Source organism: Virgibacillus carmonensis (assembly GCF_057836705.1).
Genome location: NZ_JBYQFJ010000002.1, coordinates 57,672 through 115,342, shown reverse-complemented (window position 1 = coordinate 115,342; position 57,671 = coordinate 57,672). Strand labels below are relative to the sequence as shown.

The window sequence follows — 57,671 nt, the reverse complement described above, 5'->3', positions numbered from 1 at the left end:
CTGAAGCAATCACATTACTAGCAGATCAAAAAATGGATGCTCCTGTATTCCTAAGTGGTAACTTAGAAGGTGCTGATCAACATAACAACATGTTAATGGAGAAATATAAAGATCGAATAAAATTTTAAGTGTGGTGTTTTTATGAAAAAAATAATGTATTGGCTCCTACCATTAGGTTGGATGGGAGTTATTTTTAACTCGTCTGCAACGCCTTATCAGGAACAAGACATTAAACCACTTTTATCAGAAAGCCTTGACCTTTCTTTTTTAGTTCCAGTTGTTCAACATATCTCTTTTTACTATCATCATTCAGAAGTAAGTGTAGCCGCGCTTGGTATTGAAGGGTTCATTGAATTTTTTATCAGGAAAGGCGCACATATTTCTGTATATTTTATTTTAATGCTTCTGTTTTATTTTGCTTTTAAAAAAACAATGCAAACTTCCATTAAGTCACAGTTACTGTTTGCATTTATTTTTACAAGCTTGTATGCTGCTTTAGATGAATTTCATCAAGGATTCACTCAAAACCGTACACCATATGCGGGTGATGTTGGGCTGGACGTGCTTGGTGCATTGCTTGCTTTCATACTTATAGTTATGGTAAGAAAAAGACACGCTTAAGAAAAACGCTTTTCTGGTTCAAGTGTGTGCTTTTAAGTTTAGTTGTATAGACAACTATATATTATGATGATATAATCTTGAATGGTAACGTTTTCAAATAGAGGGAGGAGTTTATATATGTTAGGGTATTTGCAACGACTCGGAAAATCGTTAATGCTTCCGATTGCGATGCTACCAGCTGCAGCATTACTGTTACGTCTTGGAGCACCTGATGTGTTCGATATACCGTTTGTATCTGCTGCGGGTAGTGGAATTTTGGATAATTTGGGACTTATTTTTGCTATTGGTATTGCGATTGGGTTTTCACGAGATGGAAATGGAGCTGCTGCACTATCAGGTGCTGTAGGTTATTTGGTGCTTAATGGTGGGTATAAAGCAATTAATGACGAGCTTGATCTCGGGGTATTTGCTGGGATAATAGCTGGTATAGCTGCTGGACATTTGTATAATAAATTTCATGATATCCAGCTACCAGAGTTCCTGGCGTTCTTCGGGGGTAAACGTTTTGTACCAATTGTAACTTCGGTTGCGATGGTTATTATATCAGGATTAATTGGCGTATTATGGGGACCTGTACAAGATGGAATTAATGCATTAGGTAGTTGGTTTATTAACTCTGGTGCTATTGGTGTCGGAGCATATGGATTCTTTAATCGATTATTAATTCCAATTGGGTTACACCACGTTGTTAACACACTAATTTGGTTTGACTTTGGAACATTTGTTGATGCAGCTGGAGATGTATGGCATGGAGAAATTAACCGTTTCTTACATGGTGATCCAGATGCAGGATTCTTTATGGCTGGGTTTTTCCCAATCATGATGTTTGGTTTGCCTGCAGCATGTTTGGCGATTTATGCTACAGCGAAAAAACATCGTAAAGCAGCTGTTGGTGGTTTCCTTGGAAGTATGGCTTTAACATCGTTTTTAACAGGAATTACTGAACCAATCGAATATTCATTTATGTTTCTAAGTCCTTTATTGTATGTTGTACATGCAGTTTTAACCGGATTATCCATGATGGTATCCTATTGGTTGGATATCAAGCATGGGTTTGGTTTTTCAGCAGGGCTTATCGATTATGTTCTCAATTTTGGAATTGCATCGAAACCATTGCTGCTTCTTGTCCAAGGTTTAGTCTTTGGGCTTATATATTTTGTAGTTTTCTATGTACTAATCAAGAAGTTAAATTTGAAAACGCCTGGTCGTGAGGACGAGGATGAAGAATTTGTGGAAGAAAATGAACAAACTGGAATACCTTCAAGTGGGAAAGGTCGCAAGGATTATGATGATAAGGCATACCACTATTTGAAAGCATTAGGTGGACCTGAAAACATTCAGACACTGGACTATTGTGCAACAAGGCTTCGATTACAAATGCATGAAATGGAAAAAGTGGACGACAAAGCATTAAAGCGCCAAGGTGCTAATGGTGTTATGAAAGTGAATAAAAAGAATTTACAGGTTATCGTAGGAACAACGGTTGAATTTTTGGCGGATGCTATGCGAAAGAGAATGGATCAAGGAAATATGCAGGCTCCTGAAGGTTCAATCAAAAAGACTACTGATGAAGCAGTCTCCACACAAAAATTTAACACAGAAGATTTTGTGATGCCTGTAAAGGGTAAAATTCTTCCTATCATGGAGGTACCAGACCAAGTATTTTCAGAAAAAATGATGGGTGATGGTTTTGCAATTGAACCTGAAGATGGCACATTTCTCTCTCCTGTAGATGGTGAGGTCATAAATGTATTCCCGACAAAACATGCAGTAGGAATTCGGTCAGAATCTGGTCTGGAAATATTAGTACACATTGGATTAGATACTGTAGAGTTAAAGGGTCAGGGGTTTGAGGTTCATGTTAAGGAGGGCGGCCAAATCAAAAAAGGTGACGCTATCGTTACGGTTGATCTAGACTTTATTAAAGCAAATGCGACATCACACTTATCACCTATCGTGTTCACTAACCTAGGTGAAAATGAGCGTGTTAGTCTGCTGCAATCAGGAACGATTGAAGCCGGTAATAAAGGGATTATTGAAATCGAATAGCTTCACTAAAAACGGACCACCTACAAAGAAATGTAGATGGTCCGTTTATTAATGAGCTTTACAGGGGTTACGCTATTCTCATCTTCGCATTTGTAGCTTAAACTTATATTTGTCGGCACGGTAGGCCGATTTTACATATTCAAGTGGTGTTGCACTTTCATCCGATAGATAACTGGTACGTTGCATTAATAGTATGGGTTCGCCATCGTTTACGTTCAGGTTTTCAATTTCAAATGCATTTGCCAGTACAGATTCTATCATCTGGTCGCCATATGCAATGTTTAGATTAAGATTTGTTTCTATATAATGATAAAACGATTCTTCTACATTTTCTTGAGTCAAGTTCCCAACTAAGCGCTCAGGTGTATAGATCGTTTCAACAGCAACAGGCGATTCATTCGCATATCGTATACGTATTATTTCAAAGACTTTTTCATTTTTGTCTAATCGTAGAATTTCTGCAATTCGTTCATTTGCATCAAGTAATTGAAAGCTGATTAGTTTGTTAGAAGGAGTTAAGCCGCGCTCTCGCATGTCTTCGCTAAAACTGGTTAACCCTTGTAAATCCTGTTCGAACTTTTTATCGGAAATAAATGTTCCCCGTCCTTTTTGGCGGTACAACAATCCTTCAGAAGCCAAGTTGTTAATTGCCTGGCGGACAGTCATGCGACTAATATTATATCGCTCGGCATATTCCCGTTCGGAAGGTAATAATTCACCAGGTTTTAGTTTCTTTGTTTGGATCAGTAGTCGAATCTCTTCTTCAAGTTGATAATAAATAGGTAAGGGTGAATTCTTATTAATCATTGTATTCTCCTTCCAATCGATCACATAGTTAATTAAATAGTACCAAAATCATAAGAAGTTGTATACACTCATCTTAATGTATAGACAACTATATATTTGTATGCTAACGTAAAAGGCATAGAAGTGCGTGTTCAAAAAGTCGGCAAATGAGAAACTTTGCCGACTTTTTGAACAACCTTTAGAAGGGATTGAGAACTGACCCATGATAAATAAGGTTAATGTATTGGTTTTTACGAACACAAAAATTCATACGGAAAATACCGTAATTGAACATGGTTGTGTTGTTATCGTTAATGAAAAAATTCAAGCCATTTATCATAAAAATGATGTACCTGATGGATTTCCTGAAAATGCTATCATAATTGATGGAACAGGAAAAAGCTTAATTCCTGGTTTTATTGATGGGCATATCCACGGTGCGAATGGTGCCGACGTTATGGATGCTACAGAATCTGCGGTTGATAAAATTGCGGAGGTACTTCCGAAAGAAGGTACAACGTCATTTCTTGCAACAACTATTACCCAGCCCAAAAAATTAATCGAAGCTACACTTGAAAATGTAGCTAATTATAAAAGTAAACCTGGATATGCAGAAGTTATTGGTATTCATTTAGAAGGTCCATTTATTGAAAAAAGTAAAGCAGGTGCACAGCCAGTTAATCATATTTTGCAACCTGATATTGATCTTTTTCGAGAATGGCAAACATTATCTAATAATAAAATTAAGACGATTACCATGGCGCCTGAACATGATTCCAGTGGGGAATTCATACAGTTTCTCCATCAATCAGGCGTCAATGTTTCAGCAGGGCATACGAGTAGTGGATTTTCTGCTATAAAAGAAGCTGTCAAACATGGCTTAGGGCAGGTTACACATATATGCAATGCAATGAGTGGGATTCATCACCGCGATATTGGCGTTGTTGGGGCTGCTATGCAGATTCCAGAGTTGCGTGCTGAACTAATTGCAGATGGGATTCATGTATCACATGAAATGATGCAGTTAATTTATGACAATATGGGAAGTGAGCGGCTGATTTTGATAACAGACGCTATGCGTGCAAAATGTCTTCATGCTGGCACTTATGAGCTTGGAGGGCAACCTGTTGACGTTTCAGATGATCGTGCATTGCTGGAAGATGGTACGTTAGCTGGCAGTATATTGAAAATGAATGATGGTGTCAAAAATATGTTAAAGCTATCAAGTGTTACGATGAGAGACATCATTGAAATGGCTTCTGTCAATCCAGCTAAGCAAATCGGAATGTTTCAAAGAAAAGGCAGTATTGAGGCTGGTAAAGATGCAGATCTTTTACTAGTTGATGATGAGTTAACGATACATTACACGGTTTGCCTTGGAAATATTGCGTTTAAGGAGGAAGAATCACAATGAAAGTGTTAAGCGTAAAAAGCTATGATGAAATGAGTGAAAAAGCGTGTTCTATTTTATTGGATAAAATAAATAACATGAAGCATCCTGTATTAGGACTTGCTACTGGCTCAACACCTGAGGGATTATATAAAAAAATAATTGAAAAATATAATCATGGGCAAGTTTCATTTAAAGATACTACAACATTTAACTTAGATGAATATATAGGTCTTTCAAAGAACCACCCGAATAGTTATCATTACTATATGAAGAATCATTTATTTCAACATATTGATATAGATATGGATCAGGTACTCGTTCCAAAAGGGGATGTCATGGATATCCAAAACGAATGTGTGGAATATGAAAAGGCAATCCTTGATCATGACAAAATTGATGTACAGATTTTGGGATTAGGAACAAATGGTCACATTGGCTTTAATGAACCGGGGACATCATTTACAAGCAGAACACATAGTGTAGATTTAGCTGAATCAACCCGTCAGGCAAACGCCAGGTTTTTTGAATCATTAAACGATGTGCCAACTAAAGCTATTACCATGGGAATTGAAGCAATCATGGAAAGTAAAGAAATTATTGTACTTGTATCAGGAAACAGAAAAGCTGATGCGTTAGCGCGATTCATGAACGGGGATATCAGTGAAGATTTTCCTGCTTCTATTTTACAAAACCATAAACATGTAACCATTATTGCAGACGAAGCGGCTTTATCTGAAATATAAAATCCATCAAAAGAGTATCCTACTCTCTTGATGGATTTCTTTCTTTGGCGCTTGCGCTTTTGTTCTTATTTATCAATTTCTATATAGGCGTGATCCTTATCTTCAATAGCTGCTTGACCACTCGTTAAATCCACGACCCAATCCTTAAATTCCTGCACACTTTCGACTTTTACATACATATGAAAAACTACCTGATCCAAATAATCAATCTTTGATAGTACATGTTCAGACGTGCGGAATACATTTTCCAATTTACCTATGAGTCCATAGTCAACTGTTACCAATATTCCTTGCATTAACTGACGTTCTACAACACCCGCAGATTTTATTACTTCAGATGTGGATCCGCCATAAGCTCTTATTAACCCGCCGGCACCTAGCTTAATTCCACCAAAATAGCGTGTCACCACAATGACGGTATCTTTCAGTTTTTGTTTTTTCAAAACCTCTAGGATAGGAACACCAGCTGTACCGCTTGGTTCACCGTCATCATTTGCCTTTTGTATGTGATCATGTTCTCCAATTATGTAGGCAGAACAGTTATGGTTAGCATCATGATATTTTTTCTTAATCTCCGTAATGAAGGCCTGTGCTTTCTCTTCTGTTTCTACGCGCTTCACATGACCGATAAATCGGGACTTTTGAATAACAACTTGACTTGATCCTTCTTGTTTAATGGTATAATAATAAGATAGCATGTTGCATTTAACCTCCTATGTTAACATTATTATAGATGGGGTATAAGTGCAAATAAGAAATAACCCTGTACCTTTATAACTAGAGAAAAGAAAAATATACCATTAAGTGTGCTAAAAGACCCTACTAAAAAAGTAATGCATTACGAAATATATATACATAGGTTGGTGAATTTTATGGTGATGAAAACATGTGAAAAGGCTTTAGATGGTGTTATTGGTGAGATGGTTGAGGTTGTCGAACATAGCAAAGATGAAATCTTTAACATTAGTGAAGAATCTCGAAAAGAATACGAGCTTTTGACGCGGGAATTGCTAGAAACCAAGACTCAAGTCATTGATCACATCAGTAATGGTGATAAACTCGAACAAAAGGTTCGGTTCTCAAGAAAAAAGCTATCAGAGGTTAGCAAATTTTTCGAACGCTATTCTGAAACTGAAATACGCCAAGTATATGAAAATACACATGCTATGCAAACTGACCTTGCTATGATTCAGCAACAGGAAAGGGCGTTACGCGTGAAACGTGATGATTTGGAGCGCCGTTTACTTGTATTAGACCAAACGATTGAACGTGCTGAAGGATTAGCGGGCAAAATCACAGTAATTCTAACCTATCTTAATGACGATTTTAAACAAGTAAATGAATTAATTGAGAATGCAAAGGAAAAACATGAGTTTGGCCTAAAAATAATTGAAGCACAAGAAGAAGAAAGAAGAAAGATATCGAGAGAAATCCATGATGGACCTGCACAAATGCTTGCGAACATCCTGTTGCGTTCTGAAATAGTGGATCGTACGTTTCGTGAAGGTGATATGGAGCACGTTCGGAAAGAGATTAGTAGTATGCGTAAAATGATCCGATCATCGTTATACGAGGTACGACGAATAATTTATGATTTACGACCAATGGCATTAGATGATTTAGGATTAGTTCCTACATTAAAAAAATATATTGCTAACGTTGCAGAATATACAGGGCTCAACATTGAATTTGTATCAATTGGAAATGAGCAACGATTTAATCAGAAGTATGAGGTTGCCTTTTTTCGTCTTGTTCAAGAAGCGGTCCAGAATTCAATTAAACATGCTGAAGCATCTCACATAGTGGTTAAATTAGAGATAAAGAGAAACTACCTAATGATGATTATTAAAGATAATGGTCGCGGCTTTGATCCTAACATAAAAACAACTAATTCGTTTGGACTGATTGGGATGCGTGAACGAGTCGATATGCTTGAGGGTACATTCAAAATAAATTCCATAATAGGTGAAGGAACTGCCATATTTATTAGTGTTCCACATAAAGAATAGAGTATTAGGCAAATATGTGGTATAGTCAGAATTGTAAGACTTAGGAAAGTTAGGAAATAATTCCTAGTCCAAGTATAAGGAACTTTATGTATACTGAATTTATACCGATAAAAATAATATAGTTGAATCATCTATGTAATAGGTAAAGAGAAAGAGAAAGATAAAATAGAAAAACTTGTAGGAGGAACAAAATTGATGGTAAAAAAGGATCTTACAAAAATTGTGTTAATAGATGATCATAAACTCTTTCGAGAAGGGGTCAAACGTATACTAGAGTTTGAATCTTCATTTGAAATAATAGCAGAGGGTGACGACGGAAATGTAGCGGCGCAATTAGTTGCTAAACATAAACCTGACGTTGTCTTAATGGATATCAATATGCCTGATATGAATGGTGTACAAGCTACTGCGAACCTGATTAGGCATCATCCAGACACTAGTGTTATTATTTTATCCATTCACGATGATGAAAGCTATGTCACACATGCATTAAAAACTGGTGCACAAGGCTATTTATTAAAAGAAATGGATTCGGATTCGCTAATTGAGGCAATTAAAGTTGTAAGTGAGGGTGGATCTTATTTGCATCCACGCGTAACCCATAATTTAGTTCAGGAATTTCGCCGACTGGCAAAAGAGGCTCCCTCAAACAGGTCAGAAATTGGTGCTGACTATCGTAAACCATTACATTTGTTGACTCGCCGTGAGTGTGAAGTTTTGCAGTTATTAGCTGAAGGAAAAAGTAATCGCGGGGTTGCAGATTCTTTATATATCAGTGAAAAGACAGTTAAAAACCATGTAAGTAATATCCTTCAAAAAATGAATGTTAACGACCGAACCCAAGCAGTTGTAGCGGCAATCCGCAAAGGTTGGGTAGAGATACTATAAGAGGTTGTTCAAAAAGTCAACAAATGATAAACGGTGAATTTCTTCGTTTCTTGAAAAGGAAGAACACTTTTTCTGCCCTTTTTGAACACAAACTATAACTATTAACTTAACTGTTTACAAACAATTTGAATTTGTTCCTCATCTTTATCGTCTGTACGATTTATGCCTTGACGCTTTATGTGTCAAGGCATATTTTTATACCAGTTTGACAGGCAGTAATACCCCTACTGAATAAAGTTTGACTTTATGCTTACTCAACTTTCGCAGACTGAAATAAGTAGATTGTCCCTGAGATAGTTGAATAAGTCCGCAACCCATTGTTGTAGTTGACACAAAACCTATAGACTGCGACGTAACTAAAAATCATGTTCAGTGACCTGCGCCGCTGTGGAAAAATCACTACGCGCACCTTAGGGCTTGCGCTGAGCCTCCTCGATCGCAAAGATCGCTCTCTGCGGGGTCTCATCGTCTTCGCTTTCCCGCAGGAGTCTCCGTGTTTTTCCTTCGCTAGGGTTGAGCTATAATTCCATAACATTCATCTCTTCACTCTTCAGTGATTGGAGCGAAGGGTAGTCGACTCCTGCGGGAGGAAAGGCATAGGTGAGACCCCGGAGTTCGTAGCACGAGGAGGCTCACCAGCCACCCGCGGAAAGCGACTATCCACAGCGGAAATCACGGCGCTGTTACGTCGCAGTTTATATCAGTTACGACAAAGTAAATAGCAACAAGTTTTATGAAAAGACATATTTGTAATTCGTGTCAAGTACCATATTTCAAGTGCTATAAGTATTACAGTTTATTGAATTCATCATGATTATCTATGTGCGAAAGTTGAGATACTTAGTAATGCTTTTTTTCTGTGTTTACTGTAAACTGGAAATAATAGATTACAGATTACTAATGCAGATCAGGTTGAGGTGAAATTAAATGAAAGTTGCTGTAATGACAGATAGTACAGCATATATTCCAAAACAGCTTAGGGAAAGCGAATCAATCCATATGGTGCCGTTAAGTGTTGTTTTTGGAGAGGTGTCCTATCAAGAAGAGATGGATCTTACAACAGAGGAATTTTATAGAATGGTAAAAGATGCAGAAAATCTACCAAAAACATCTCAGCCCTCCATTGGATATATCATAGAAAAGCTAGAAGAACTTGCAGTTAATTATGATGCGGTTGTATCTATACACTTGTCAAGTGGGATTAGTGGAACCCACCAGGCAGTTATAAGTGCTGGCGAAATGGTGGAAGGAATCACTGTTTATCCATTTGATTCCGAAATTAGTTGCCTGCCACAGGGTTTTTATGCATTCGAAGCTGCTAAGATGGCTAGGGATCATGAATCTCCTGAAACAATTATCCGTCGCTTAGAACAAATGAAGCGGGGGATGCGTGCCTATTTTATGGTCGATGATTTAAATCATTTACATCGTGGTGGAAGGTTAAATGGTGCGCAGATGCTTGTTGGGAGCTTGCTTCAAGTGAAGCCAATCCTGCATTTTATCGATAAAAAGATTGTTCCATTTGAAAAGATACGTACACGGAAAAAAGCGTTAAACCGGATTATCGGTTTACTGGAGGAAGACATTAGTAAAGGAAATCCCCTTAAAGTAGCCATCATTCATGGGAATTGTGAACCAGCTGCCTTGGCTCTGAAACAAGAGTTAGAAGAAAAACATCCTTTCCTAGATTGTAATAGTAGCTATTTTGGGCCTGTAATCGGTACCCATTTAGGTCAAGGAGCTATTGGTATAGGGTGGTATACGAAATAATTGGGTAATAATAGAGCTGCCAGATTTGGTGGCTCTAATCATAATATAGACAGGAGTGCATTTACTTGAATCACACTTCCTCGGAAGATTCCCGCCCAGATTTTATTCTCTCCAATCGCTTTTCAGGCAAACTATTATTGCGAAACGAAATCCCCATTGATAATCCGACATTTCAACGACTATTAAGCCAACAACAATTTTCCGCGCAGCCCTCTGTTTTAAGAAAACTTGGCACAACTCAATGTTTACGGTGTAACAACCAAAAAGGGTCATTATTTGGAATGTTTCCGTGTCAAAATTGCAGTAAACCTCATTTTTATTGCCGTAAATGTATTGAAATGGGTAGGGTGCTAGAATGTGAGCCACTTTACAGTTGGAGTGGCCCTGAACCAGATTGGCCCAACCATGAACAGCCGTGTAGTTGGGGTGGTGAACTGACAGAACGTCAAAAGTATGCTAGTGGACGCATTTCTTCTGCGATAACGAATCAAGAATCTGAGCTCTTGGTCTGGGCCGTTTGTGGGGCAGGAAAAACTGAAATGCTTTATGAAGGTATAACGAATGCACTTAAAATAGGAAGACGTGTTTGTTTGGCAACTCCCCGTGCAGATGTTGTACGTGAACTCTTACCACGCTTTCGTCAGGCTTTCTCTACTGTATCTATTCAAGGTCTTTATGGCGGAAGTAAGGATAATGATGGAACAGCTCAACTGATTCTCGCTACTACTCATCAACTACTTCGTTTCCAAAAAGCCTTTGATGTAATGATTATTGATGAAGTCGATGCATTTCCTTTCCATGCTGATCCTTCCTTACCTTACGCCACAAATCGCGCAAAAAGCGATAAAAGCTCAACCATATATCTAACTGCTACTCCCCGAAAAAACCATCGTAAACAAATTTCAAGAAAAAAATTAGCCCATATTTTTGTACCTGTCAGGTTTCATGGTAACCCATTACCTGTACCAACGATGAGAATGTGCTTTGCATTACGCAAAAGCCTGCAAAACTATTCCCCTCCCGCATCTTTTTTTACCTGGTTACAAAACCGAAATAAACCGAGTCGCCAACTATTAATTTTTGTTCCTACCATTAATCTAGCCACTAAGATGAAGGATAAACTTGAAGGGAAACTAGTAGCCTCAGGTAATATTAAATCCAAACAGGAATTAATCACCGTGCACGCAGCTGACACGAATAGAGAAGAGAAAGTTATTCAGTTTCGCAACAAAGAAATTTCCGTTTTAATTACAACGACTATTTTGGAACGGGGTGTAACTTTTCCATCAGTTGATGTAGCTGTGATTGATGCTGGACATGACGTTTTTGACGAAGCTGCATTAGTTCAAATATCGGGGCGAGCTGGTAGAAGTTATGATGATCCTAATGGAGAAGTAGTATTTTTCCATGACGGCAAAACAAATGCAATGGTAGAAGCGATCCAGTCGATTAAAACGATGAATAAACGGGGAGGTTTCTAGTACGATGAACTGTTTATGGTGTGACGAGGAAATAATTCCATTAATGACGTGGAGTAATTTTTTATTATTGCCTCCTAAACGTGTGCTTTGTGCAGATTGCTCGACTGGTCTTGAAATCATAAGTGGATTGCGTTGTTCTATTTGTAGCCGATCTTCCGAAGAGACAATTTGTCCCGATTGTCAAAAGTGGAAAAAGGTAGATGGAGAAGACGTTCTTACTAAGAATCACTCCATTTTCATATACAATACGACGATTCAAGAGATGATTACTAAATGGAAATATCGTGGTGACTATTGTTTGGGAGAGATATTTAAAGAAACCATTGTTCATTCCTTTGAAACTGTATTTGGTTCTGTTGCAAATGACTTGATTGTGGTACCTATTCCTTTAAGTCAGGAGCGGCTTAATGAACGTGGGTTTAATCAGGCGAAAATGTTAGCTGATTTTTTACCAATAGAAACAAAGGAAATTTTAACGCGCATTCATGGTGAAAAACAATCGAAAAAAACACGGAAGGAACGGATTGCAGCCAGAAACCCATTTTTCCTTGATGAAACAGTTAAAAAAAACGTTATTCTCGTCGATGATATATATACAACAGGCACAACCTTACGCCACGCTGCTGGACTTTTGCGGGAAGCGGGATGTCCTCATGTGTATGGTTTTACACTGATTAGAGGATAGGTTGCTGTATGTTATACTATAGGAAAATGAGGGAAACTACGATGGGTGAATTAGCGAATTGTACTCAATGTGATGATCTGTATATAAAAACAGTGCGAGATATTTGTAAAAGTTGTTATGAAGACGAAGAAAACGCTTATAAAGCGGTTAGCCAATTTTTACGATTGAGAAAGAATAGAGAAGCTACTCTACCTGAAGTCGTGGAAGAAACTGGTGTAGCCGGGGACCTGATTACAAAATTCATTAAAGAAAAAAGACTACTGACATCCCAGTTTCCAAAGCTTGCTTATCCGTGCGAAACGTGCAACAAAAATATTACTTCTGGTAAAATCTGTTCACCATGTTCAGAGGAATTATTGCGAGATTTAGATAATGAAACACGTGAGGAAAAACGGGCAATGCGCTTAAAAGAATTTGATAATAAACAATCAGCCATTTATTATTCCTTTAAGAAGGATCAGTGAATTTTGGCTTTACATTTTAATAAATGAACCGATATAAGATATAAGAAGAAAGTTTACGGGAATAGAATGTAGTAAGTAAATAAAAAGAGGTGAGCAAAAACGTGAAAATAAACGGACCGAACCATACAAATTTTAATCCATATAAAAATCAAATTCAGAAGCAGACGGATATGAACAAGGAAGTAAATCAAAAGGATCAGCTGCAGATTTCCAGCCAAGCCAAGGAACTTCAAGGAAACGAAAAACCAAGTAGTGAACGGAAGGCTTATGTACAGGAAATAAAAAATGCTGTAGACTCTGGTGAATATAAAGTGAATCCTGAAAAAACCGCAAGTAAGATGATTGCATTCTGGAATAAACGCTAGTAAGGAGGACGAAATGTTGTCCCTGCAAACTATTATAAAATCGTTGGAAAAACTCGTTATGTTACATGAAAGTCTTCTATCTGTTTCGGAACAAAAGACAGTTGCCATTAAAGAAGGTAGTATGGAAAAGTTACAACTACTACTTGTTAAAGAACGTAAGCATGTGCAAGCGTTGGAACAAATGGAAGCAAGCCGGCAAATAGAGGTGAAGAATTGGTTTGACGCAAACAATTTAAAAACCAATGACCAAACGATAACGACTATGCTTGAACTGCTAGATGATCAAGAACAGCAAAAAGTTCTGGAGGATGTAACAGTCCAACTGACCCGATCCATTACAAACCTGAAACAGCAAGAGCAGTTAAACCAGGCGCTTATCCAACAATCCTTACAATTTGTTGAACTGTCACTGGATATGATGAATCCATCTATCACTAATTTAAATTACGGAAACACAAAGGAAAAGGAATCAATAAAACGTTCGGTATTTGATTCTAAAGCATAATGCTTCCTTCGAGAGGAGTTAGGTAATGAGTACATTTCATGGATTAGAAATGGCAAAACAAGCTCTATTTGCCCAGCAATCAGCGCTATACACGACGGGTCATAATATCTCGAATGCGAACACAGAAGGATACACGAGACAGCGTGTTAACTTTGAAACGCAATCACCGTTTCCAACCGCATCAAGGAACAGACCAGAAATTCCTGGGCAAATGGGAACAGGTGTTGAAGCTGGATCTGTCCAACGTGTTCGTGACAAATTTTTGGATTACCAGTTTCGTACAGAGAATAGTAAGGCAGGTTTTTGGACATCGAAAGCAGATTCTATTGCACGTATGGAAAGTTTAATGAACGAACCATCTGAAAATGGTCTTTCCAAAACGATGGACCAGTTTTGGCAATCGCTTCAGGATCTTTCTGTTAATCCCAAAAACTCAGGTGCTAGATCTGTTGTTGCGCAAAGAGGGCTTGCTGTTGCAGAAACATTTAACTATTTATCTAGTTCTTTAAGCAGTATGCGAACGGACTTGAAAAATCAGATTGATGTTACCGTGAAGGATGCAAATTCCATATTATCTCAAGTGAATGGGATCAACAAACAAATTCAGGCCATTGAACCACACGGATATTTGGCTAATGATTTGTATGATGAACGTGATCGTTTAATTGACGAGTTATCTGGTATCGTCAATATTAAAGTTTCCTATACAAAGAGCGGTGAAAGCTCTCCAGCAATAGCGGATGGATTGGCAACAATTGAATTAGTGGATGATAAAGGGAAAGGAATTGGAGTAACATTGGTTGACGGGGAATCAGGAGAAATCAATGAGTTTGCTGTTGAGTATTCGGATAATAACAAACTTGCTGTTACTTCCATTCGTGTCGGTGATGAAGAGATTCAACCGGAAAACTTCAATTCCAATGGTTCACTTAATGGGTTTATTGAATCGTATGGATATGAGGATGCTGATGGTTCTGTAAAAGGTACATACACGGATATGCTTGCGAGCTTGGACAAAATGGCAGTTGAATTTGCTGGAGAATTTAATGAGGTTCATGAGAGTGGACAAGACCTAAAAGGTAACCAAGGTAATGTATTCTTTGTTGGGGTTGATCAGGAATCGGGTGCAGCCGCCTCTTTAACTGTATCTGATGCAATCATGGAGGACCCTGATTTAATTGCTGCTAGTGAAGACGGAGATCTTGGGAATGGTAGTAACGCCAGTGCATTAGCAGATGTATTTGATGATCCATTGAATGGATTGGGTGAGAATACATCAGTGAAAACCTTTTACGAATCACTAATTGGAGAACTAGGCGTTCATGCACAAGAAGCGAACAGGATGGCAGGGAACACCATGATTCTTAAGTCACAAGTTGAAAACCAGCGAATGTCAGTAAGCTCTGTTTCCTTAGATGAAGAAATGTCTAATATGATTAAATTTCAGCACGCATATAATGCTGCAGCACGCAGTTTGACAGCTGTTGATGAATTATTAGATCGTATTATAAATAATATGGGGATAGTAGGAAGGTAGGGGTAAGTTATATGCGAATTACACAAGGAATGTTATCTAATAATATGCTAAGAAACTTATCCAATAGCTACTCCACCTTAGATACATATATGAATCAATTATCAACTGGAAAAAAGATCAATAAACCATCAGATGATCCTGTTATTGCTATGAAAGGCATGAATTATCGTTCACAGGTCATTGAGGTAGAACAATATACGCGCAACACGAACGAGGTTCATAATTGGATGGATAATTCAGATGCGGCTTTAGATAAGGCGACACAGGCTTTACAAAAGATGCGTGAGTTAGCTGTTCAGGCCAGCAATGATACGTATGGTGACGAAGAGCGTGAAAACATCATGGAAGAAGTAAAGCAGCTAAAAGAACACATTATTGATATTGCTAACACGAATGTAAATGGCAAATTTATTTTTAACGGTACAAAAACAGATACAAAACCTATTACTGTTGATAATGATGGCACGATGACAATTGATCAAAATGGAAGCCCTGTTATGATTGAGGTATCTAGTAACACGAGGCTTCAAGCAAATGTTGCTGGATCAGAAGTTTTCGCATCAGATTTATTTGATCAAATTGATGATTTTGTTAATGCGCTTGATACGAATAATCAAACGGAAATTGAAGATAGCATTGCTGATTTGGATGGCAGTATAAATAATGTAATTAATGCTAGAGCCGATTTAGGAGCGCGGATGAATCGCTTGGATTTAATTGAGAATCGATTGAGTTCACAGGAAATAAATGCAACACGGATGATGTCTAATAATGAAGATATTGACTATGAGAAAGTAATAACAAAGTTGATAGCACAGGAAAGTGTTCATCGTGCAGCATTATCTGCAGGATCACGAATCATTCAACCGACCTTATTAGATTTTTTACGATAGGAACAACCATAGCCCTGACCACTTAAGCCATTGGTGGGTCGGGGCTTTCACTATATTTTAATAAATGAAGGAGAGATACTTCATGAAAATACCTCAAATACGAATGCAATCGCAAATGGCTCATATTAGCATTCAACAAACTAGCGGAAAACAAACCATACAACAACCTGAAGCATCTTTGTCGATTCAACAACCAAAGGCGGAGATGAACATCCGGACAACTCCTTCTAAACTCCAAATTGATCAGACGAAAGCATGGGAAGATATGAATCTCATGCATGTATTTAAACGGATTGAAAAGTTCGCAAACGAGGGATTTCAAGATGTGAATGAAGGAACTGCCAGACGCGTACAGCAAGGTGATGCCTTGATGCGGATTGAAAATAAAGGGAATCCCATTTCGAGTCAAGCTGTTCAAAATGGTTTTGATCAAATGAAGCAATTAGGAATTACGTTTATTCCATCAGCTTCTGCAGTAAAGATTAATTATCAGCCTTCTGACGTAACGATTGATGTTCAAACAAATAAGCCGATTATACAAGCAAAGACAAATAAACCCGTTCATACATATTTACCCGGTTCAGTTGACATTGGAATGAAAAATTTTCAAAGCTTGGAAATTGACTTTGAAAATCTCTTTTCATATAAAAATGGTTAAAAGGATGGTAATGCTAAGATGAAAATACAAACAAAATATTTAGGAGAAGTTGAATTAAACGAAGAGTTGGCAATTCATTTTATTGGTGGGTTACCAGGGTTTAATGATGAGACCAAATTTATGTTGCTCGATTTACCAGGAAATCCTGTGTTTCAAATCCTGCAATCCATCATTACACCAGGTATCGCTTTTGTGCTAACGAACCCCTACCTTTTTTATCAGGATTATGCGTTTGAACTTGATGCCAATGTAAAGGAAAGCTTAGAAATTAGTAATGAAAAAGATGTAACTGTTTTTTCCATCGTTACATTAAAGGATCCATTTGAAAATAGTACTTTAAACCTAAAGGCACCTGTTATTATTAATCCTACTAGCAAACGAGGGAAGCAATATATTCTAAATGCAGATAATTATTCAACGAAATCATCGATTACACAAGCTAAATCCTCTGCAGTGAAGGGAGTATAGTCATGTTAGTTCTTACGAGGAAGCTAAATGAATCTATTCAAATTGGAGACGATATTGAAATCAAGGTATTAGGCATCGAGGGTGACCAAATAAAGCTCGGAATAGCGGCACCTAAGACAGTTGAAATCCATCGAAAAGAAATATACATAGATATACAAGAGCAAAATAATGCAGCTGCTAATCTATCTGCTGATTTGCTGGGATTATTAGGAAATAAAGACGGCTAGAAATAGTTAAACAATGATATAGATAGTGCCGATATAAAAGAAAACAAAGTACAAGGAGTTGCATGGGTAATGAGGCTTGAAAAAGTAGTGTCTGGTTCACAACCCTTGCAAAGCGAAACATACAACAAGCAACTTACATCTGCAACAGATGGGGCCACCATTGAAAAGGCAGTGAAAAATCAAAAGACAGAACTTCATGATGAAAAGATACTGAATAAAGAAGACATCGAAACAGTTATCTCAAAACTAAACGAACTCATAGAACCTTTACGAACCAATTTAAAATTTGAGTATCATGAAAAACTAAATGACTACTATGTAACCGTAGTGGATCCAATTACAGATCAAGTAATCAAAGAAATTCCTCCAAGAAAGATGCTTGATATGTATGCATCTATGGCTGAATTTATGGGATTGCTGGTGGATGAAAAGATATAGAGGAGTTGAGATCGTATGCGTATTGGTGGGCTGGCAACAGGAATGGACATTGATCAGCTTGTTGGTAAGTTAATGAAAGCTGAGAGAATGCCATTAGATCGCATGGAGCAAGATAAAACAACCTTGACTTGGAAGCGGGATGCATTCCGTGATGTTAACAAAAAGTTACTAGAGTTGGATAACATGATGCTAAATATGAAACTTGATTCTACTTATAATGCAAAGTCAGTTACTTCTACACAAGTAGATGCTGTAACAGCTACTGGAACTTCAAGTTCTTCGAATGGTGTTTATACTATTGAAGTTACACAGTTAGCTGAATCAGCTATCAATGTGGGTGGAACTATGAATGCTGCAGGTACAACAATTGATCCAAATATGAAATTATCTGATCAAAGTTTTTCGGGCGGATTCGTCGAAGAAACTTTTGAATTTTACACCTACGATAAAGATGGTAATAAGAGTACACACACATACACGGTTAGTGCAGACGATACATTAAATGATACTTTAAATAGAATTACAGAAGATGACAACAACGTTCGTGCATTTTTTGACACTCAATCTCAGAAAGTTGTACTAGAAACAACGCGGACAGGAAATTACAACACAGGCACAACCAATTATAATGGAGCAGAAATTGGTTTTGATTCTACTAATAAATTTTTCACAAATACACTTCAATTAACTACAGCTGGAGAAGACGATGGTGCAGACGCTAAATTCCAATATAATGGAAAACTCGATTTAACATCTAAAGACAATAACTATACATTAAACGGTATAAAATTTGAATTTAAAAGTATAACGAGTGGCACCGCAAATTTGACTGTCGATAATAATGTGGAAGCATCGTTTGAATCTATCATGAAGTTTGTTGACAAATATAACCAAGTAGTCGAGACGTTAAATGAAACACAGCGAGAGGAAACATTTCGCGACTATAAACCACTAACAGATAAACAGCGAGAAGAATTATCAGAAGATGAAGCAAAGCTCTGGGATGAAAAAGCAAAGAGCGGAATTATTAGCAATGCATCTGTCGTTTCAGATGGATTATTCTCCATGCGGCGCAGCTGGTATGCTAGCGTTGAAACAGGCGGAGATATTACTTCTCTAACGCAAGTTGGCATTACAACTTCTAGTGATTATATGGATGGCGGAAAGCTGATTGTGGACGAAGATGAACTAAAAAAAGCATTAACAGATAATCCTGATGGTGTTCAAAAGCTATTTTCCAATAGTGGTGAGGGAGCAAGCCGAGGCATCGTTAATCGCCTGGAAGATTCACTTGAATCCACCATGGGTCGGATTGAAGAACGTGCAGGTAAAGGGTCAGATACACTTGAAAATTATACGCTTGGTAAGCGGATGAAAGATCTAAATGAGCAAATTTCAGCATTTGAAGACAGGCTGGTACGGGTGGAAAATCGTTACTGGGGCGAATTTACTGCGATGGAAAAAGCGATTCAACGGATGAATCAACAGTCTGCACAGCTTATGTCTCAATTTGGCGGTGCTTAAGTAATAGAATAAGATAGAGAAGATCCTTAAAGGGAGTGTAATTATGTCTTTAAATAAGCAATATCAAACCTATCAAAACAATGCAGTGAACACAGCCTCTGGAGCAGAATTGACCATGATGCTTTATAATGGCTGCATCAAGTTTATCAAGCAAGCAAAGAAGAACATGAACGAAAAAGAATATGAGGCTAAAAACATTAATATTCAGAAGGCGCAAAATATTATTCAGGAATTAATGTTAACATTGGACCCAAAAATAGAGATTTCCAATGAAATGTTACCATTATATGAATATATACTTTTCCAATTAAAAGAAGGTAACATTAAAAATGACGCCACATTATTAGATGAAGCTTTATCCTTCGCAGTTGAATTTAGAGATACTTGGAAAGAAGTCATATTAAAAACTCGTCAAAGTCAATATGCGCAAGGGGCAAAAGTCTAATGGTTAGGCTTGAAGCATTATTTAAGGTTACAAAAGAACTAGAAGTAGTACTGAATCAATCAATTACTTCCAAAAACCGTGAAGCAATTATTCAACAAATTAATCTTTTAATTGAGAAAAGAGGGAATTTGATGGGTGATGTAAGACCCCCTTTTACAGCAGAAGAAAAAATGATTGGTAAAAAACTCGTTATTATGAATGAATCTATTCAATCAAAAATGGCAGAAGTGTTAAAAGAGTTAAAGGTAGAAATGAAACAGATTAAAAAACAAAAAAAGTCGAATCAAAATTATATGAATCCATATAAAGATGCGCGATCCATAGATGGTATGTTTATGGATAGTAAAAATTAAACTAAAACTCCTATAAAAAACGATTGGGCTTCCAATCGTTTTTTATGCTATTCTTTTTACTTTTTTATTTTGCCTAAATGCCCGTCATCAAGACATTTAAGTACTTCGACAAGATTCTACACTGATTTGCATAATTTATTTAGGTTTAAGCAGGAATTGGACGGGGTATTGTAGAATATGTAACTACATAAGGATGAAAGGAGGACACTTTTATGAAATACAACATTCGTGGTGAGAATATCGAGGTGACAGGTTCAATACGTGATTACGTACAAAAGAAAATAGGTAAGCTTGAACGGTATTTTGATACACCTCCAACTTCTGATGTACATGTAAATCTAAGTGTCTATAATGATGAGCAGAAAATTGAGGTAACAATTCCAATGACGAACTTATTGCTTCGCGCTGAGGAACAGCATATTGATTTATACGCTGCCATCGACCTTGTAGTGGATAAGTTAGAAAGACAAATCCGCAAATATAAAACAAAAGTTAATCGTAGGTACAGACAAAACGGAGCTGCAAAACACGTTTTTGCAGAACTAGAAAAAGAACAAGTAGAAGATGACGTAGAGTCAGATGAAATTGAAATTGTTAAAACGAAACGATTTGATTTAAAGCCAATGGATTCAGAAGAAGCTGTATTGCAAATGGATATGCTAGGACACACATTTTATGTTTTTACAAATTCCATTTCTGGAGATACAAATGTTGTTTATCGTCGTAACGATGGACGGTATGGAATTATCGAACCAAACAGCTAACTATAAAGATAGCACAGCGATTCTGTTAACGCAGGATCGCTTTTTTAGTCTGCAAAAAGTCAATATGTCGAATTTTGTAGAACGTTTTACCAAAATTGGATTTTGGACTACGAAAGTCCGGTTATTTTGTTTAAAAATGGATGTTTATCTACAAAAAGTTGCATTTTATAGTGAAAAATTTGTCGAATTCATACCCAATTTCCGAAAATGGCAATTCGCTTTTTATTTTAAAAACATGGTATAAGTAATTATAGAAAAAAGGAGGGATGTTAGTGAATGAACAAAACTGTATCTCATATGATTCACTGGTTATAAAAGTGCGTCAACAGGAAGAAACGATTACACAATTACTTGTCATCATAGCAGCAACAAATCGTAAACTATCTGATCTGATCGAAACACAGAATCAACCGAAGCATTCGCTTACTCATTCATAACGTCCCCCCACGTAAGGAATCTTCAATTTCCTCCGAAATCCTCATACTTACCTCATTATGAAGTGTTGCTCATCCCCGGGCAACTCTTTTTTTCTTATGATTTCTTTGTACATTGCTAAACAGTCGCCTTCGCTTTTCCTTCTAGTTGTCATATTTGTTTATAAAATGTTATTATTGATGGTGGACAAAAGTATTAGTGAAGATGATTTGAACAATATTGAGGAGCGTTAATTATGCCTGGATTATTAACAAAAATTTTTGGTGATGGTAACCAAAAACAGCTTAATCGTTTACAAAAGATTGTAGATAAAATTGAAGCATTGGAACCAGAGTTTGAAAAATTAGCAGATACAGATTTTCATAAAAAAACAGAAGAATTTAAAGAACGATATAGAAATGGTGAAACGCTTGACGATATGTTGGTTGAGGCATTTTCAGTCGTACGTGAAGCTTCAAAGCGTGTCTTGGAAATGCGTCCATTTCCAGTACAGTTGATGGGTGCAATTGCACTGCATCAAGGTAATATTGCTGAGATGAAAACAGGTGAAGGTAAAACATTAGCCTCTACCATGCCAGCCTATTTAAATGCAATTTCTGAAAAAGGTGTACACATTATTACTGTCAACGATTATCTTGCAGAACGTGATGCGAAAGAAATGGGTGAACTATACCAATTTCTTGGCCTAACAGTTGGGTTAAATGGTAATGGGTTAACAAAAGATGAAAAACGTGACTCCTATTACTGTGATATCACATATGGAACAAATAACGAATTTGGATTTGATTATTTACGCGATAACATGGTGCTTTATAAAGAGCAGATGGTGCAACGACCACTCAATTTTGCAATTATTGATGAGGTTGATTCTATTTTAATTGATGAAGCTAGGACACCGTTAATCATTTCAGGTAGTGCAGAGAAGTCAGCATCGATGTATCAACGAGCAAATGGTTTTGTTACCACATTGCAAAATGAAACAGACTATACGTATGATGTGAAAACAAAAGGTGTTCAGCTAACAGAGGAAGGTATTAATAAAGCTGAGCGTTATTTTACAATCGAAAATTTATTTGATCTAAACAATGTTTCATTAACGCATCACATTAATCAAGCATTAAAAGCAAAAGCATCCATGCATCGTGATACAGATTATGTAGTTGAAGAAGACGAAGTAGTTATTGTTGACCAATTTACTGGACGTCTAATGAAAGGTCGTCGGTACAGTGATGGTTTGCATCAAGCCATCGAAGCAAAAGAAGGTCTGCAAATTCAAAACGAAAGCATGACACTTGCATCGATAACATTTCAAAACTTTTTTAGAATGTATCAAAAGTTATCTGGAATGACTGGTACAGCCAAAACAGAAGAAGAAGAATTCCGTAATATCTATGCGATGGATGTAATTGCTATCCCAACCAACCAATCTATCGTACGTGACGATAAAGCTGACATGATTTACAAGTCAATGGAAGGCAAGTTTCACGCTGTTGTAGCTGATATAAAGGAACGCTATGAAAATGGTCAACCTGTATTGGTAGGTACGGTAGCGGTAGAAACATCCGAGTTAATTGCACAGTTATTGAAAAAAGCTGGTGTGAAACATAACGTATTAAATGCTAAAAACCATTTTCGTGAAGCGGAAATCATTGAAAACGCTGGGCAACCAGGTTCCGTAACGATTGCCACAAACATGGCTGGTCGTGGTACAGACATCAAATTAGGTGAAGGTGTGATAGAACGTGGTGGTTTAGCGGTAATTGGTACAGAACGCCATGAATCGAGACGTATTGATAATCAGTTGCGTGGTCGTTCTGGGCGTCAAGGTGACCCTGGTATGTCCCAATTTTTCCTATCGATGGAAGACGAACTAATGCGTCGCTTTGGTTCGGATAACCTACGAAATATGATGGAGCGTCTTGGAATGGATGATTCACAACCACTCGAAAGTAAGATGGTTTCACGTGCTGTGGAATCAGCGCAAAAACGCGTGGAAGGAAATAACTTTGATGCACGTAAAACAGTCTTGTCATATGACGATGTGCTGCGCCAGCAACGCGAAATTATTTACAAACAGCGTTTTGATGTAATTGATTCCGAAAACCTGCGCGATATTATCGAAGAGATGATCAAATCTACCGTTGAGCGTGTTGTGAAATCTCACATGTTTGAAGATGAGGAAAATCAGGAACTTTCTTCCATCATTGATTATTTACATGGAAACTTATTAGATGCCGAGGACATTTCCCTATCATATATTGAAGGAAAAGATACGGATGAAATTATTGAAGTTATTGTGGATAAGGTTAAAGTGAAATATGATCAAAAAGAAGTAGAATTAACATCAGAGCAAATGCGAGAATTTGAAAAAGTTATCCTACTCCGTACTGTTGATTCAAAATGGATGGATCATATCGACCAAATGGATCAGCTTAGACAGGGAATCCATCTTCGTGCTTATGGACAAAATGATCCACTACAAGAGTATCAGGCAGAAGGATTCGCGATGTTTGAACAAATGGTTATTTCTATCGAAGAAGAAGTTTCAAAATATGTAATGAAAGCACAAATTCGTGAAAATCTGCAACGTCAAGAGGTAGCAAAAAATACGCAAGCAGTTTCTGGCGGCGATGATAGTGATAGTAAGAAGAAATCTAAAAAGCCGTACATTAAGAAAGAAAATATCGGAAGAAATGATCCTTGTCCTTGTGGTAGCGGGAAAAAGTATAAAAATTGCCACGGAAAATAAATGGCTGACACTCTCAAGCGATTGGGAGTGTTTTCATTGCTGAAAAAAATAAAACTGAGGTGGTTATTATGGAACTAGCAGAAATTAAAAATGAGTTAGATAAAATGAATACGCGAATAGAAGACTTTAGGGGGTCTCTTTGACTTAGATGTTAAAAAGAGCCAAGTAAAAGAGCGCGAACTAGAAATGACAGTGCCTGATTTCTGGGAAGATCCACAAGCAGCCCAAAAGGTAATAAATGAGACTAACGGAATAAAGGAATATGTTACCAGTTTTGAAGGATTAGAAGAACGGCTGGAGAATATAGAAGTTAGTTACGAATTAGTGAAAGAGGAACAAGATAAGGAACTTTTTCAGGAACTTGAAAAGGATTTAGCAGCGTTTCGCACAGATATAAACAATTTTGAATTACAAATGTTACTAAGTGACCCATATGATGCAAATAATGCTTTGTTGGAATTACATCCAGGTGCAGGTGGTACAGAATCACAAGACTGGGCTAGTATGTTACTTCGAATGTACCAAAGATGGGCCGAATCAAAAAATTTCAAGGTAGAGACTCTCGACTATTTACCTGGGGATGAAGCAGGTATTAAAAGCGTTACCTTAAATATTAAGGGCTATAATGCTTATGGTTATTTAAAGGCAGAAAAAGGTGTCCATCGCTTGGTTCGTATTTCTCCATTTGATTCATCCGGGCGTAGACATACATCTTTTGCTTCCTGTGATGTCATGCCTGAATTTGGTGATGATGTGGAAGTAGATATTAAAACGGAAGAGATAAAGGTCGATACCTATCGAGCTAGTGGTGCTGGTGGACAACATGTTAACACGACTGATTCAGCAATACGGATTACACATTTACCAACGAATGTTATCGTTACCTGTCAATCGGAGCGTTCGCAAATTAAAAACCGTGCTACTGCAATGAAAATGCTTAAATCGAAATTATATCAACTAGAACTGGAAAAGCAGCAACAAGAACTAGATGATATTCGAGGGGAACAAAAAGAAATTGGATGGGGAAGTCAAATTCGTTCGTATGTTTTTCACCCATATTCTATGGTGAAGGACCACCGAACAAATCTTGATGTTGGTAATGTGCAAGGTGTAATGGACGGGAATATTAATCCGTTTATTGACGCATTTCTTCGCTCACAAATAAATACTTAATAAATTTAAAAAATGAATAGAGGATTTACGAATGAAGAAAGGAATCTTTGTACTGCTAGTTGGTATTACAATAGTACTGAGTGGTTGCGGTGGCAATGAAAATGCAAGTGACCAAACAAAAGATAGTGGTGGCGATACCATGACAGAAGCTGAAAGGGTATTCCAAAATAATTGCGCTTATTGCCATGGTTCCGATTTATCAGGGGGAGCTGGCCCAGATTTAACAGAGGTTGGCTCACGGTATTCCAAAGATGAAATTAGTGAAATCATTAGGAAAGGAAAAGGTGCAATGCCTGCTGGATTGGTAGAAGGTAAGAATGTGGATTTACTTGCTTCTTGGTTAGAGAAGAAAAAGTAAAGGGCTTTATACTTGGTTAAAAATGATCAACTGGGAACTTTTCCTGTTGATCATTTTTTATATTTTAAAACGATAAAAGTTTATACTTCGTTAAAATGAAAAAAGGGAAAATGACCTAAATCATTGTAAAAAAAAACAAAAGATTTCAAAAAGGTAAAGGATAAGCTGCGTTTGAAACACAAATGTAATATTTTTATGCCCGAAATTTGCGCTGAAAGATGTTATACTATAAAAGAATTAGTCGGAAAAAGTCGAAATGATGTCGTGGTTAAGGAATACTGCGTAGAAGAATTTTATATCAAGACAACTACAATAATTAAAAGGTGATACATAAATGATTACAATGAATGACGTATATAAAACATATTCCAATGGAGTTACAGCTTTAAATGGGATAAATATTGAAATAGAGCAAGGCGAATTCGTTTATATAGTTGGCCCAAGTGGCGCGGGGAAGTCAACATTTGTGAAACTGATGTACCGCGAGGTCAAACCGTCTAGAGGAACAATTTTTATAAATGAAATGGATATGAGTTCCATTAAAGAAAAGAGAGTTCCGTATCTACGACGAGATATTGGGGTTATTTTTCAAGATTTTAAATTGTTACCAAAACTATCAGTCTTTGAAAATATTGCTTTTGCGTTAGAAGTTATACAAGAATCTCCTCGTAATATTAAGAAACGTGTTATGGAAGTACTGGATCTTGTTGGATTAAAAAACAAGGCAAGGTTCTTACCTGATGAATTGTCGGGGGGAGAGCAACAACGTGTATCAATTGCACGTGCAATTGTAAATCATCCGAAAATTGTTATTGCGGATGAGCCAACTGGTAACCTAGATCCAGATACCTCTTGGGGAATTATGCGTGTTTTTGAAGAGATAAATGCACGTGGTACAACAATTATTATGGCTACACACAGTAAGGAAATAGTCAACACGATCAAGAAACGAGTTATCGCAGTTGAAGATGGTTTGATTGTTCGTGATGAACATCGAGGTGAATACGGATATGATATTTAGAACATCTAAAAGACACCTTCGAGAAGGTATTAAGAATATTTTAAGAAATGGTTGGATGACAGTAGCTTCAGTCGGAGCAGTAACAACAACATTAATCCTAGTAGCTGCATTTCTTGCATTGGTTTTTAATTTAAATCAAATGGCAGCCGAGGTAGAGAATGATGTAGAAATAAATGTATTAATAGATTTAACTGCTGGTGAAGAGCAGATAAATGACTTAGGTAATAAAATATCAGCAATAGATGAAGTAGATACTGTTGATTTCTCCTCAAAAGATGAACAATTGGAAAGCCTCATTGATAGCATGGGAAAAGAAGGACAGTCATGGCAACTTTTCGAACAGGATAACCCACTTAACCATGTATATGTTGTTAAAGCAAAAGAACCTACAAGTACAATGAGTATTGCTGAGGAAATCAAAACTCTTAATGCAGTTCAAGAAGTTAATTATGGTAAAGACGTCGTACAAAGATTATTTGAATTCAATAAATATGCAAGGACAATTGGTTTAGTATTGATTGCTGGTTTAGTCTTTACTGCTATATTCCTTATTTCAAACACTATTAAACTTACAATTATGGCTCGAAGCAAAGAAATTGGAATTATGAAGCTTGTTGGAGCAACGAATGGTTTTATCAGATGGCCGTTTTTTATTGAAGGGATGTTTTTAGGGATACTAGGCTCAATAATTCCAGTAGCAGCTATTCTCGGCGGCTATTATTATCTAGACACATATGTAAGTGGACAGATTAACTTCGATTTCGTGCAGATATTGCCATTTAATCCATTTGCATGGCAACTTTCACTAATTATATTAGCAATCGGAGCACTGATAGGTATCTGGGGAAGTGTTATGAGCGTGCGTAAATTCCTAAAAGTATAACGAACTAGATAGAAACCAACTTTAGAAAAAGGGGCTGAATACGGGATGAATAAAGTTATGTCTTTTGTTTTAATTGCAGTATTAATCGCGACTAGTACTCTATTAAATTTACAATCTGTTTCTGCATCTACAATTGAAGATGCAAAAAATAAGGTGAATGAGATTGAGTCAAAGAAAGAAGAAGTAAATGAAAAACAAAAAGATATTCGTAATAAAAAAGAAGAGACAAAAGAGGACATTGATACAAACCTTACAAAACAAGAAAAGGTAACAAATGAAATAGAAAAAATAAATGGTAAATTAGCAACAACTAAATCCTCTATCCAGGGAAAAGAAAAAGAAATAACAGATACCAATATAGAGATTGAACAACTTAAAGTTGATATTAAAGAGTTGAAGGAAAGTATAAAAAAGCGAGAAAAACTTTTGAAAGAACGCCTACGTACAATCCAACAAAACGGTGGAGATATGCGTTACATAGAAGTAATTCTTGGCTCACAAAATTTTGGGGATTTTGTCAGCCGCTCATCTGCGGTGAACACAATAATGGATCAAGATAAAAACATTATGGAAACTCACTTAGCTGAGAAAAGAGAAGTAGAAGATAAGAAAAAAGAAGTTGTAAGTAAAAAAGAGGCTTTAAAAGATCAAAAGCAAGAGTTAGTTTCACTTAAGACACAATTAGATGATCAAATAGCTAAAAAAGAAGAACTAATGGCACAGTTAGAGGCTGAACATGTTAATTTAGAAAATCATAAAGAAACACTAGAAGATCAGGAAACAGACCTACATGATCAAGAAGCCGAGTTACAGCAGTCTATGAAAGCGGCAGAAGATGAAATAGCAAGGTTACAACAAATCGCACTCGAAAAAGCTAGAAAAGAAAAAGCCGCACGTGAACAAGCTGCCAAGGAAAGAGCAGCGGAGCAGGCTGCTAAAGAAAAAGCAGCAGCACAAGCTACCGAGGAAAGTGAACCAGAACCGAAAGAGTCTAGCAATTTAGAACACCTTTCTGCGCCATCATCTAATACTGGTTTTATTTGGCCCGCAGCCGGAAGTCGTGTATCTAACTACGGTATGCGTGATCACCCAATTTTACCAATTTCAAGATTGCATGCTGGTGTTGATATTTCAGGTCCATTAGGTACACCGATTCGTGCTTCAATTTCCGGCTATGCGATGCCTGTGAATTATGCTAGTTCATTTGGCAACCATGTTATTGTAGCAGGGAATATAAACGGCACTGATTATACTACTCTATATGCACATATGTCTAGTACTGCAATCGGAGGTGGACGTTACGTAGAGCAGGGAGAAATAATCGGCTACATGGGTAGCACTGGATTATCTACTGGCTCCCACTTGCATTTTGAAGTTCATGTTGGAACTTACAGCGGAAACTCAAGTTCTGTTAATCCAGCACAATTTTTAAATTAAGTAGCATGTATTTGCAATTGTTTGGCATAAACTATAATATTAAAGGCATCGCACATTATGGTGTGATGCCTTTTTATAGATGTAAAGAAGTATAAGTTAACGTCTTAGGGTGATTAACGGGCGCTTGCGCTGTTCTTATTAGTCTAAAGTTAATAGGGGTGAAGTAATGAATTTTAAAAAGCAACATATCGTTTTGGTGTTAATTGGTGCTTTAATTTTAGGTTTTGGTGGTGCATATTTTGGAGTTCAACTAGCGCAATCAAATCAAATCCAGGATACAGAAGAACTTGTACTAAACAATTCAGGTGAAGGTCAGGATGTCCCATCTGAAAAACCAAAAAATATGGATAAAGTTGTTCAGGCCTATAACTTAATTAAACAAAATTATTTAGAGGACGTGGAAGAACAACAATTAATAGAAGGTGCAGTTCAAGGAATGCTTGATACACTTGAAGATCCTTATAGTACATATATGGATGTTGAGACCATGAAGAACTTCAATGAAACAATTGAATCTTCTTTTGAAGGTATCGGTGCAGAAGTAAGCATGGTTAATGACACTGTTACTATCATTGCTCCTATAAAGGATTCACCCGCAGAAGAATCTGGATTACGTCCAAATGACCAGGTACTTAGTGTAAACAATGAAAGTATACAAGGTCTTGATTTATTTGAAGCTGTTGAGAAAATCAGAGGGAAAAAGGGCTCAGAGGTTGTTCTAGAAATTAAGCGACCAGGAGTAACAGAACCGTTTGATGTTACAATTACTCGAGATAATATACCACTTGAAACTGTTTATTCTGAGATGAAGACAATTGACGACAAAAAGACAGGCGTAATTGAAATCACGACATTTTCCGAGAAAACAGCAGATGATTTTAAGAAGCAACTTTCAGATCTCGAGGATAATGGAATGGAAGGATTAGTTATTGATGTTCGTGGCAATCCAGGAGGCTTGTTACAATCTGTTGAAGAAATATTGAAACAATTCATAACTGACGACATGCCATATGTTCAGATTGAAGACAGCAATGGTAAAAAAACACCTTACTATTCTCAATTAAAAGAGAAAAAGCCATATCCAATAAGTGTATTAGTTAATGAAGGTAGTGCTTCTGCTTCAGAAATTCTAGCGGTAGCAATGAAAGAAGCTGGCTATGACGTAGTAGGTACAAAGAGTTATGGTAAGGGAACCGTCCAGAAAGCAATTCCATTCGGTGATGGAAGCACTATTAAGTTAACATTTTATAAATGGCTTTCTCCGGAAGGAAATTGGATTCATGAAAAGGGCGTTAAGCCAACCATAAAGGTTGAACAACCTGATTACTTTTACTCGAACCCAATCCAAATAGAGGAACCATTAACATATAACCATACAGGAGAAAAAATAGAGAACATTCAACTCATGCTTCGTGGATTAGGATATAATCCGGATAGGAATGACGGTTATTATAATAAAGAAACAGTAGAGGCCGTGAAAAACTTCCAGTCAGATTTTGATTTAGAAGTGACCGGTGAAATTGATAAAGAGACCGCGGGATTAATTGAAAGCAAGATAGTCGAAAAAATTAGCAGCGGTAAAGATGACAAACAGCTTGAAAAAGCATTAAATAGCTTATATTAATTGAAAAACTCAAGTACCCAAGCTAATGCTGCATTGTTCATCGCAAGTAGTATTCAGGTAAAAACAACGGGCGTTGAAACTAGATAATATAACAATTCGCGGGGGGAACTCGCGAATTTTATTTTTTTCAGGACAATTAGCGCTATACTAATAGCAGAAGCGTGTTTGCACTATTGCAGGAAATTAGCAATTTATGGCGAATACATAAAAGAGTGCGGAGTAGTTTTATGGAAGGTGATTATTATGGTTGAAGCATGGGGAATAGAAATCGTAAAGGGCATTGGTAGATTATTTTTAAATCCATTAACCTACTGGATTTTTTTACTTTTCTTATTTGCGGGGCTGCGTAGAATAAGAAGGGAACGTACTAATTTTGGTGCGAAAATATTTGATGTTTTTTCTGAATGGAAAGGTACAGGGTTCATTTCTATTATGGCAGGTATCCTAATTTCGGGAATTTGTATTGGAGTAGGAATTATATTTTCTTATGAAACATTGGCACTAATTTGTTTAGTTACTATTTTATTAAGTTTATCGGTACGTTTTACCTTGCTTTCTCCAAGTTATACACTAGGCATCACATTGTTATTACTATTATTTATGCCTACCATTATCAAAAACCAGTCATACGTGGACATCGATTTATTTAACAACCTTAACTTTGTTGGCGTTTCCATACTTATTGGTTTATTTTTGCTTGTAGAGGCATTTTTAACATACCGGTTCAAGCGACGTGAGGCTTATCCGGACTTGGAGTTGGGACCAAGAGGGAAATGGATTGGTCTTCATCATCTTAGAAAGCTTAGCATTATCCCCTTTTTCACATTGGTACCGACTGGTTTAATCACTCCATTCGCATCCTATTGGCCACATATTTCAGTTAGCGGAGAAACCTACAGTCTGTTGCTAATTCCATTTATGATAGGTTTTAATCACTCCGTTAAAAGTCGGTTACCTGAAAAGGCTGCTAAACAACTTGGCAAAAAAATTGGCGTTTTAGGAATGCTGGTGTTAGTACTTGCTGTAGGAAGTATGTACTTCTGGAGTTTATCCATAGTTGCGGCTATTGTTGCAATTTTAGGACGTGAGTTTATCAGTTATAAACATCGTGTGATGGATAGTGGAAGACAATCCTTTTTCAGCAGGAACCTTCGGGGTTTGACTGTTATCGCAATTATACCAAATACACCTGCAGATAGACTTGAGATAAAGATTGGTGAAACAATAAGTAAAGTAAATGGGCAACCGATTCAGGATGTTAATGAATTCTATTACTTTCTTCAAAAGAGCGGAGCATTTTTTAAACTGGAGGTATTAGATATTGCTGGTGAAGTAAGGTTTTTACAGAGCGCCTTCTATCAAAATGATCATCATGAGTTAGGCCTTATCTTTGTAAAAGACAAATACCTTTCTAGTAAGAAGTATATAAATGCTAAATAAAAGCATCAGCCTGCCCGGCTGATGCTTTACTAATTATAAATTTGAAACCCAGTGGAAAGGGGGTTACATTTTCGGCCACGTCCAGCTCCGACGTACAGGACGTGGTGTTTTTATCGGCCAGTGCCCATTTCTCGGACCTTCTTGCGATAACGGTTCGACAATAGTCGAACGTCCTTATTACTTAAGGCTCTTCGTGTTTCCTTTAACTTATGGGGAAGAAGGACACGGCTGCGTGGGCACAAGTCATACGGCCAATAAACCGGCAACTTGCGCTTTTGTTCTGTTTATTCCACTTCTACTTTAAATTCCTTGTGGGTGTGGATTTTCTTTTTTTCTACATGTACTGTGATATGGTAGGTTCCTTTATCTTCTAGTGACATTTCTTCTCGATAGGTACCGGTTTCCGATTCGTTTAAATTCACATAATTGTGTTTTTCACTGCCGTCTTTCCAAACTTCCAAACGTACAAGCGCATTTTCTAGAGGTTCACTTTTGTGTGTAACCACTGCGACATAGGTGTTTGCCGCGTTAGCTGTAAGCGTTTCTGGTAGATGAAAATTAATTGTTGTGTTTCCATGATGGTGATGGTCTTCACTAGATTCCGCATCATCTTTTTGATCCGTTTTAGCTGCATCCGTATCTACTACTCCAACTTTAATTTCGGACTTAGGCATGGTATGCATGTTACGCGCAGTTACATGTGATTGAACATAATAGATCCCATTTTCTTTGAAGGTCCTTTCAGCAGTATAAACACCATTTTTTTGATGTTTGGCCTTGATCATCTGGCTCGCTGCTTTTTCTCCATTTTTCCAAACCTCGAATTCAATATCGTTTGCATCTTTAACAGCTTCCTCGCCTTGATTGACGGTTACTGAAAATGTAACAGCTTTATTGACTTCCGCTTTTTTCGGAATTTCAAGTTTCGCATCAATTGGTTCAATCATATCACCATCTGTATTTTTTGTTGATTCATCGTTTTTACCACAAGCGCTTAATAAAACAATAATTATTGTTAGAAACAAGAGTTTTTTCATACTAAAATCCTTTCAATTCATGTTGTTCTCAATTTCGATTATATAGGATTATAAAGCCACAAACAATTGAATCCTTTGTGAACGATTTTAAAAACGATAAAGTGGGTATTATTGATAATAGGATGCAAGCAAAAATATCGAATATTTGTTCGTGTTTATGTTAAAATTGTTAGACAAATATGATAGACTAGATGTAGGAATCAGAACGGAGGCTTGCTTTATGAAAAATAAATTTGACCTAGTGTCCCAATATAAGCCAAGCGGAGACCAACCAAAAGCTATTAAAGAATTAGTTGAACGAATTAAAGCAGGACAAAACCATCAAACATTGTTGGGAGCAACAGGAACGGGTAAAACATTTACCGTTTCAAATGTTCTGACAGAAATAAATAGACCAACGCTAGTTATTGCGCATAATAAAACTTTAGCAGGCCAATTGTATAGTGAGTTTAAGGAATTTTTTCCAAATAATGCTGTGGAATACTTTGTTAGTTTTTATGACTATTATCAACCTGAAGCATACGTACCATCTAGTGATACATTTATTGAAAAGGATTCAAGTATTAATGATGAAATAGATAAATTAAGACATTCAGCGACATCTTCTCTTTTTGAAAGAAATGATGTATTAGTCGTTGCAAGTGTATCATGTATTTATGGTTTAGGTTCACCTGAAGAATATGGGAGTCATGTTCTTTCACTCAGAATGGGTATGGAAAAAGATCGAGATCAATTGCTACATGATTTAGTGGATATACAATATGCAAGAAATGACATTAATTTTCAGCGTGGAACATTTCGTGTGCGCGGGGATTCAGTAGAAGTGATTCCAGCGTCGAGAGAGGAACACTGTATTCGGATTGAGTTTTTTGGCGATGAAATTGATCGGATTCGTGAAGTAGATGCGTTAACTGGAGAAATAATAGGGGACCGTGAACATATTGCTATTTATCCAGCATCCCACTTTGTTACGCGTGAGGAAAAGTTGAAAATTGCGATTAAAAATATCGAATCCGAATTAGAAGAACGGTTAAAAGTGCTACGATCTGAAAACAAGCTTTTAGAAGCGCAACGAATTGAGCAACGTACGAACTATGATATCGAAATGATGAATGAAATGGGTTATTGTTCAGGCATTGAAAACTATTCCAGACATTTGACGCTACGCGCGGAAGGGGCTACCCCATATACATTGTTTGATTACTTTCCAGATGACTTCTTAGTTGTGGTGGATGAGTCACACGCGACATTGCCACAAATCAGGGGGATGTTTAACGGTGACCAAGCTCGGAAACAGGTTTTAGTAGATCATGGTTTCCGGTTGCCATCAGCACTTGATAATCGACCGCTTAGGTTTGGGGAATTTGAGGAGAAAACGAATCAACTTATTTACGTATCAGCAACACCTGGCCCATATGAGCTGGAACACTCACCGGATATGACTGAGCAAATCATTCGACCTACAGGCCTACTTGATCCCAAAATAGACATTCGGCCAATCGATGGCCAAATTGATAATTTGATTGGAGAAATAAATAAACGGTCAGAGCGAAAAGAACGTGTCTTGGTAACAACCTTGACGAAAAAGATGTCGGAAGATCTCACTGATTACTTAAAAGAACTTGGAATTAAAGTTGCGTATTTGCATTCTGAGATTAAAACACTGGAACGGATTGAAGTCATTCGTGATCTACGTGTTGGAAAGTATGATGTATTAATAGGTATTAACCTGCTACGTGAGGGGCTTGATATTCCAGAGGTTTCCCTTGTCGCTATATTGGATGCAGACAAGGAAGGTTTCTTGCGTTCTGAACGCTCTCTTATCCAAACGATGGGACGTGCAGCACGTAATGAGCATGGTGAAGTTGTGATGTATGCTGATAGAATAACGAAATCGATGCAAGTAGCGATAGATGAAACAACAAGAAGACGCGAAAAGCAAACCGCCTACAATGAGAAACATAACATTACGCCTACAACGATTAAAAAAGAAGTGCGTGATGTGATTCGGGCTACTTTTGTTGCTGAGGATGAAACCGAATACGAAGAAAAAACGAAAAGCCTTTCTAAGCTAACTAAGAAAGAAAAAGTCAAGGCGGTTGAAAATATGGAAAAAGAAATGAAAGCCGCTGCCAAAGCACTTGATTTTGAAAAAGCAGCAGAGCTACGTGATATTTTACTTGAACTTAAAGCGGGAGGATGACAGGTACATGGCTAGTAAATCAATTGAGATTAAAGGCGCCAGAGCGCATAATTTAAAAAATATCGATATAACTATTCCCAAAAATAAACTAGTTGTTATGACAGGATTATCTGGTTCCGGTAAATCCTCTCTGGCTTTTGATACAATCTATGCAGAAGGTCAACGTAGATATGTGGAATCGTTATCAGCATATGCCCGTCAGTTTTTGGGTCAAATGGATAAACCTGATGTTGACTCAATTGAAGGTCTATCACCGGCTATTTCGATTGATCAAAAAACAACGAGCAAAAACCCTCGCTCAACGGTGGGTACTGTTACAGAGATTTATGATTATTTACGCCTGCTTTTCGCTCGTGTCGGTAGACCCACCTGTCCAAGACACGGAATCGAAATTAGCTCACAAACAATACAACAAATGGTGGATCGTATTCTCGAATATCCTGAAAAAACCAAAATGCAGATCCTTGCACCGGTTGTTTCTGGACGGAAAGGGGAACATGTAAAAACCTTCGAACGGTTGAAACAAGAAGGTTATGTTCGAATTCGTGTGGATAATGAGATGCGGGAAATAAACGAGGAATTTAATCTTGAGAAAAATAAAAAACATTCCATTGAGGTTGTTGTTGATCGGATAGTTGTGAAAGATGGTGTTGCTACGAGGCTTGGTGATTCAATTGAAACAGCTTTAAGATTAGGTGAAGGAAACCTTATCGTGGACGTAATTGGGGAGGAAGAGCTGAAATTCAGCGAAAACCATGCATGTCCCATCTGTGGATTTTCGATTAGTGAATTAGAACCACGCTTATTTTCATTCAACAGTCCATATGGTGCCTGCCCAACGTGTGATGGATTAGGAACGAATTTAGAGGTGGATCTGGATTTAGTTATCCCTGATTGGAATAAATCGTTAAAGAAACATGCAATCGCTGCTTGGGAACCGATTAGTTCACAATACTACCCAGAGCTCTTAAAAAGTGTATGTAAGCATTATGATATCAATATGAATACACCTGTTAAAGACTTGCCAAAAGATCAATTGGACAGAATTTTATATGGTAGTGGTAAAGAGAAAATTCATTTTCATTACGTAAATGACTTTGGTGCAGTTCGTGATAACACTGTCGAGTTTGAAGGTGTGTTAAAAAATATTGAGCGACGCTACAGAGATACATCGTCTGATTTCATCCGTGAGCAATTAGAAAAATACATGGCTCAAAAACACTGCCCAACCTGTAAAGGATATCGTTTAAAGGAAGAAGCGCTTGCAGTGCTGGTTAATAACAAGCATATAAGTATGGTAACGGATTATTCTATTACAGAAGCAATGGCGTTCTTTTCCAATCTTGATTTGTCGGAAAAGGAAAAGACAATTGCTCATATGATTTTGAAAGAAATATGTAATCGACTGGATTTCTTAGATAATGTAGGGCTTGATTATCTTACATTGTCGCGAGCTGCCGGAACATTATCAGGCGGTGAGGCACAACGAATACGATTAGCAACCCAAATTGGTTCAGCATTGACGGGGGTATTATATGTACTTGATGAGCCATCAATTGGTTTACACCAGCGCGATAATGACCGGTTGATTGAAACATTGAAACGGATGAGAGATTTAGATAATACGTTGATCGTTGTGGAACACGATGAGGATACAATGCTAGCCGCAGATTATTTAATCGATATCGGGCCAGGTGCTGGTGAGCATGGTGGAGAAATTGTCGCAAGTGGTACACCAGAAAAGGTTATGAAAAATAAATCATCCTTAACAGCCGAATATTTATCTGGAAAAAAATATATTCCTTTACCAACAAAGCGGCGCAAACCGAAGAAAAACGCAGTAGAAGTTGTTGGAGCAGAGGAAAATAACTTGAAAAGCGTTTCAGCTAAATTTCCAATTGGTCTAATGACGGTAGTAACTGGTGTTTCTGGCTCGGGGAAGAGTACGCTGGTCAATGAAATTTTATATAAGGGCCTAGCTAAATCTCTTTACCGCGGAAAACATAAACCAGGGAAACATAAAAAGATAAATGGCATGAAAAATATCGAAAAAGTAATCGATATTGATCAGTCACCAATCGGCCGAACGCCACGGTCGAATCCAGCAACCTATACTGGTGTATTTGATGATATACGCGATGTTTTTGCTCAAACAAATGAGGCAAAAGTAAGAGGCTATAAAAAGGGACGCTTCAGTTTTAACGTTAAAGGTGGTCGTTGTGAAGCCTGCCGTGGTGATGGAATAATTAAAATTGCCATGCATTTCTTGCCGGATGTTTATGTACCATGTGAAGTGTGTCATGGCAAGCGGTACAATCGGGAAACACTTGAGGTGAAATATAAGGGGAAAAGCATTGCAGAAATTTTAGGTATGACAATTGAAGAAGCGGTTGATTTCTTTGCAAATATACCTAAAATCAGTCGCAAGTTGCAAACGATATTTGATGTTGGTTTAGGTTACATTAAGCTAGGTCAGCCTGCAACTACCCTGTCAGGTGGGGAAGCACAGCGTGTAAAATTAGCTAGTGAACTACACCGACGCTCTACAGGTAAGTCGTTTTATATTTTGGATGAACCTACTACAGGCTTGCATGTGGATGATATTAGACGATTGTTAGCTGTCCTTCAGCGATTAGTTGATAATGGAGATACTGTCTTAATTATCGAACATAATTTGGATGTGATTAAAACAGCTGATCATATTATTGACCTTGGACCTGAGGGTGGCGATCGAGGCGGGCAAATCATTGCTGCTGGAAGTCCCGAGCATATCGCGGAACAAGAAGAATCGTATACTGGGCATTATTTAAAACCTATACTTGAACGCGATAAGAAGCGGATGGAAACGGACATGGCTGAAAAAGAAAAAGTTGGATTAAAATAAAGAGTAGTAGTCTCATTTCGATGAGCCTACTACTTTCTTCGTTTGAATGGGGAATGTAAATCGTCTGTGACGGACAGTAGATTTCAGAAGCACGACAGTGAACAAACTTTTAGAGGTTGATAGTCGGGCAGAATTTTTGACGAGTGTGCGCGATTTGGGTAAGGTGAATAGAGAAGGTAGTTTTGGGAGGAACAGTAGATGAAACCAATTGAATTAAACAACGTACAACAGATACTGGATAACTTTTGTAATAAAGAAGTTTATGTGCATTTAGAGACAACTAATGGTGCTTATGCAAGTCATTTTGATGATAAAGCCTACAATGTAGGCGCATATATCCGTAATGCTAAAGTGAATTTCTCACAAGCAAAAATTGTAGGAAATGGTAAAACGTATCGAACAGGATTAAAAATGGATCTCGGCTGGATCTATGCTGAAGGACTAACGGATTGGGTATTAGATCGTGATAATCGCTTGTTAATGGCAGGTCATGACCGTGAAGGCAGGCTGATGGTATCTCTTGAAATTAGCGAAACCCCTTTTAAACATTAAATCGGAATTACAAAAAGGAATGGTGAATAAAATGGAAAAACACGTAGTAGTCATATACCCACACCCAGATGACGAGTCTTTTGGTGCTTCAGGTACGATTACAGAATTTCGGGAACAAGGAGTTCCTGTCACTTATTTATGTGGAACACTTGGAGAAATGGGACGAAATATGGGTTCACCAACGTTTGCTAATCGAGAAACATTGCCGGAAATTCGGAAGGAAGAACTTATTCAAGCTTGTCAGGTTCTCGACATGGATGTTCGGATGCTAGGATACCGTGATAAAACACTCGAATTTGAGGATTGTATGGAAGTAGCTAGAAATCTAAAAAGCATCCTTGAAGAAATTAAACCAAGTCTGGTAATTACGCATTATCCAGGGCACGCTGTCCATCCTGATCACGATGCATTAGGTGCTGCAACAATTGAGGCTGTTGGTTTAATGGATCCGGAAAGTCGTCCAACTGTTTGGGCACAGGCAATTACCAACACATTTTATGATGATTTAGGGGTACCAGATATTCGTAACGATATTTCGAATCACTTTGATAAAAAAATGGAAGCCATTTCCGCACACAAATCGCAGGCAGATGGAATACTAAGCAAGTTTCGGGAGAATCCTGAAATTGCAGCAGATTTAAAAGAAGAAGCGAAAAAAAGGTTAGGTAAAGAGCGATTTTATATTTGGAAATATGACGGATAATAATAAGGAGGTATATAAATTATGAAGCGTCTAACGAGGTCAAATTCAGATCGGATGGTTGCTGGCGTTTTAGGTGGATTAGCTCATTATTTTAGTATCGATTCAACGATTGTACGAGTAGTCTTTGTAATCCTAACAATTATGAGCGTCTTTGTATTGTTGCTAATTTATTTCGCGGCAATGATTATCATACCAAAAGAACAGGAAATACGTTAATGTTCTTGCGTTGGTTTATATCAATATTTCTGAATGCTATTGCACTGATCGCTGTTGCTCAATTATTTGCCGACTTTCAATTGGAAGGCTTTGGAACAGCACTGATTGCGAGTATAATTCTTTCCATTTTAAATATTATTGTTAAGCCAATCCTAATCATACTGACACTACCTATAACGTTTGTTACATTCGGGTTATTCTTATTTGTTATTAATGCTATCACATTAATGATTACCCAAGGATTAATGGATGATGCATTTGTTATTAATGGATTCGGTATAGCACTTATCGCATCCATCATCATTTCTGTTTTAAATTTACTTTTAAACCAGTTGGTAAAAGATACTATAAGAAGATAGGGGGAAATCGCGGGCTGAGTTCTCGCGATTTTTTGCGCGTAAGGAAAGAAGACGCCGGAATAAGACAAACTTCGCCATTCGTTATTAAGTACGTGGCGAATGGTGAATTTTTTAATGATTCTTTAGCGTTCTTCACTTGTAAAATATATGCTACAATAAAAAACAGTTAGGTTTAATTAAGCGGAGGGACATAAAATGACAATTGTTCGCACAGAAGATCTGTTAGATAATTTTAATTTAACACTAGTAGCAGGAAAAGATGGCATACATAGAGAAATTACTACAAGTGACATTGCGCGTCCTGGCATTCAAATAACTGGATTTTTTAAGTATTATCCTAAAGAACGCTTACAGTTAATTGGAAAGACGGAAATGGCGTACTTTTTGGAGTTAAGTGGAGAGATGCAAAGAGAACGCTTTGATCGCCTTTGCACAGATGTTACACCGGGAATTGTGGTTACGCGCGACATGGAAATTCCAGAGGTCATGATTGAGGCTGCGAACATATCCGGAGTTCCAATTTTACATTCACCACGGAAAACGACGCGTGTCATAAGTAGATTGACGAATTACTTGGAGGCAAAATTTGCTCCGTCAACAGCTATTCATGGTGTTTTAGTTGATATTTATGGTATCGGGGTTTTGATAACTGGACAAAGTGGTGTTGGTAAAAGTGAAACCGCTCTTGAACTTGTGAAACGTGGTCATCGCCTTGTTGCAGATGATAGTGTGGAAATTCGTCAGGAGGATTATGATAGACTTATTGGTAATTCACCTCCGCTTATTGAACATTTATTGGAAATTCGTGGTTTAGGAATCATCAATGTGATGACTTTGTTTGGGGCAGGGTCTGTTCGGAACTTTAAAAAGATCTCATTTATTATCGATTTGGAAATTTGGGATCAAAAAAAGCAATATGATCGTTTAGGGCTCGATGAGGAGTATATGAAAATTATGGATGTTAACGTTCCAAAGGCGATTATTCCGGTAAGACCTGGACGAAATTTAGCAGTCATTATCGAGGTTGCAGCAATGAATTTCCGCTTAAAACGGATGGGAGTTAATGCAGCAGAAGAATTTTCAGAACGATTAACTAGTATGATTGATCAAGAAAAAGAGAAATAATAGACTGGAGTGATAGAAATGACTTGTAGTGCACCAACGCTTGACCGTGTGTTAATTGAACTTGGTCCATTAACGATCTATTGGTATGGATTAATTATTGCGTTTGGAGCCTTTCTCGGTCTATACATAGCTACAAAAGAATCGGATCGTTTAGGTCTAAAAAAAGATATTTTTGTGGACCTTGTTGTTTTTGCGATTCCGATAGCTATTATTAGTGCACGAGCGTACTATGTTATTTTTGAATGGGAAGAATATGCAGAAGGCTCTTGGTGGGATATTTTTGCGATATGGAATGGTGGAATTGCTATACATGGCGCATTAATTGGAGCAGTTCTCACTGCTATTGTCTATGCGCGTGTGAAGAAATTATCTTTTTGGCAGCTTGTTGATATTGCTGCACCAGGAATCATTCTAGGACAAGCTATTGGACGCTGGGGTAATTTTATGAACCAAGAGGCACATGGCGGTGCAATTTCGGAAGCTACCTACACTAATTTTCATCAATACTTACCAGACTTTATTATGAATCAAATGTGTATTGGTGGCACGATGTATCATCCTACTTTTTTATATGAGTCATTTTGGAATATTCTCGTGTTAATCTTTCTACTTATCTTACGAAGATACAATCCATTACGCGGTGAAGTGTTCTTAAGCTACGTAATTTCTTATTCAGTTGGTCGTTTTTTCATCGAGGGAATGCGGACTGATAGTTTGTATGTAGTTGGACAGCTTCGAGCGGCACAATTGATTTCGGTTATACTGGTGGTTGGTGCAATTGCGCTAATTGTATATCGCAGAAAATCACGCATAGCGAACAAACGCTACGATGGTACAAAAATCGAGACGAAGAAAAAGAAAAAATAGCAATTTCATCAGCAGGAAGAGGGATCTAGTGTGTACGGAATATTACAACGAGGTTTGCAGCAGGGATTACAGGTTACATGGACGTTAGGTAAAGTTATTTTCCCAATAACTTTACTTATAACGATTCTTCAATATACACCGGTCTTGCCATGGATTATTAAACAGATCAGCCCGATTATGGGATTATTCGGATTATCAGGAGAAGCGGCAGTCCCACTGGTTTTGGGAAATGCATTGAATTTATATGCTGGAATTGCGGCTATTGTCTCTTTTGATTTTTCGGTAAAAGAAGTCTTCATCATGGCCATGATGCTTTCGTTTTCCCACAATCTATTTATTGAGTCAACTGTCGCATCGAGGGTTGGAGTGAGCGCATGGCTTATTGGAGGGATTCGTATAACATTAGCCGTTACTGCCGGTGTGGCGATCAATTTACTGTGGGATGGTGGAGCGGAACAAGCGCAATATGGATTAATATCATCCCAACCTGAGGCACTGAATGGCTGGAGTGAAATTGGGTTGCTAGGCGTTCAGACTGCACTAGTCGCTGTTGCTCAGCTTGCTCTAATCGTTATTCCTCTGATGGTAATCATGCAATATCTCCGTGAAAAAGGATGGTTAACTAAACTTTCAAACGGGTTAGCACCTTTCACAAAATTATTAGGAATGGAAAGAAACACATCAATGACACTGGTTGCAGGGCTTACCATTGGGTTAGCATATGGGGCTGGACTAATGATTCAAGCTGTTAAAGAGGACGGTGTGTCTAAACGGGATATGTACTTGGCATTGATATTTCTCGTATCCTGTCACGCGGTTGTAGAGGATACGCTTATCTTTATTCCGCTGGGTATACCGGTTTGGCCATTACTCGTTATACGTCTCATTACGGCGATTTTATTGACAATGGTTGTTTCTCTAGTATGGAAACGCACTGATCATGTACGAAGGAAGGAAACATCAAATGAAAATTCATACAATACTTTTTGATCTTGATGGAACATTGATTGATACAAATGAATTAATTATTGCATCTTTTTTGCATACCTTTGAGCATTATAAACTACCAATCACCCGGGAAGAAACGTTGCCTTTTATTGGCCCAACCCTAAAAGATACGTTTGATAAAGTTGATCCGACTAAATCTGAAGAAATGATTCAAGTTTATCGTGACCACAATTTACATCACCATGACAATTTTGTTGAAGCATATCCATTTGTCGTTGAAACGTTAAAACGGTTAAAGGAAAAAGACATTAAATTAGGTATTGTCACAACCAAAATGCGTACCGGAGTTAATATGGGGTTAAAGCTTGTGGGGCTTGATGAATTTTTTGATACAGTTATTACGCTAGACGATGTTACCAACGCAAAACCACACCCTGAACCGATTGTAAAAGCTATGAACGAGGTTGGCGCGGACGCTACTTCTACATTAATGGTAGGTGATAATTTCCATGATATTGAAGCTGGGCAAAATGCTGGTGTTCAAACAGCTGGTGTAGCATGGACTATTAAAGGAAAAGAATCATTAGAGCAATTAAATCCAACTTATATGCTCGAGGATATGCGCGATTTGTACACAATTGTAGGGGTGTGACAAATGCGGAATACAACACGTCATCGCGTGGAAAAGGCTAATTCCTTATGGCAGATTTATGAAACGGTTCCTTTTCGGAAGGTAATGAAAAATTTCATTGTTATTCAACTAGCACGGTATTCACCATTTTTGTCGTTTAAAAATTGGTTGTATCGAACGTTCCTGAGAATGAATGTGGGAAGAAAAACAGCCTTTGCTTTAATGGTAATGCCTGATGTAATGTTCCCTGAAAAAATAACAATTGGCACAAATACAATTATTGGCTATAATACCACGATTTTAGCGCATGAATACTTAATTAAAGAATATCGAATTGGGGAAGTTAGCATTGGCGACAATGTTATGATTGGTGCCAATACAACGGTTCTCCCTGGTATAACAATTGGGAATCAAGCAATTGTGTCTGCTGGTACGTTAGTTCATAAGGATGTACCAGCAGGCTGTTTTGTAGGAGGAAACCCGATGAAAACCATTTACACAAAAGAAGAGATGGAAAAAAGATCATTGGATGATACATTTTAACTCTAATTGGAGGGTGAACTAATTGAATTTGCCATCCGGTATACTACCTGCAGTCCGCACAATGAAAGACTTTGACAAAGCATTAGTGGCGAAACCTGAAATGATAGTTCTATTGGAGACAAGGCTATCCCAATTAAAAAGTTTGGTTGAGTATGCACATCGTTCAGGTAAAAAAGTAATCATTCATTTTGATTTAATTCAAGGGTTAAAGACAGATGAATATGGTATGGAGTATATTTTAAGGGAGATAAAACCTGACGGAATTATTTCCACAAGAGGAAATGTCATTGGATTAGCAAAGAAACAACAACTATTGGCAATCCAACGTATTTTCTTATTAGATAGTTTAGCCATTGAACATAATCGGACATTAATACAACGTATCAAACCAGATTGTATAGAGGTTCTCCCTGGTTTAATACCGAGTTTTATAAAGACCATTTCCAAAAGAACGAATACACCAATAATTGCCGGTGGACTTATCACAGAAAGAAAAGAAGTTGATGAAGCATTGGGGGCAGGTGCAATAGCTGTTTCAACCTCTAAAACCGATTTATGGTAGATTGCCTTGGGATAATAAAAAAACATTTTTCTATGAGATAAGTTTGCTTTATGGTATGATGAATGTAAGTTAATAGTATTGGTCGGAGAGAAGGAGAAACCACAAAACACTAATGTTCTCACATTAGTTCGTTTTGTGGTTTTTTTGTATTCCACCTTACATGAATGCCTCGTATTTGGGGTAATTGTATAATAGATGAAATTTTATAGTGGATATAGGAGTGAAATACGAATGACCTTATTTTCAAGTCATAAGCGGAATGATATTTATCAAAATTTAACGGAACAACAATTAGATCTTCTGGTAATTGGTGGGGGTATTACTGGTGCTGGAATCACACTTGATGCTGCTACTAGAGGGCTTCGAACAGGAACCATTGAAATGAACGACTTTGCAGCTGGAACATCAAGTCGCTCATCCAAGCTTGTTCATGGAGGGTTGCGTTATTTAAAGCAGTTTGAAGTAAAAATGGTTGCAGAGGTTGGCAAAGAACGTGCGATTGTGTATGAAAACGGACCACACGTGACTACACCAGAATGGATGATGCTTCCTTTTCATAAAGGAGGGAATTTTGGTCCATTAACAACAAATTTAGGACTAAGAGTATATGATTTCTTAGCAGGTGTAAAAAAGAATGAGCATCGAAAAATGTTTCGTCCTGATGAAGCATTGAAACGGGAGCCACTTATTAAAAAGGATGGGCTAAAAGGCGCAGGATACTATGTAGAATATAAAACGGATGATGCTAGGTTAACAATTGAAGTAATGAAAAAGGCAGTTCAACACGGGGCCCACGCAATCAACTATACCAAAGCAGTGGAATTTTTATATGAGGATAAAAAGGTTATTGGTGTCATTGTGGAAGATCAGCTTACTGGCGAAAAAAGAAAGGTCTATGCAAAAAAAGTAGTGAATGCGGGAGGTCCGTGGGTAGATGATATTCGTGAAATTGACGGATCCAAAAAAGGTAAAACGCTTCACCTGACAAAAGGGGTACATCTTGTATTATCCCAGAAGCAATTTCCATTAAAGCAGGCAATTTATTTTGATGCACCAGATGGCCGAATGATTTTTGCCATTCCGCGAAATAGCAAGACATATGTTGGAACGACGGACACTACCTATGAGGGAGATATCGAACATCCTACTATGACAGAGGATGACCGCAAGTATTTAATTCATGCCATTAATTATATGTTTCCTTCACTTGATGTGACGGCAGAAGATGTTGAATCAAGCTGGGCGGGATTACGCCCACTGATTTCAGAAGAGGGAAAAAAACCTGGTGAAATCTCACGTAAAGACGAAATATTTACCTCTGATTCAGGTCTACTTTCAATGGCTGGAGGTAAGCTTACTGGATACCGAAAAATGGCTGAACATGCAGTAAATACGGTGGTTGATCAGTTGAAAAAAGAAGAACAGATTATGTATACAAAATCAGAGACGCGTGACTTACCAATCTCTGGTGGGGAAGTTGGTGGATCGGAAGGGTTTGTAGCGTTTAAAAAGCTAAAAATCGCTGAAGCTGTTGGAGTGGGAATCAAGGAAGAAACAGCTGAATTACTCGTTCAAAAATACGGAGCAAATATAGATGTGTTATTCTCCTTTTACGAAAACAAACAAGAAGAAGCAAGACAAGCGGGTATTGAGCCAATTGTCTTTGCAGAACTTTTGTATGGCGTAGAACAAGAATTGGTTTACAAGCCTGTCGATTTCTTTATTCGAAGAACTGGAGCATTATACTTTGATATTCAATGGGTTCGGGCACATAAAGATTCGGTGATTGACTATATGGCATCTGCATTTAAATGGCCAGATGTACAGAAACAAGAATATATCGTTGAGCTAAATAAATTGTTGCATGAAGCAGTAACGCCAGTTAACTAGTACAAAGACTCTAATCCAAATTGGTCTTGGATTAGAGTCTTTTTCTCTGCGATGACAAGCTCAGATTATTGATGAAACCCAGAAATACTGATGAACAAGCAAAAGTCTTATGTCAATTCAAAACTTTCACCAATGCCATATCCACAATCCTACCGCCCTTGTAAGATGTCCAACTGCTGTCATCTATAATTCTACTTCCATGTGTGGTATAATTTATTTCGATATGTTTCGACATTGAAGGGGGATAACCATGCAGGACGTTAATAGTAAACAAGTTATTAGAAAAACAAACAATGTTATCCCTTTTATTCCTGAAGGTGAATTTTATTTTACAAAAGGTGTAGAAGCCTTTCAAAAAAGAAAATTTGATGTTGCTGTTAAATGGATGAAAAAGGCGGTTGAGTTTGCCCCAAAGGAACCATTATACCAATGTCAATTATCAATTGTTTATACAGAAATAGGTGCTTACCACGCAGCAAACCAATTACTAACAAAAGTTTTGCAATATACAGGTGATGAATATGCAGATTGTTACTATTTATTAGCAAATAATTATGCACATTTAGGTTTGTTAAATGATGCAAAAAAATATGCTGAATCATATCTTAATAATGAGCCCGATGGTGATTTCCATGAAGAGGCACATAGTCTACTAGAAATGCTTGATATTGATGACAGTGACGAAGATGAGTGGGATATGGAAGAAGAAGATGAGCTGCTCATTTATCAGGAAACTGTTTTTAATCATATGGAAAAACTGGAATGGGGAAAAGTCTTACCGTTATTAGAAGAAATGATGGTACTTTTTCCAGAACATAAAATGATTAAGCATGATTATACACAAGCATTGTTTCATAATGGATTTCAGGAAGATGCTATTCAGAAGGAATGGGATGCTTTAACAGAAGATCCGAACGACTTATGTTCCCATACAAATTTAGCAATTTATTACTATGAACGTGATAATAGGGAATATACAAACCATATTCAGGCATTACTAAATGTATATTCTATTCACGAACAACTCAAGTTGAAAATTGCAACCACCTTGGCGCGGACTGAATATTATCAAGAAGCATATAAACGATTTAAGGCGCTGGCAAAGGGGAAATTAAAGGGTCATCCATCCTACTATCGCTGGTATAGTATTGCCGCATTTCATATTGGCGAGACTGAAAAGGCGAAATCGTTATGGGATGAAGGATGCAAACTGCACTCTTCATTAAAAAGAGAAACACATCCTTGTAATCTGTAAGTGAGCAGAACACTAGACGTGCTAGTTCGCATCTTATAGTATATAAATGGTTTAATAATAACTATAATTGTAAATTAAAGGGGCTGTTCGTAATGTCCGAAGATCGTATGTTTGATGTCATTATCGCAGGAGCTGGACCAGCAGGAATGACAGCAGCGGTTTACGCATCTCGTGCAAATTTGGAAACACTTATGATTGAAAGAGGAATTCCAGGTGGTCAAATGGCTAATACAGAGGATGTAGAGAATTATCCTGGGTATGAACACATTTTGGGACCTGACTTATCGAATAAAATGTTTGAGCATGCTAAGAAATTTGGTGCTGAATATGCATATGGCGATATAAAGGAAGTTATCGATCATGGCGATTATAAGCTAGTAAAAGCTGGTAAACATGAGTACAAAACACGTACACTGATCATTACAACTGGTGCGCAATATAAGAAGCTTGGCATTACTGGTGAAGAAGAACTAGGTGGCCGAGGTGTTTCTTACTGTGCTGTTTGTGATGGTGCATTCTTCAAGGAAAAGGATCTTGTTGTAATTGGTGGCGGAGATTCTGCAGTAGAGGAAGGTATATACCTGACTCGTTTTGCAAAAAACGTTACAATCGTTCACCGTCGTGATGAATTACGTGCACAAAAGATCATCCAGCAACGCGCATTTGACAACGAAAAAATTGATTTTATCTGGGATACAGTTGTTAATACAATCAATGGTCCTGATGGTAAAGTTAGCGGTGTTACGCTGGAGAATCGTAATACAAAAGAGACGAAAGAATTTGCCGCAGATGGTGTATTCATTTATATCGGGTTAGTACCATTAAGTGAACCATTTAAATCATTAGGTATAACAGATGATCAAGGGTATATTCCTACCAATGAAAACATGGAAACAAGCGTGCCTGGTGTATTTGCAGCGGGAGATATCCGAGATAAAGAACTTCGACAAATTGTGACAGCAACCGGGGACGGCAGTATTGCTGCTCAATCTGCACAAGGTTATATTGAAGATTTATTAGAAGAATTAAAAGCAGCAAATTAAACATATAAGTGCTAATAGACGGCACTTACACCTATTCTAATAAAGTAATTACTTTTTAACGCTGTTGTAACACGTTCGAAATAATTTTGGGGTATAATAAAATTAACTAATTGACCCCCTTTTAATAGATAAATTAGTTTTATGCACAGGTGACTCGCACCTGTGCATCTTTTTTTTGCTAGCATTTTAAAATAAAAGGTTGTCCAAACCTGTCGAACAATTAAAAATCTCAAATTGAAACATATCCTTGTTGGTTTGAATTTTTTCATTGTATAATAGAGAAAAGCGGAGGCGACTAATTCAGAAGCGAACGCATAAGCAATAGCCATAGAGCACAGGGTCTATGGTGCTCAAAGTGTCTATTTTTCTAATGATGGCAGCTTCTAGGAGCCGTAGCTAGACAAGAAAAGCGGAGGCGACTGGTCAGAAGCGGACGCATAAGCGATAGACTGTAGAGCACACGGTCTACGGTGCTCGAAGTGTCTATTGCTTATGACGGCAGCTTCTAGGAGCCGTAGCTAGACCAACTATCCTCTTCAGAAAGAGGTGTTATTGATATGCAACGAGTTACCAATTGTATTTTAATCCAACACAATAAAGTTTTATTACTTAAAAAGCCCCGACGTGGCTGGTATGCGATTCCTGGTGGAAAGATGGAACCGGGTGAATCCATCAAGGAATCGGTAGTACGAGAGTATTGGGAAGAGACTTCTTTACATTTACAAAAACCAGAGCTTGCAGGAACATTCACATTTTCTGTTCATAATGCGGATGAAAAGGTTCAGGAGTGGATGATGTTTACGTTTGTTTGTAATGTGTCTAAAGGTAAGCTAGCGGAACATTGTGATGAAGGCATTCTTGAATGGGTGCCAAAGGAACAAGTACATGAATTGCCTATGGCAGAAGGGGATAAAAAAATCTTTGAGCATGTCTTGTCAAAGAGTGGTATGCTGTATGGATCTTTTTCTTACACAGAAGATTATAACTTACTTGATATGAGATTAGATCCATTTACACCATAGAGGGAGGTTGTACGATGCCTGAGAATGAACAGGAAACAAAATTAGTAATTATTACAGGAATGTCCGGTGCTGGAAAGACAGTTGCTGTTCAAAGCTTTGAAGATTTAGGATATTATTGCGTCGATAATCTTCCACCTGCCTTACTACCAAAATTTCTTGAATTAATGAGAGATGCAACGAATAATATTCGTAAAGTAGCACTTGTCATGGATTTACGGGGACGGGAGTTTTTTGATTCATTATTTGAAGCACTTGATATTCTTGGTGAAGAAGAGTGGTTGCAAGAACATATTTTGTTTTTAGATGCAAAGAACGAAGAACTAGTGACAAGATACAAAGAAACAAGACGCTCTCACCCTTTAGCAGTTGGGGGATTGCCACTTGATGGAATTCAGCAGGAACGTGTTATTATTGATGAACTGCGTGGGAGAGCCCAAAGGATTATTGATACAACAAATCTAAAGCCTAGAGAACTAAGAGAAAGAATATTAAAAGCATACACAGATGATAAGCAAGAAATCTTTTCTGTTCATATGGTTTCCTTTGGCTTCAAATATGGTGTGCCAATTGATGCGGACTTGGTGTTTGATGTCCGGTTTTTGCCTAACCCACATTATGTAACACATATGAAGCCATTAACTGGTTTAAACCCTGAGGTATCTTCCTATGTATTTAAATGGTCAGACACCCAAAAGTTTAATGAAAAAGTTTTAGATTTACTTCAATTTATGCTCCCTCAATATAAAAAAGAGGGTAAATCTCAATTAGTCGTTGCGATTGGCTGTACTGGTGGTCAACATCGTTCTGTAGCAATTTCCGAATACTTTGCTAAAAAACTCTCATCAAATTATATAACACATATTAGCCATCGGGATATTGATAAACGAAAAGGGAAGTCTGTATGACGGAAGAAAATCATCCAAGAGTAGTTGTTATCGGTGGCGGAACTGGTATGCCGGTTTTACTGAGGGGATTAAAAGACCTGCCTATTCATTTAGCCGCATTAGTAACCGTTTCTGATGATGGCGGAAGTACGGGTAGAATACGGAACGATATGTCTATTCCAGCACCCGGTGATATACGTAACGTTATTGCTGCATTGTCTGACGCAGAACCAATGTTACTTGAGTTATTCCAGCATCGATTCGCAAATGGTGAGGGTCTAATTGGTCACTCTATGGGAAACCTTTTGCTAGCTGCCATGACTTCAATAACAGGAAATTTTTATACAGGAATTAAAGAAATATCCCGCGTGTTTAATGTAAAAGGAAAAGTTTATCCAATTTCAAATGAAAATTTGACGCTACATGCAGAAATGGAAGATGGATCAATAATTATTGGAGAGTCGAGTATTCCTCTCGCTAACAAACGAATCAAGCGTGTATTTTTGAGTCCAGAGTATATCAACCCTTTGCCTAATGCAATTCGCGCCATTGAAAATGCTGATCTAATAGTCGTTTCACCTGGCAGTTTGTATACGAGTATACTTCCTAATATGATCATTCCTAAAATTGATGATGCTGTTCGTTCGTCAAATGCAAAAGTGGTATACGTTTGTAATGTGATGACACAAGAAGGGGAGACAACAGGTTACACCGCCTCTGAACATGTAAAGGCTATTGTTGATCATGTTGGTGAAGGCTTTTTGGATTCTATTGTTGTGCATAATGAGCCGATTAAAAAAACAGTTCGTGATATCTATGCAGAAGAAAATGCTGAGCCAGTTATCTATGATACGGATCGTCTTCTCGAAATGGGGGTTCGTATTATTGAGGGTGATATCATAAATTATGATCAAACGACAATAAGACATGACACACATAAAATTGCAAATTTATTATTATCCATGCTTAAGGAATAGAAACAACACCCTCAAGACTGGCTTAAAGGGGAGATGACAGGGTTGTCTTTTGCATCCGAAATTAAGAAGGAATTGACCTCAATAGAAATAGATTCATGTTGCACGTTTGCTGAACTTTCCGCGTTGATACGAATGAACGGAGCAATATCTATATCTAGACAACAATATTTACTTGATGTACAAACTGAAAATGCGGCAATAGCACGTAGAATTTATACGTTAATAAAGTCTCAATATGATTTACCAGTTGAGTTGTTAGTTAGACGGAAAATGAAATTGAAGAAGAATAATGTATATATCGTCCGGATGAAAGAGGATGTTAGAAAGCTACTATCAGATCTTGATATTTTGCAAGAATCCTATACATTCGTTCGTAGCATTTCACCAACCTATATCAAAAAAACATGCTGTAAAAAGGCTTATTTACGAGGCGCATTCCTTGCAGGTGGTTCGATAAATAATCCGGAGACCTCATCCTACCATTTAGAAATATTTAATTTCTATCAGGAACATAATGATGCGTTATGTGATTTACTAAACAAGTTCAACCTAAGTGCAAGAAAATTAGAACGGAAGAATGGTTTTATAACCTATATTAAAGAAGCAGAAAAAATGACCGAATTTCTCAGTATAATTGGTGCGCATAATGCATTATTTAAATTCGAGGACGTTCGCATTATTCGTGATATGCGTAATTCCGTTAACCGAATCGTTAACTGTGAAACGGCTAATTTAAATAAAACCATTGGTGCGGCATTTAGACAAATTGAAAATATAAAATTAATTGATCAGACGGTTGGTTTAGAGGAACTGCCAGTAAAACTAAAGGAAATAGCTGAGTTACGCGTTCAACACGAAGACATTTCCTTAAAAGAGCTTGGTGAATTAGTTTCAACTGGTAAGATATCGAAATCAGGTGTCAATCATCGGTTAAAGAAAATAGACGAATATGCCGATAAAATACGAAATGGTGAAGTAGGAATGAAGTAGTGTAAATTAAGAATATATAGTAGTGCAGATGAAAATTTGCACTACTATATATTAAATAATGAATACGCTTACAACGGAAGGGAGAATGATAGATTTGGTTGAGAGATTAGTAAAAATTGAGCTTGAAACAGGTCTGCAATCAAGACCAGCTGCACATTTTGTGCAAGAAGCAAATCGGTATGCAGCTCATTTATTTCTTGAAAAAGACGGGAAACGCATTAATGCCAAAAGTATCATGGGGTTGATGAGTCTTGCAATTGGTTCCGGGGAAACAGTAACACTAATTGCAGAAGGTACAGATGAGGAGATTGCACTTGATGAATTAGCAAACCTGGTATCAAATAAAAAGTAAATAACTCCCTGTCAAGGACAGGGAGTTATTACGGTTCTTGCTGTTTAGAATGTTTTTGTTCCTTATTTCTTATCTGTATTTCTTTTCAAAATCTTGTCGATTAAACCGTAATCTACAGCTTTATCTGCTGTCATAAAGTTATCACGATCCGTATCCTTTGCAATCACATCAATGGATTGACCACTGCGTTCAGCAAGAATCTCGTTAATTTTTTCACGCATTTCAATAATTCGTTTCGCATGAATTTGAATATCAGACGCTTGGCCTTGTGTACCACCTAGTGGTTGATGAATCATTACTTCACTATTTGGAAGTGCATAACGTTTACCTTTTTCACCTGCTACTAATAGAAATGCTCCCATTGATGCTGCCATTCCTGTACAGATGGTTGAAACGTCAGCTTTAATGTATTGCATCGTATCATAGATAGCCATTCCTGCTGTGATGGAACCACCAGGCGAGTTGATGTATATGGAAATGTCTTTGTCAGGGTCTTCTGCTTCTAAAAATAGTAGTTGAGCCACAATAGAGTTCGCTACGTTGTCGTCAATTGCGCTCCCCAGCATGATTACACGGTCTTTAAGTAAACGTGAATAGATATCATATGCACGTTCTCCGCGGTTTGTCTGTTCAATAACTGTTGGTATTAAATTCATCGATATTTCCTCCTTTATTTGTTCAAACTATATCCAGTTTGATTGGATAATTTTATGATAACTAATAGGTCAAAAAAGGTCAAACGTAAACATTCAGTTTTGATCATAAAATTCACTTTCTCCATCTTTCCCTTTATCAATTATATTAAACTGTTAAGATTAAATTCTTATAAGGTTTGTGATGTACGTTGGAATAAATGGTGTAAATATAGCTGTGTCAGTGAAGATCAGAATAAACAATTGTCGACCTAAGGAGGTAGACTGAAAATACAGTTGAAGAACCAATTTGAAAAAATGCTTGTTTGTTTGAGTTGAGAACGTTATAATAACCTAAGTGTCAAAAGTAGAGTTTGGTAGTATGCGCCCATAGCTCAGGGGATAGAGCATTGGTTTCCGGTACCAAGGGTCGGGGGTTCAAATCCCTCTGGGTGCACTTCATCGTATAAAAAAGACAAGGGATGTAGCGTTTTTTCGCTCCCTTGTCTTTTTTTATAGGATTAAATTTTATGAAAAATGTTGATTTCAACTGGTTTTTCTATATGAATCTATTTGGAGATTTCTTTTCTTATATAAATAGGCGATTGTGTTCAACACAGAAACAGGAATTTTCTTAGGGAAGTACGCTTTATTATAAAATGTAAAAAATGCTTTCCTCAGATCAGTCCATTGGCGACAATCTTTGGTTTGTCTAAACCTAGCCACGTCAATTAACTTAATTTTCCCTTCTGGGGTCAGAATTATATTTCGAAGGTGAATGTCTGAAGGATTTAATCCAGCTTGCCTAGCTAAAGAAAGGGCGTGGTCCGTTTCTTGTATGGTTGAATTGGTAAGTGGAATTCCTTGTGACAAACATTCAAATAACGTGTATCCTTCAATGTAATCGATAAGCAGGAAGTTATCTCCTGCTTCGTATAACGTTGGATAGTAAGGATTTTCCTTAAGAATCTTATATATTTCAGCCTCTTCCTTGGCTATATATGTGCAATTTGGGAAGAACACTTTAAGAGCCTTATTAGTAGATTGAATTTTAAAGACAACAGCACTTCTACCAGCTCCTATGAATTCTAAAGCCGAATCTTTTTCTAAGATGGAAATATCATTCTTATCTATTTTTAATTTGATGCTATTTACAAGTTCGACGGTTGAATTCAAGTTAACCACCCCTTTCATCAATAATATAGGGTGAAAAGTTTAAACGCTACTAACTTGTACTATTATACGAATTGGTTTATAGAAAGAGAACAAAATTAATCATCTTCATGTTGGAGCTAGCACAAGTCCATTCACATTTGTGAGTAGTTATGCCAAAATGAAAGCTAGAAAGTGCATAAATAAACGGGTAATCGTTCATAATAGATAAAGGAGATATAAGTATGATACATATTACGTTTTATACAAAAGAGAAATGTTCTCTTTGTGATGATGCCTTAAATTTGGTAGAACTTTTAAAAAATGATTATCCTCATACACTTGAAATGCGAGATATTTATTCTGACGAGGAATGGTTAGAACACTATCATCTTTCCATACCTGTGGTAAACGTTGATGGTATCGAATTGGACTGTGAGCAAATTTCATTTGAATCATTAGTTGCAACGTTTCAAGAGGCCCAAAAGAAACATAAGGCTTGAAATATGAATCTGTTATGGTAAAATTAAATTAAGCAAATAAGGCATTTGCGAATTTTTTTACAGTTAGCAGGACAAAATATAACCATCCGGGACTTATTTGTCCGATAAAAGGAGTAACTTTATGCAATCATTAGTTGATTTGCAAAAAAAAATCTTTCCGGACCTTTTGGAAGTAATGAAGCAAAGATATACAATCTTACATACGATAAACTTTTTTCAACCAATCGGGCGAAGAAGCTTATCGGATCGCGCCAAGATGACAGAACGAACGGTTCGTAGCGAGGTTGACTTTTTACAGAAGCATCAGATGATTGATGTTTCAGGAAAAGGAATGCACATTACTGAAGAAGGGAAAGGTATACTCAGTCATCTAGCTGTGTTTATGAAAGATATCACAGGGTTAAGTGGTTTAGAAACACAATTAAAGGATAAATTGAATGTAGAACAAGTTATGGTGGTTCGTGGTAATAGTGATAATCAAGACCAAGTAAAACAAGAAATGGGAAAAGCGGTTGTGAAGCATTTGCAATCACACGTATCTACTAAACAAACCATTGCTGTTACTGGTGGTACAACGATGGCCGCTGTAGCGCATGTGATGTCACCATTTGAGAATGCGGACAATTGTTTGTTTGTCCCTGCTCGAGGCGGTATCGGTGAAAAAGTAGAAAGTCAGGCTAATACGATTGTTGCAGAAATGGCAAAACGTACGAATGGCGATTATCGAATGTTATATGTACCTGATCCACTCAGTGAACTATCTTACCAAACGATGTTAAAAGAGCCATCTATCCAAGAGATAACGGAGCTGATTCGCTCTGCTGATGTTATTTTGCACGGGATTGGCGATGCTTTAACAATGGCAAACCGCAGAAAATCAAATGATGAACTCATCCATCAACTCGAAAAAGAACAAGCTGTCAGTGAAGCTTTTGGCTATTATTTTAATCGCTTTGGTGATGTTGTTCATAAGGTGCGAACGATAGGGATTCAATTAGAGGATCTTATGTCAGTGAATCAGGTTGTGGCAATTGCTGGTGGTAGTTCAAAAGCCAAAGCCATCACATCGTATTTTAATCAAGGAGAAGCGGATTTACTCATTACGGATGAAGCAGCCGCAGAGGCAATCATTCATGGTTAAATCCTTTCATATAGATAGATTTTACAAAATTTATTGTAACCATTAGGAGGAAATAATATGACAGTAAAAGTAGGAATTAACGGATTTGGACGTATCGGACGTAATGTATTTCGTCAAGCATTAAAAAATGATGATGTTGAGGTTGTAGCAGTAAATGACCTAACAGATGCTGAAATGTTAGCACATCTGCTAAAATACGATTCTGTCCATGGTCAACTTGAACAAGAAGTTACGGTCAACGGATCTAGTATTGTTGTTGGTGGTAAAGAAATTAAAGTGTTAACAGAGCGTGACCCAGCGAATTTAGGTTGGGGAGACCTTGGCGTGGAAGTTGTAATTGAGTCTACTGGCCGTTTTACAAATCGCGAAGATGCGCAGAAACACATTGATGCTGGTGCAAAGAAAGTTATTATATCTGCCCCTGCAAAAGAAGAAGACCTTACGATGGTAATGGGAGTTAACGAGCAGGACTATGATGCACAAAACCATCATATTGTTTCAAATGCTTCATGTACAACAAACTGTATAGCACCTTTAGCTAAAGTTTTACATGATAGCTTTGGTCTTAAACGCGGTCTAATGACAACAGTCCATTCGTATACAAATGATCAACAGATTCTTGATTTGCCACATAAAGATTATCGCCGTGCACGTGCAGCAGCACAAAATATTATTCCAACTACAACTGGAGCTGCAAAAGTGGTTGGTAAAGTATTGCCTGAACTAGAAGGTAAGTTAAACGGTATGGCAATTCGTGTTCCAACACCTGATGGTTCTATAGTTGATCTGGTTGCTGAACTAGATAAAAATGTAACAGCAGAAGATGTAAATAAAGCATTTAAAGAAGCAGCAGAAGGAAAACTAGAAGGTATTGTTGGATATACAGAGGAGCCAATTGTATCATCTGATATTGTTGGTAATACCCATTCATCATTGTTTGATGCGTTATCAACGATGGTTCTTGAAGATAATATGGTAAAAGTAGTTTCCTGGTATGACAACGAAATGGCATAT

61 protein-coding genes and 1 tRNA gene (2 of these 62 cut by a window edge) are annotated in these 57,671 nt (G+C 37.4%); 57 read left to right on the top strand and 5 right to left on the bottom strand.

Annotated features, from left to right (window positions below):
- The 3 genes from AC3G7N_RS01890 to nagE form a co-directional block, all read left to right on the top strand.
- Positions 1-128, top strand: the 3' end of a protein-coding gene (locus tag AC3G7N_RS01890) for an SIS domain-containing protein (RefSeq protein WP_489420443.1). Its footprint begins 601 nt before the window's first position; 128 of the gene's 729 nt are visible here — the last part of the coding sequence; its start codon lies off the left edge, out of view; its stop codon occupies positions 126-128.
- A gap of 13 nt (positions 129-141) precedes the next feature.
- Positions 142-621: a VanZ family protein gene (locus tag AC3G7N_RS01885; RefSeq protein ID WP_489420442.1), complete on the top strand. Its 480-nt coding sequence runs from the start codon at positions 142-144 to the stop codon at positions 619-621.
- A 117-nt stretch (positions 622-738) separates the two neighbouring features.
- Entirely contained in the window at positions 739-2,670 is a 1,932-nt protein-coding gene (nagE, locus tag AC3G7N_RS01880) for an N-acetylglucosamine-specific PTS transporter subunit IIBC (RefSeq protein ID WP_489420441.1), read from the top strand.
- A 78-nt stretch (positions 2,671-2,748) separates the two neighbouring features.
- Here the strand turns inward: nagE and AC3G7N_RS01875 are convergent, their stop codons facing one another.
- Positions 2,749-3,477 carry a GntR family transcriptional regulator gene (locus AC3G7N_RS01875; protein WP_489420440.1) on the bottom strand — a complete coding sequence of 243 codons (729 nt, stop codon included), beginning with the start codon at positions 3,475-3,477 and terminating at the stop codon, positions 2,749-2,751.
- A gap of 202 nt (positions 3,478-3,679) precedes the next feature.
- On the opposite strand from AC3G7N_RS01875, the gene nagA reads away from it, so the two are divergent.
- Both nagA and nagB read left to right on the top strand, forming a co-directional pair.
- Positions 3,680-4,870 (top strand): N-acetylglucosamine-6-phosphate deacetylase, encoded by a 1,191-nt coding sequence (gene nagA / locus AC3G7N_RS01870; RefSeq protein WP_489420439.1) that lies wholly within the window; start codon positions 3,680-3,682, stop codon positions 4,868-4,870.
- Positions 4,867-5,592 (top strand): glucosamine-6-phosphate deaminase, encoded by a 726-nt coding sequence (gene nagB, locus AC3G7N_RS01865; protein ID WP_489420438.1) that lies wholly within the window; start codon positions 4,867-4,869, stop codon positions 5,590-5,592. Before nagA ends, nagB begins: the two co-directional genes overlap by 4 nt.
- Before the next feature lie 65 nt (positions 5,593-5,657).
- Here nagB and AC3G7N_RS01860 read toward each other — a convergent pair whose 3' ends face one another.
- A complete protein-coding gene (locus AC3G7N_RS01860) occupies positions 5,658-6,290 on the bottom strand; it encodes a YigZ family protein (RefSeq protein WP_489420437.1) in 633 nt (210 codons plus the stop codon).
- Positions 6,291-6,464: 174 nt separating this feature from the next.
- On the opposite strand from AC3G7N_RS01860, the gene AC3G7N_RS01855 reads away from it, so the two are divergent.
- The 28 genes from AC3G7N_RS01855 to AC3G7N_RS01720 all read left to right on the top strand — a co-directional run bounded on the left by AC3G7N_RS01855 (position 6,465) and on the right by AC3G7N_RS01720 (position 32,186).
- Positions 6,465-7,601: a sensor histidine kinase gene (locus tag AC3G7N_RS01855; RefSeq protein WP_489420436.1), complete on the top strand. Its 1,137-nt coding sequence runs from the start codon at positions 6,465-6,467 to the stop codon at positions 7,599-7,601.
- A gap of 195 nt (positions 7,602-7,796) precedes the next feature.
- Positions 7,797-8,489, top strand: coding sequence for a response regulator (locus AC3G7N_RS01850; protein ID WP_489420587.1), 693 nt, complete (start codon positions 7,797-7,799; stop codon positions 8,487-8,489).
- A 927-nt stretch (positions 8,490-9,416) separates the two neighbouring features.
- The gene (locus AC3G7N_RS01845) at positions 9,417-10,259 is read left to right on the top strand and encodes a DegV family protein (protein ID WP_489420435.1); all 843 of its coding nucleotides are present in this window, start codon (positions 9,417-9,419) and stop codon (positions 10,257-10,259) included.
- Between the two features lie 65 nt (positions 10,260-10,324).
- A complete protein-coding gene (locus AC3G7N_RS01840) occupies positions 10,325-11,740 on the top strand; it encodes an ATP-dependent helicase ComFA (protein ID WP_489420434.1) in 1,416 nt (471 codons plus the stop codon).
- 4 nt (positions 11,741-11,744) lie between these two features.
- Complete coding sequence (locus AC3G7N_RS01835) at positions 11,745-12,425, top strand: ComF family protein (protein ID WP_489420433.1); 681 nt, start codon at positions 11,745-11,747, stop codon at positions 12,423-12,425.
- A 41-nt stretch (positions 12,426-12,466) separates the two neighbouring features.
- Complete coding sequence (locus AC3G7N_RS01830; RefSeq protein ID WP_489420432.1) at positions 12,467-12,889, top strand: TIGR03826 family flagellar region protein; 423 nt, start codon at positions 12,467-12,469, stop codon at positions 12,887-12,889.
- Positions 12,890-12,990: 101 nt separating this feature from the next.
- Positions 12,991-13,254: a flagellar biosynthesis anti-sigma factor FlgM gene (flgM, locus tag AC3G7N_RS01825; protein ID WP_489420431.1), complete on the top strand. Its 264-nt coding sequence runs from the start codon at positions 12,991-12,993 to the stop codon at positions 13,252-13,254.
- Positions 13,255-13,270: 16 nt separating this feature from the next.
- Entirely contained in the window at positions 13,271-13,759 is a 489-nt protein-coding gene (locus AC3G7N_RS01820; RefSeq protein ID WP_489420430.1) for a flagellar protein FlgN, read from the top strand.
- Positions 13,760-13,784: 25 nt separating this feature from the next.
- Positions 13,785-15,296: a flagellar hook-associated protein FlgK gene (flgK, locus tag AC3G7N_RS01815; protein WP_489420429.1), complete on the top strand. Its 1,512-nt coding sequence runs from the start codon at positions 13,785-13,787 to the stop codon at positions 15,294-15,296.
- An 11-nt stretch (positions 15,297-15,307) separates the two neighbouring features.
- Positions 15,308-16,189 carry a flagellar hook-associated protein FlgL gene (gene flgL / locus AC3G7N_RS01810; protein ID WP_489420428.1) on the top strand — a complete coding sequence of 294 codons (882 nt, stop codon included), beginning with the start codon at positions 15,308-15,310 and terminating at the stop codon, positions 16,187-16,189.
- Positions 16,190-16,271: 82 nt separating this feature from the next.
- Complete coding sequence (locus tag AC3G7N_RS01805; RefSeq protein WP_489420427.1) at positions 16,272-16,847, top strand: DUF6470 family protein; 576 nt, start codon at positions 16,272-16,274, stop codon at positions 16,845-16,847.
- A gap of 18 nt (positions 16,848-16,865) precedes the next feature.
- On the top strand, positions 16,866-17,315 hold the full coding sequence (gene fliW / locus AC3G7N_RS01800) for a flagellar assembly protein FliW (RefSeq protein WP_489420426.1): 450 nt from the start codon (positions 16,866-16,868) through the stop codon (positions 17,313-17,315).
- Between the two features lie 2 nt (positions 17,316-17,317).
- Positions 17,318-17,542 (top strand): carbon storage regulator CsrA, encoded by a 225-nt coding sequence (csrA, locus tag AC3G7N_RS01795; RefSeq protein WP_489420425.1) that lies wholly within the window; start codon positions 17,318-17,320, stop codon positions 17,540-17,542.
- A gap of 69 nt (positions 17,543-17,611) precedes the next feature.
- Positions 17,612-17,980 (top strand): flagellar protein FlaG, encoded by a 369-nt coding sequence (gene flaG / locus AC3G7N_RS01790; RefSeq protein ID WP_489420424.1) that lies wholly within the window; start codon positions 17,612-17,614, stop codon positions 17,978-17,980.
- Positions 17,981-17,995: 15 nt separating this feature from the next.
- A complete protein-coding gene (locus AC3G7N_RS01785) occupies positions 17,996-19,504 on the top strand; it encodes a flagellar hook-associated protein 2 (RefSeq protein WP_489420423.1) in 1,509 nt (502 codons plus the stop codon).
- Positions 19,505-19,547: 43 nt separating this feature from the next.
- Positions 19,548-19,949, top strand: a complete 402-nt coding sequence (gene fliS, locus AC3G7N_RS01780) for a flagellar export chaperone FliS (protein ID WP_489420422.1) — start codon at positions 19,548-19,550, stop codon at positions 19,947-19,949.
- On the top strand, positions 19,949-20,302 hold the full coding sequence (gene fliT, locus AC3G7N_RS01775) for a flagellar protein FliT (RefSeq protein ID WP_489420421.1): 354 nt from the start codon (positions 19,949-19,951) through the stop codon (positions 20,300-20,302). The genes fliS and fliT overlap by 1 nt, the downstream gene beginning before the upstream one ends.
- Positions 20,303-20,514: 212 nt before the next feature.
- Positions 20,515-21,066, top strand: a complete 552-nt coding sequence (hpf, locus tag AC3G7N_RS01770; protein ID WP_489420420.1) for a ribosome hibernation-promoting factor, HPF/YfiA family — start codon at positions 20,515-20,517, stop codon at positions 21,064-21,066.
- Positions 21,041-21,310 (top strand): hypothetical protein, encoded by a 270-nt coding sequence (locus AC3G7N_RS01765; RefSeq protein ID WP_489420419.1) that lies wholly within the window; start codon positions 21,041-21,043, stop codon positions 21,308-21,310. The genes hpf and AC3G7N_RS01765 overlap by 26 nt, the downstream gene beginning before the upstream one ends.
- A 28-nt stretch (positions 21,311-21,338) precedes the next feature.
- Complete coding sequence (locus AC3G7N_RS01760) at positions 21,339-21,503, top strand: hypothetical protein (RefSeq protein WP_489420418.1); 165 nt, start codon at positions 21,339-21,341, stop codon at positions 21,501-21,503.
- Positions 21,504-21,736: 233 nt separating this feature from the next.
- Positions 21,737-24,250 carry a preprotein translocase subunit SecA gene (secA, locus tag AC3G7N_RS01755; protein WP_489420417.1) on the top strand — a complete coding sequence of 838 codons (2,514 nt, stop codon included), beginning with the start codon at positions 21,737-21,739 and terminating at the stop codon, positions 24,248-24,250.
- 68 nt (positions 24,251-24,318) lie between these two features.
- A protein-coding gene (gene prfB, locus AC3G7N_RS01750) for a peptide chain release factor 2 (RefSeq protein WP_489420416.1) occupies positions 24,319-25,423 on the top strand; the annotation gives its coding sequence in 2 pieces (ribosomal slippage) (positions 24,319-24,390 and positions 24,392-25,423; 1,104 coding nt in all).
- A 31-nt stretch (positions 25,424-25,454) separates the two neighbouring features.
- Positions 25,455-25,781, top strand: a complete 327-nt coding sequence (gene cccB, locus AC3G7N_RS01745) for a cytochrome c551 (RefSeq protein WP_489420415.1) — start codon at positions 25,455-25,457, stop codon at positions 25,779-25,781.
- Positions 25,782-26,115: 334 nt separating this feature from the next.
- Positions 26,116-26,802, top strand: coding sequence for a cell division ATP-binding protein FtsE (gene ftsE / locus AC3G7N_RS01740; RefSeq protein ID WP_489420414.1), 687 nt, complete (start codon positions 26,116-26,118; stop codon positions 26,800-26,802).
- Positions 26,792-27,685, top strand: a complete 894-nt coding sequence (gene ftsX / locus AC3G7N_RS01735) for a permease-like cell division protein FtsX (RefSeq protein WP_489420413.1) — start codon at positions 26,792-26,794, stop codon at positions 27,683-27,685. The genes ftsE and ftsX overlap by 11 nt, the downstream gene beginning before the upstream one ends.
- Before the next feature lie 45 nt (positions 27,686-27,730).
- Positions 27,731-29,122: a murein hydrolase activator EnvC family protein gene (locus tag AC3G7N_RS01730; protein ID WP_489420412.1), complete on the top strand. Its 1,392-nt coding sequence runs from the start codon at positions 27,731-27,733 to the stop codon at positions 29,120-29,122.
- 166 nt (positions 29,123-29,288) lie between these two features.
- The gene (locus AC3G7N_RS01725; protein WP_489420411.1) at positions 29,289-30,746 is read left to right on the top strand and encodes a S41 family peptidase; all 1,458 of its coding nucleotides are present in this window, start codon (positions 29,289-29,291) and stop codon (positions 30,744-30,746) included.
- 243 nt (positions 30,747-30,989) lie between these two features.
- Positions 30,990-32,186, top strand: a complete 1,197-nt coding sequence (locus tag AC3G7N_RS01720) for a PDZ domain-containing protein (protein WP_489420410.1) — start codon at positions 30,990-30,992, stop codon at positions 32,184-32,186.
- A 284-nt stretch (positions 32,187-32,470) separates the two neighbouring features.
- Here the strand turns inward: AC3G7N_RS01720 and AC3G7N_RS01715 are convergent, their stop codons facing one another.
- Positions 32,471-33,223, bottom strand: a complete 753-nt coding sequence (locus AC3G7N_RS01715) for a FixH family protein (protein WP_489420409.1) — start codon at positions 33,221-33,223, stop codon at positions 32,471-32,473.
- A gap of 220 nt (positions 33,224-33,443) precedes the next feature.
- Here AC3G7N_RS01715 and uvrB point away from each other — a divergent pair, with 220 nt between their 5' ends.
- The 20 genes from uvrB (at position 33,444) to AC3G7N_RS01615 (ending at position 53,229) form a co-directional block, all read left to right on the top strand.
- Positions 33,444-35,426, top strand: a complete 1,983-nt coding sequence (gene uvrB / locus AC3G7N_RS01710) for an excinuclease ABC subunit UvrB (RefSeq protein ID WP_489420408.1) — start codon at positions 33,444-33,446, stop codon at positions 35,424-35,426.
- Between the two features lie 7 nt (positions 35,427-35,433).
- The gene (uvrA, locus tag AC3G7N_RS01705; protein ID WP_489420407.1) at positions 35,434-38,310 is read left to right on the top strand and encodes an excinuclease ABC subunit UvrA; all 2,877 of its coding nucleotides are present in this window, start codon (positions 35,434-35,436) and stop codon (positions 38,308-38,310) included.
- A 198-nt stretch (positions 38,311-38,508) separates the two neighbouring features.
- Entirely contained in the window at positions 38,509-38,862 is a 354-nt protein-coding gene (locus tag AC3G7N_RS01700) for a YojF family protein (RefSeq protein ID WP_489420406.1), read from the top strand.
- 31 nt (positions 38,863-38,893) lie between these two features.
- The gene (bshB2, locus tag AC3G7N_RS01695; RefSeq protein WP_489420586.1) at positions 38,894-39,565 is read left to right on the top strand and encodes a bacillithiol biosynthesis deacetylase BshB2; all 672 of its coding nucleotides are present in this window, start codon (positions 38,894-38,896) and stop codon (positions 39,563-39,565) included.
- A gap of 21 nt (positions 39,566-39,586) precedes the next feature.
- The gene (locus tag AC3G7N_RS01690; RefSeq protein WP_489420405.1) at positions 39,587-39,781 is read left to right on the top strand and encodes a PspC domain-containing protein; all 195 of its coding nucleotides are present in this window, start codon (positions 39,587-39,589) and stop codon (positions 39,779-39,781) included.
- Positions 39,781-40,140, top strand: a complete 360-nt coding sequence (locus AC3G7N_RS01685) for a phage holin family protein (protein WP_489420404.1) — start codon at positions 39,781-39,783, stop codon at positions 40,138-40,140. The genes AC3G7N_RS01690 and AC3G7N_RS01685 overlap by 1 nt, the downstream gene beginning before the upstream one ends.
- A gap of 195 nt (positions 40,141-40,335) precedes the next feature.
- Complete coding sequence (gene hprK, locus AC3G7N_RS01680; protein WP_489420403.1) at positions 40,336-41,265, top strand: HPr(Ser) kinase/phosphatase; 930 nt, start codon at positions 40,336-40,338, stop codon at positions 41,263-41,265.
- Positions 41,266-41,283: 18 nt separating this feature from the next.
- Positions 41,284-42,132 carry a prolipoprotein diacylglyceryl transferase gene (gene lgt, locus AC3G7N_RS01675; protein ID WP_489420402.1) on the top strand — a complete coding sequence of 283 codons (849 nt, stop codon included), beginning with the start codon at positions 41,284-41,286 and terminating at the stop codon, positions 42,130-42,132.
- A gap of 30 nt (positions 42,133-42,162) precedes the next feature.
- The gene (locus AC3G7N_RS01670) at positions 42,163-43,122 is read left to right on the top strand and encodes a nucleoside recognition domain-containing protein (RefSeq protein WP_489420401.1); all 960 of its coding nucleotides are present in this window, start codon (positions 42,163-42,165) and stop codon (positions 43,120-43,122) included.
- Positions 43,097-43,732 carry a pyrophosphatase PpaX gene (gene ppaX / locus AC3G7N_RS01665; RefSeq protein ID WP_489420400.1) on the top strand — a complete coding sequence of 212 codons (636 nt, stop codon included), beginning with the start codon at positions 43,097-43,099 and terminating at the stop codon, positions 43,730-43,732. The genes AC3G7N_RS01670 and ppaX overlap by 26 nt, the downstream gene beginning before the upstream one ends.
- A gap of 3 nt (positions 43,733-43,735) precedes the next feature.
- On the top strand, positions 43,736-44,254 hold the full coding sequence (locus AC3G7N_RS01660) for an acyltransferase (protein WP_489420399.1): 519 nt from the start codon (positions 43,736-43,738) through the stop codon (positions 44,252-44,254).
- 22 nt (positions 44,255-44,276) lie between these two features.
- Positions 44,277-44,816, top strand: a complete 540-nt coding sequence (locus AC3G7N_RS01655; RefSeq protein WP_489420398.1) for a glycerol-3-phosphate responsive antiterminator — start codon at positions 44,277-44,279, stop codon at positions 44,814-44,816.
- Between the two features lie 231 nt (positions 44,817-45,047).
- Complete coding sequence (locus tag AC3G7N_RS01650) at positions 45,048-46,706, top strand: glycerol-3-phosphate dehydrogenase/oxidase (protein WP_489420397.1); 1,659 nt, start codon at positions 45,048-45,050, stop codon at positions 46,704-46,706.
- Positions 46,707-46,956: 250 nt separating this feature from the next.
- Positions 46,957-47,961 (top strand): tetratricopeptide repeat protein, encoded by a 1,005-nt coding sequence (locus AC3G7N_RS01645; RefSeq protein ID WP_489420396.1) that lies wholly within the window; start codon positions 46,957-46,959, stop codon positions 47,959-47,961.
- Positions 47,962-48,053: 92 nt separating this feature from the next.
- Positions 48,054-49,004, top strand: coding sequence for a thioredoxin-disulfide reductase (trxB, locus tag AC3G7N_RS01640; RefSeq protein ID WP_489420395.1), 951 nt, complete (start codon positions 48,054-48,056; stop codon positions 49,002-49,004).
- Between the two features lie 557 nt (positions 49,005-49,561).
- Positions 49,562-50,026, top strand: a complete 465-nt coding sequence (locus AC3G7N_RS01635) for an 8-oxo-dGTP diphosphatase (RefSeq protein WP_489420394.1) — start codon at positions 49,562-49,564, stop codon at positions 50,024-50,026.
- A gap of 14 nt (positions 50,027-50,040) precedes the next feature.
- On the top strand, positions 50,041-50,931 hold the full coding sequence (gene rapZ, locus AC3G7N_RS01630; RefSeq protein ID WP_489420393.1) for an RNase adapter RapZ: 891 nt from the start codon (positions 50,041-50,043) through the stop codon (positions 50,929-50,931).
- Entirely contained in the window at positions 50,928-51,887 is a 960-nt protein-coding gene (locus AC3G7N_RS01625; protein WP_489420392.1) for a gluconeogenesis factor YvcK family protein, read from the top strand. The genes rapZ and AC3G7N_RS01625 overlap by 4 nt, the downstream gene beginning before the upstream one ends.
- A gap of 42 nt (positions 51,888-51,929) precedes the next feature.
- Positions 51,930-52,877 (top strand): DNA-binding protein WhiA, encoded by a 948-nt coding sequence (whiA, locus tag AC3G7N_RS01620; RefSeq protein ID WP_489420391.1) that lies wholly within the window; start codon positions 51,930-51,932, stop codon positions 52,875-52,877.
- 94 nt (positions 52,878-52,971) lie between these two features.
- On the top strand, positions 52,972-53,229 hold the full coding sequence (locus AC3G7N_RS01615; RefSeq protein ID WP_489420585.1) for an HPr family phosphocarrier protein: 258 nt from the start codon (positions 52,972-52,974) through the stop codon (positions 53,227-53,229).
- A 62-nt stretch (positions 53,230-53,291) separates the two neighbouring features.
- On the opposite strand, the gene clpP is transcribed toward AC3G7N_RS01615, so the two are convergent.
- A complete protein-coding gene (gene clpP, locus AC3G7N_RS01610) occupies positions 53,292-53,885 on the bottom strand; it encodes an ATP-dependent Clp endopeptidase proteolytic subunit ClpP (RefSeq protein WP_489420390.1) in 594 nt (197 codons plus the stop codon).
- A gap of 360 nt (positions 53,886-54,245) precedes the next feature.
- Here clpP and AC3G7N_RS01605 point away from each other — a divergent pair.
- A tRNA-Arg gene (locus AC3G7N_RS01605) sits at positions 54,246-54,318 on the top strand.
- 89 nt (positions 54,319-54,407) lie between these two features.
- Here the strand turns inward: AC3G7N_RS01605 and AC3G7N_RS01600 are convergent.
- Positions 54,408-55,037: a protein kinase family protein gene (locus AC3G7N_RS01600; RefSeq protein WP_489420389.1), complete on the bottom strand. Its 630-nt coding sequence runs from the start codon at positions 55,035-55,037 to the stop codon at positions 54,408-54,410.
- 221 nt (positions 55,038-55,258) lie between these two features.
- Between AC3G7N_RS01600 and AC3G7N_RS01595 the strand changes: the two genes are divergently transcribed.
- The 3 genes from AC3G7N_RS01595 to gap form a co-directional block, all read left to right on the top strand.
- The gene (locus tag AC3G7N_RS01595) at positions 55,259-55,516 is read left to right on the top strand and encodes a glutaredoxin family protein (RefSeq protein ID WP_489420388.1); all 258 of its coding nucleotides are present in this window, start codon (positions 55,259-55,261) and stop codon (positions 55,514-55,516) included.
- Positions 55,517-55,637: 121 nt separating this feature from the next.
- On the top strand, positions 55,638-56,657 hold the full coding sequence (locus tag AC3G7N_RS01590) for a sugar-binding transcriptional regulator (protein WP_489420387.1): 1,020 nt from the start codon (positions 55,638-55,640) through the stop codon (positions 56,655-56,657).
- Positions 56,658-56,714: 57 nt separating this feature from the next.
- Positions 56,715-57,671, top strand: partial view of a type I glyceraldehyde-3-phosphate dehydrogenase gene (gap, locus tag AC3G7N_RS01585; protein ID WP_489420386.1) — the 5' portion only. The gene runs 51 nt beyond the window's last position; the window shows 957 of its 1,008 coding nt (coding positions 1-957); its start codon is at positions 56,715-56,717; its stop codon lies beyond the right edge, outside the window.

Coding starts and splice junctions, on each gene's coding strand:
- AC3G7N_RS01885 (WP_489420442.1), top strand. CDS start 142: ATGAAAAAAATAATGTATTGGCTCCTACCATTAGGTTGGATGGGAGTT.
- nagE (WP_489420441.1), top strand. CDS start 739: ATGTTAGGGTATTTGCAACGACTCGGAAAATCGTTAATGCTTCCGATT.
- AC3G7N_RS01875 (WP_489420440.1), bottom strand. CDS start 3,477: ATGATTAATAAGAATTCACCCTTACCTATTTATTATCAACTTGAAGAA.
- nagA (WP_489420439.1), top strand. CDS start 3,680: ATGATAAATAAGGTTAATGTATTGGTTTTTACGAACACAAAAATTCAT.
- nagB (WP_489420438.1), top strand. CDS start 4,867: ATGAAAGTGTTAAGCGTAAAAAGCTATGATGAAATGAGTGAAAAAGCG.
- AC3G7N_RS01860 (WP_489420437.1), bottom strand. CDS start 6,290: ATGCTATCTTATTATTATACCATTAAACAAGAAGGATCAAGTCAAGTT.
- AC3G7N_RS01855 (WP_489420436.1), top strand. CDS start 6,465: ATGGTGATGAAAACATGTGAAAAGGCTTTAGATGGTGTTATTGGTGAG.
- AC3G7N_RS01850 (WP_489420587.1), top strand. CDS start 7,797: ATGGTAAAAAAGGATCTTACAAAAATTGTGTTAATAGATGATCATAAA.
- AC3G7N_RS01845 (WP_489420435.1), top strand. CDS start 9,417: ATGAAAGTTGCTGTAATGACAGATAGTACAGCATATATTCCAAAACAG.
- AC3G7N_RS01835 (WP_489420433.1), top strand. CDS start 11,745: ATGAACTGTTTATGGTGTGACGAGGAAATAATTCCATTAATGACGTGG.
- AC3G7N_RS01830 (WP_489420432.1), top strand. CDS start 12,467: ATGGGTGAATTAGCGAATTGTACTCAATGTGATGATCTGTATATAAAA.
- flgK (WP_489420429.1), top strand. CDS start 13,785: ATGAGTACATTTCATGGATTAGAAATGGCAAAACAAGCTCTATTTGCC.
- flgL (WP_489420428.1), top strand. CDS start 15,308: ATGCGAATTACACAAGGAATGTTATCTAATAATATGCTAAGAAACTTA.
- AC3G7N_RS01805 (WP_489420427.1), top strand. CDS start 16,272: ATGAAAATACCTCAAATACGAATGCAATCGCAAATGGCTCATATTAGC.
- fliW (WP_489420426.1), top strand. CDS start 16,866: ATGAAAATACAAACAAAATATTTAGGAGAAGTTGAATTAAACGAAGAG.
- csrA (WP_489420425.1), top strand. CDS start 17,318: ATGTTAGTTCTTACGAGGAAGCTAAATGAATCTATTCAAATTGGAGAC.
- flaG (WP_489420424.1), top strand. CDS start 17,612: ATGAGGCTTGAAAAAGTAGTGTCTGGTTCACAACCCTTGCAAAGCGAA.
- AC3G7N_RS01785 (WP_489420423.1), top strand. CDS start 17,996: ATGCGTATTGGTGGGCTGGCAACAGGAATGGACATTGATCAGCTTGTT.
- fliS (WP_489420422.1), top strand. CDS start 19,548: ATGTCTTTAAATAAGCAATATCAAACCTATCAAAACAATGCAGTGAAC.
- fliT (WP_489420421.1), top strand. CDS start 19,949: ATGGTTAGGCTTGAAGCATTATTTAAGGTTACAAAAGAACTAGAAGTA.
- hpf (WP_489420420.1), top strand. CDS start 20,515: ATGAAATACAACATTCGTGGTGAGAATATCGAGGTGACAGGTTCAATA.
- AC3G7N_RS01765 (WP_489420419.1), top strand. CDS start 21,041: ATGGAATTATCGAACCAAACAGCTAACTATAAAGATAGCACAGCGATT.
- secA (WP_489420417.1), top strand. CDS start 21,737: ATGCCTGGATTATTAACAAAAATTTTTGGTGATGGTAACCAAAAACAG.
- cccB (WP_489420415.1), top strand. CDS start 25,455: ATGAAGAAAGGAATCTTTGTACTGCTAGTTGGTATTACAATAGTACTG.
- ftsE (WP_489420414.1), top strand. CDS start 26,116: ATGATTACAATGAATGACGTATATAAAACATATTCCAATGGAGTTACA.
- ftsX (WP_489420413.1), top strand. CDS start 26,792: ATGATATTTAGAACATCTAAAAGACACCTTCGAGAAGGTATTAAGAAT.
- AC3G7N_RS01730 (WP_489420412.1), top strand. CDS start 27,731: ATGAATAAAGTTATGTCTTTTGTTTTAATTGCAGTATTAATCGCGACT.
- AC3G7N_RS01725 (WP_489420411.1), top strand. CDS start 29,289: ATGAATTTTAAAAAGCAACATATCGTTTTGGTGTTAATTGGTGCTTTA.
- AC3G7N_RS01720 (WP_489420410.1), top strand. CDS start 30,990: ATGGTTGAAGCATGGGGAATAGAAATCGTAAAGGGCATTGGTAGATTA.
- AC3G7N_RS01715 (WP_489420409.1), bottom strand. CDS start 33,223: ATGAAAAAACTCTTGTTTCTAACAATAATTATTGTTTTATTAAGCGCT.
- uvrB (WP_489420408.1), top strand. CDS start 33,444: ATGAAAAATAAATTTGACCTAGTGTCCCAATATAAGCCAAGCGGAGAC.
- uvrA (WP_489420407.1), top strand. CDS start 35,434: ATGGCTAGTAAATCAATTGAGATTAAAGGCGCCAGAGCGCATAATTTA.
- AC3G7N_RS01700 (WP_489420406.1), top strand. CDS start 38,509: ATGAAACCAATTGAATTAAACAACGTACAACAGATACTGGATAACTTT.
- bshB2 (WP_489420586.1), top strand. CDS start 38,894: ATGGAAAAACACGTAGTAGTCATATACCCACACCCAGATGACGAGTCT.
- AC3G7N_RS01690 (WP_489420405.1), top strand. CDS start 39,587: ATGAAGCGTCTAACGAGGTCAAATTCAGATCGGATGGTTGCTGGCGTT.
- AC3G7N_RS01685 (WP_489420404.1), top strand. CDS start 39,781: ATGTTCTTGCGTTGGTTTATATCAATATTTCTGAATGCTATTGCACTG.
- hprK (WP_489420403.1), top strand. CDS start 40,336: ATGACAATTGTTCGCACAGAAGATCTGTTAGATAATTTTAATTTAACA.
- lgt (WP_489420402.1), top strand. CDS start 41,284: ATGACTTGTAGTGCACCAACGCTTGACCGTGTGTTAATTGAACTTGGT.
- ppaX (WP_489420400.1), top strand. CDS start 43,097: ATGAAAATTCATACAATACTTTTTGATCTTGATGGAACATTGATTGAT.
- AC3G7N_RS01660 (WP_489420399.1), top strand. CDS start 43,736: ATGCGGAATACAACACGTCATCGCGTGGAAAAGGCTAATTCCTTATGG.
- AC3G7N_RS01650 (WP_489420397.1), top strand. CDS start 45,048: ATGACCTTATTTTCAAGTCATAAGCGGAATGATATTTATCAAAATTTA.
- AC3G7N_RS01645 (WP_489420396.1), top strand. CDS start 46,957: ATGCAGGACGTTAATAGTAAACAAGTTATTAGAAAAACAAACAATGTT.
- trxB (WP_489420395.1), top strand. CDS start 48,054: ATGTCCGAAGATCGTATGTTTGATGTCATTATCGCAGGAGCTGGACCA.
- AC3G7N_RS01635 (WP_489420394.1), top strand. CDS start 49,562: ATGCAACGAGTTACCAATTGTATTTTAATCCAACACAATAAAGTTTTA.
- rapZ (WP_489420393.1), top strand. CDS start 50,041: ATGCCTGAGAATGAACAGGAAACAAAATTAGTAATTATTACAGGAATG.
- AC3G7N_RS01625 (WP_489420392.1), top strand. CDS start 50,928: ATGACGGAAGAAAATCATCCAAGAGTAGTTGTTATCGGTGGCGGAACT.
- clpP (WP_489420390.1), bottom strand. CDS start 53,885: ATGAATTTAATACCAACAGTTATTGAACAGACAAACCGCGGAGAACGT.
- AC3G7N_RS01595 (WP_489420388.1), top strand. CDS start 55,259: ATGATACATATTACGTTTTATACAAAAGAGAAATGTTCTCTTTGTGAT.
- AC3G7N_RS01590 (WP_489420387.1), top strand. CDS start 55,638: ATGCAATCATTAGTTGATTTGCAAAAAAAAATCTTTCCGGACCTTTTG.